We start from the raw sequence: 56,710 nt of genomic DNA, 5'->3' as shown, positions 1-56,710 counted from the left end.
GGCAAATGATTCGGGATTAAGCATTTCACGAGCCAGTTCCCGGACATCCTCCACGTCGACCCTCTTCACCCGGTCAGCTACCTCCTCCGGCGGCACCACTTTACCCAGGTAAAGCTGGGATTTGGCCAGCCTGCTCATCCGGGTGCTTACACTTTCAAGGCTCAACCAGAGATTACCGATAATCTGCTCCTTGGCCCGGTGCAGCTCTTCGCTTTTAACCCCGTTTTGCTGGATATCCCTGATTTCCTTGAAGATCAGGTCCATGACCACGGGCACGTTTTCCTTGCTCAATCCGGCGTAAATACAAAACAGCCCCGCATCATGATAGGAACTGTGATAGGAATAAATGGAATACACCAGCCCCCGCTGTTCCCTTATTTCCTGAAACAGGCGAGAACTGATACCCCCGCCAAGAATGGTATTAACCACCTGAAACACGTAGACCCGTTCGTGATTTAGAGGTAGCCCGGGTACACCCACGCACAGGTGAACCTGCTCCGTGTCCTTGGTTCGGCAGGTAATCTGCCGCTGGGGAACGGGACGCACCAACTTGCGGGTTACTTGTTCTCCCCTTAACGGTTCAAAAATGGAACACAACTTTTCCACTACCCGGTCATGATCGATGTTCCCCGCCACGGCCACCACCAGATTCTGCGGACGGTAATGGAGCCGGTAATAGTGCAGAATTTCTTCCCGGGAAAGCCGGTAAATAACCTCAGCGGTACCGATAACCGGCCGCCCCAGCTCATGCCCCTGCCAGATGGTAGTGGCAAAAACATCATGGACCAGCTCGTCCGGTGCATCTTCATACATTTTGATTTCTTCCAAAATCACGTTGCGCTCCCGGTCAATATCCCCGGCGGCAAACCGGGAATGAAACAACATGTCCTGCAAAATGTCCAGGGCCAGGTCAAAATGCTCATCCAGGACCCGGGCGTAATAACAGGTGTATTCTTTGGTGGTAAAAGCGTTTAGCTGACCCCCCACGGCATCCAGCGCCTCCGCGATGTCCCGGGCCGTACGGCGTTCTGTGCCCTTGAACATCAGGTGCTCGATAAAATGGGAAACGCCTGCTACAGCCGGGCTCTCATCCCGGGAACCTACATTTACCCATATCCCCAAGACTACCGAGCGTACATGGGGAATGTCTTCGGTAAGAATAGTGACTCCGTTCTCCAGCCTGACGGTTTGAAACAACCAGCCGCACCCCCAACATCAACTTGGTTTGGCTCGCCAAACCATGGGAAATTCTTCGCCACGGGCATGCTAAAATCCTTTAAGGCTGACGCAAGCAAATTTTCCCCTACGGTGAATGTTCAGCAAAACCGTAATGACGAGAATGCGGTGCTGTTGACGCGAAGCACTGGAGAGAGCGAGGACAGCACCGCATCCAACCGGGTTCACTGAACATTTACCACCTAACGATATCCTCCAAGAAACCGTTGCATAACCATTCCGGGGTATCATCAAGAAATATTAACGCCTGGGGGCATGGCACGCACTTTTTTCCACCACAACCTGTAAGCGGGCAGCCTTTGCACAGAACGGCCGGTTAAAAGGCGGGCCCGGGCCACCGGTTCACCCTCTACCCAGACATCCAAAGTACCCACGGGCAGGGCTTTCGGAAGCGGTGCCGTAAGAACGGCCGGCGCGTTAAAGCGCTTTTCAACAGCCGGAGGACGGTGCACTGGCACAGCAACCGCAAGAGTGCGTTCGCTGACTAGGGGTACTGCCGAAACAACACCGCCGGTTACCGGAATACTCCGGAAGGCTTGGCCCTCCTTGACCAAGGTCATGTTTTTAAAGCTGGTGAAGCCGTAATCCAAGAGCGCCATGGTATCGCCATACCGATCGTCACTGTGCAACACCACGCTGATTAACTGCCGGCCTCCCCGGCTGGCCGATGCAACCAGGCACATACCCGCCTCACTGGTAGTGCCGGTTTTTACCCCGTCGGCCCCCTGGTAACTCCACAGAAGACGATTGGTATTGTGCAGGTGATATTCCCCCCAGGGAGGGTTTACAAAACCACGGTAGCGGGTAGACACCAGTGCCCTGAAGGTGGAATTTTTCAGGGCATACCTGGTCAACAAGGCCAGATCATAAGCCGATGATACATGACCCGGAGCCGGTAAACCATGGGGATTGCAGAAATGACTGTGGGAGGCGCCCAGCTCCCGGGCCTTTTCGTTCATAAGAAAAACAAAATTTCCTTCACTGCCGGCGATATGTTCGGCAATGGCCACACAGGCGTCATTTCCCGAACGCAGAAGGGCCCCGTACAGGAGTTGTTCCAGGGTAAGGCGCTGGCCAGGGAATAGGTGCATGCTACTTTCCCCTACCGCTGCCGCCCGGGGGCTTACTGTCACCACCTGATTCAGCCGGCCACCTTCAATGGCCAGCAGGGCGGTGAGAATCTTGGTGGTGCTGGCCGGCGGCCTGAGCTGGTGGGCATTTTTAGCAAAGAGCACCTGCCCGGTGGAAGCCTCCATAAGCACCGCCGCATCAGCAGTCACCCGGGGAGGGTCCTGCCCGCTAAGAGAGAAAACGGGTAATTCCCCCAAATTTAAAAACACCGGGAGAGCGGGCTGGACACGGTAATCCTCTGCCGATGGTCCAGCAGCCAGCGCAACGGGAATACCAGTTCCCACTAAATACCCCAACAGAAACAGGGAAAAAATCAACCGGGAAAGCATAGCTCCTTTACCTCTGAATCCAGTCTATCCAAGCTCTAAGCTTCCCGGTTTGAGAGCAGTTTATGTTTTGTTATCATATCAACCGGGCTACCGCTTACTTTCCAGGTGGTGCAGTAACTGAGACACGGTTACCAACCGGTAGCCGCGGGACTTTAATTCTTTAATAATTACCGGCAGCGCTTCTATTGTAGGAGCCGTGGGATGCATCAGCACAATTGCCCCGTTATGGACCTTTTCTAAAACCCGGCTGCTGATTACGTGAGGTTCGGGACGCTGCCAGTCCACGGTATCCACACTCCACAGGATGGTCCAGTAACCCGCTTCCCTGGCTGCCTGGAGCACTGACTGGCCGTGTTCGCCGTAAGGAGGTGCGAACAATTTCGGGCGCTCCCCGGTTATTTCCACCAGCACCTCCTCCGCCCGGCGAATGTCCTGTAAATTACCGCTTACGGAAAGCTGGTCCGGGTGGGGATGGGCATAACCGTGGCTGCCAATTTCGTGTCCCTTTTGATGTATCGTCCGGGTCAACACCGGAAATTGTTCCGCCCACTGCCCGCCAATAAAAAAGGTGGCTTTTACTCCTCCCTTTTCCAATATGTCCAGCATTTGCGGCAGATACTCTTCCCCCCAAAACACATTTACGGTGAGGGCAATTTCCTTTTCCCGGCTGCTGCCTTGGTAAACGGGTTGCGACTGTGCCGGCAACGCCTGCAGGGAGAGGTTATACCAGTATCCCCAGGCCAGGAGGGAAAAACTAAGCATCAGGAGCAAAAAGCCCCGTAACAATCGCTGACGGCTAAAAAAATAAACGCGCATCCCAGCCACCCTTTCCTGGTTCATCACCATATTTGTATGCCGGGAAAGGGTGCGGTATCGCCTCTTTTTTCCCCAAAATTACGCCGCTACCAGGATTTAAAAAACAACATAATAAAACCCCTCCACGAAATAAACCATGGTAGGGGAGTTTGTTAAAAAATTTTTAGTTTAGTGGCGGCCCTGGCGACCCTTGGAACGCCGGTGTTGAGGGGCTGCCTCCCTGGGTTCCGGAGGCAGGGCTTCCTTGCGGGAAAGCTTCAGGCGCCCCTGGTTGTCAAACCCGATGGCTTTCACCACAATGGTGTCCCCCTCTTTTACCACATCTTCCACCCGGTTCACCCGGTGGTGGGCCAGGTGGGAAATATGCACCAGTCCCTCTTTGCCCGGCATACCAAATACACCGGGTACCACTTCCACAAAAGCACCAAAGTCGGTAACCCTGGTTACTTTACCGGTGTATATCTCGCCGACCACCACATCTTTGGTAATATTTTCAATTATCTCCAGTGCCCGCTTAGCTGCCGCGGGATCCACGGCTGCGATATAAACCCGGCCGTCGTCTTCAATATCGATCTCGACGCCCGTCTCATCGATAATTTTTTTGATCACCTTGCCGCCCGGACCGATGACTTCGCGGATCTTGTCGGGATCGATAACAGTATGAATAATCCGGGGCGCATAGGGTGATAATTCCGGCCGGGGTGCAGGAATAACTTCCAGGATCTTGTTTAAAATATACAGTCGCCCCTCCCGGGCCTGGGCCAGCGCTTTTTCGAGAATATCCGTGTTTATGCCGGGAATTTTAATGTCCATTTGCAGGGCGGTAATTCCCCTGGCCGTGCCGGCCACCTTGAAGTCCATATCCCCCAGGTGGTCTTCGATACCCTGAATATCGGTGAGGATGGCCACCTTATCTTCCTCTTTAATCAGTCCCATAGCCACGCCAGCCACCGGGGCTTTGATGGGGATGCCCGCATCCATCAGGGCCACGCAACTGCCGCACACGCTTCCCATGGATGTGGAACCGTTGGAAGAAAGAACCTCGGAAACCAGGCGGATGGTGTAGGGAAAAGTATCCTCACCGGGAATTACCGGCTCTAACGCCCGTTCCGCCAGAGCGCCGTGACCAATCTCCCGCCGCCCAGGGGAACGCATGGGCCGTGTTTCCCCGGTGCTGTAGGGAGGGAAGTTATAATGGTGCATAAACCGTTTGGCTTCCTCAATGCCCAGATCGTCCAGAATCTGTTCATCCGAAATGGCGCCCAGGGTGACTACCGAAAGCACCTGGGTCTGGCCCCTGGTAAAAAGCCCCGAGCCATGAGTACGGGGTAAAATTCCTGCCTCCACACTGATGGGCCGTATCTCATTTAAAGCGCGCCCGTCAATGCGAACCCCTTCCTCCAGTATGAAACGGCGCACGATCTTTTTCTCTACCGCCTCAATAACGGCCAGGATGGATTGCTCCTGTTCGGGGAAAGTTTCCTGGAAGGATTCCACCAGTTTAGTCTTTACTTCATCCAGGAAGGCTTCCCGGGCTTGCTTGTCCAGCCGCCGCTCAATGCACTGCCGCACGGCCGCCGTCAGTTCCTCAGCGGCCGGCCCGCTCACCGCCTCTTCTACCTGGGGATCCACCTGGGCCAGGACGGGGGTGATCTTCGCTTTAGCCAGGCCGAGGGCCAGGGCTTCTTCCCGGAAATTCTCGATAAACTCAACAATTTCTTTTACTTTTTCGTGCCCAAAGGCAATGCCTCCTAATACCTGATCTTCGGGTACTTCCTTGGCACCGGCTTCCACCATCATCACCGCATCGCGGGTTCCAGCCACCACCAGGTGCATTAGACTTTTTTCGGCTTGAGCCAGTGTGGGATTAATCACATATTCCCCATCAACCAGCCCCACAATCACACCGCCAATGGGGCCTTGAAAGGGAATTTCACTGATGTGCAGAGCAGCGGATGCCCCGATCATGGCGGCTATTTCAGGAGCATTATCCTGATCCACGGATAAAATGGTAGCCACCACCTGCACCTCATTGCGGCAACCTTTGGGGAAGAGGGGTCGTATGGGCCGGTCAATCAACCGTCCGGAAAGAATAGCCTTTTCGCTGGGACGGCCTTCACGCTTGATGAAACCGCCGGGGATTTTTCCCACGGCATAGAGCCTTTCCTCGTAATCCACCGTGAGGGGGAAGAAATCAATTCCTTCCCGCACTGTTTTGGACATGGTAGCTGTAACCAGCACCACCGTATCGCCGTAGTGTACCAGGACTGCCCCACCGGCCTGCCCGGCTACCCGACCTGTTTCCAGCTTCAGGCAGCGGCCGCCGATTTCAATTTCTTTAATTAAAATAGGTTTTTCTGACATGTAAAGCTACCTAACCTCCTGTTTAACCTACCTAAATTTTCATAACTGATATTTCTTCTACATAATAAATATTATTTCCTGCTGACGAAGTAAAAAATACTACTCTTCCCCGGGGGTCAAACGAAGCCCGCATATAGTGAAAAAAGGCGGGTTAGCACCCCGCCCTTCTTACTTCCGCAGGCCCAGTTTTTCAATCAGTGCCCGGTAGCGGTCGAAATTCCTGTCCTTTAGATAGTTGAGCAAAGCCCGCCTCTGGCCAACCATTTTCAACAGACCGCGCCGGGAATGATGGTCCTTCTTGTGAACCCGCAGGTGCTCAGTCAGGCTGTTGATCCGTTCGGTCAGGATAGCAACCTGCACTTCCGGAGACCCGGTGTCGGTTTCATGCAGTCTGTGTTCGGCAATGAGGGCCTGTTTCTTTTCAGACGTCAGCGCCACCGAGAAGTCACCTCCTCCTTAACTGTAATCGCTGCTGGCCAAGCTAACCGCCGGAGAAACGAGTTCCCTAGCCAACAGTTCACGGGAAATCTACTTCCCGATTATAGTAATCACCAGGCGTCCGCCTGGGATATCTTTGGCCACAATATCAAAAACCCGGCCCGACCGGGCTATAAAGCCGCGAAAACGTGTTGCTGTAGGAATACGCCCGGGAATGTTACTTGCGGCCACCGTTATATCGGCTACGGTGATGCCTTCCTGCCGAAAATCCCGGAGGCGCTTTTTGGCGTGCTCGGTAATAATAATCCGCATAGCCCCAATTGTAACTATAAGGTCCCGGACTGGCAAATCCGGTTATACTCTTCCTGTGCGACAAAGGCATACAATGCGTCCACAAAGGCCGCAAGAGTGTAATTCTCTACCTCGGACTGGCGATAAATTTGCTCCAGTTCCTTTTTGAGTTCATGAAATTCTTCGCTCAAACAAATCAGGGCGATATGATTGAGCCATTTTTTGATCTCCTCGTCAGGAGAATCCAGCCTGGGAACCCCCATTTAAAAAGTCTCCCTTCCCCATACACGGGAGGCTTAGCGGTTTTATTTTAGCACAATCCCGGAAAGAAGTAAACTTTACTGTAAATATTCAGTGAACCCGGTTGGATGCGGCGCTGTCCCCGCTCACTCCAGTGCTTCGCGCCGACAGCACCGCATCCTCCTCATAACGGTTTTACTGAATATTTACTTTACTTGTATTTATATGACCTTTGTTCCCCGCCGTATTCCATCCTGGCCTGGTGGATGTCTTTCTGGATCTGGGCTACCAGCTCGGCCACGGAGGCAAACCGCCTCTCTTCCCGCAAGCGGCGCCTGAAGCGCACGAGAATCCAGCGTCCGTAAAGATCTCCCTGAAAGTCCAGCAGGTGCACCTCGATGTTGGGCCGGACGTTTTTAGCGTTAAAGGTGGGTTTCGTCCCGATATTGGCTACACCCAGGAAGCGATCACCATCTACCTCCACCTCCACCGAGTACACCCCGTTGGCCGGTATCAAAAGCCCCTCCTCGGGGTTTAAATTGGCGGTGGGAAAACCCAGTGTTGATCCCCGCCGGTCTCCGGTGACCACCTGGCCTTCCACAAAGGGATAGTAACCCATGAAGCGGGCGGCCTTTGTAACTTCCCCGGCCAGCAACAGGCTGCGGATCAGCGTGCTGCTCACCACCTGGCCGTCCACAGTTACCGGAGGCACCACATGTACCTCGAACCCGTATTTGCGGCTGTATTCTTTTAAAAGTTCGGGAGTACCCTCCCCCCGGTAGCCGAAGGTATAGTTATAACCCACGAAAACGGTTTTTACACCCAACCCCCGGAACAATACTTCTTCAATAAACTCCCGCGGACCAATCCGGGCAAACTCGGCAGTAAAGGGAACGCGCAACAAAACTTCCACGCCCAGGCGGCACATGATCTTTTCCTTGGCGTGGGGAGTAAGCAGCAAAGGGGGGGCATGTTCCGGATCTAACACCGCCAGGGGATGGGGATGAAAGGTAAAAACTGCCGGCGTAGCTTTCCTCTCACGGGCTGCGGTCACCATTTTGCAAATCAATTGCCGGTGCCCCAGGTGTACTCCATCGAAGTTCCCCAGGCCGACCATTAAATTTGCGTATTGATTTCGCATTCCTTCCCATGTTTCGTATACTTTCACGGTTCATCAAGCCCCCTGGCAACGTATACGTAATAGTAAGTAAATTAAACCAACACCCTTACAGGTTTAAACTGGTAGTAACCCGGCCGTTCCGGATCAACCACCGATCTGGCCACAGCCAAAACAGCCCGGCCGGCACACAGTCTAACCAGCTGGCCTTCCTGCAAAAAATCTGGTGCTGTGGCCACACCCGGCCAGTATAAAGGGCTGCCGGACTTAACCCGGTCCACCGCCCCCGGCCGGACATATATGGGGGGCAAGTGCTCCAGCGCCTGCTCCAAGCTGACCAGCTTACCGGAAAGCCTGCCCTGCCGGGCAAATTCCTGTACTTCTTCCAGGGTAAGTGCTTCATCCAGGGAAAAAACGCCCGCCCTGGTGCGTAATAGAAAACTCATATACGCCCCGCATCCCAGTAGTTGTCCCAAATCGGTACATAATGCGCGTATGTATGTGCCGGCGGAACAGGCCACGTCTACCAGGGCCCGGGGGTGAGGCGTACCCGTGCGATCCATACGTACCAACCGCAGGGAATAAATATGTACCCGTCGAGGCTGCCGTTTCACCTCTATTCCCTGCCTGGCCAGCTCATAAAGCTTTTTCCCCTGGTGACGAACTGCCGAAGTCATGGGTGGAACCTGCATGATTTCGCCCATAAAGGCCCTTAAGGCTTCTTCTAACGCCCCGCTGGTTAGTGCTGCGGCATCGCCCCGGTAAACCACTTCCCCGAAGGCGTCGCCGGTGGAAGTGGCCCGGCCGAAGGTAATTTCCACCCGGTATTCCTTATCACCAGGAAGAAACTGGATTACCCGGGTGGCCCGTCCCACGCATACCGGCAACACCCCCGCCGCCCCTGGGTCCAGGGTACCGGTATGACCCGTTTTCCCTCCATCCATTAAGCGCCGGATAAAGGCCACCACATCATGGGAAGTCATCCCGGGCGGCTTTAAAATGTTTAGAATACCATCCATCTTAATCCTCCTGCATCGCTTTCAGAACGGCCTCCACCACCCCTTTGGTGATCGCCCCTACTTCTCCTTCCACCACCGCTCCTGCAGCCCGGAGGTGGCCCCCACCGTTAAACTGGGAAGCTACGCGCTGTACATCCACCCGCCCCCGGGAGCGAAAACCTACCTTCCAGCGGCCGGGAACAATTTCCCGGAACAAGAGGGCCACCTCCACCCCGCGCAGGGAACGCACATAGTCGATGAGCCCATCGGTATGCTCCTCCCGGGCTCCCAAACTGTCCAGTGTTTCGCGGGTAACGCTCATCCAGCCTACCCGCCCACAGGGAGTAAGGTCCAGCGTCTGCAGGGCCGCCTGCAGAACCCGCAGGTGTAAAAGGGATTTCTGTTCGAAAAGCAATACATTCAGCCGGGCGGCATCAACCCCTTCTTCCATAAGCCTGGCCACCCGGCGGTGAGTGAGGGGAGTCGTGTTCTGGTAACGAAAGGAACCGGTATCGGTGACAATGGCCGTGTAAAGGCAGCTGGCTATCTCCACCTGCGGAGGTACCTGCAGCAAGTCCAAAAGGTCCTGGATAATTTCACCGGTTGCCGCCGCTTTTGGATCGACATAGACATGGTGACCAAAATCGTGTTTGCCCACGTGATGGTCAATGAGACAAACCACCAAATCGCGAAAAAGCAGCTCCTTTAAAGGCCCCAGCCGGTCGGGTACGGAACTATCCAGGACCACAAAGGTATCATAATTCCCTTTCAAGGCCTGCTCCCCGATGAGAAAGCGGTCCGCCCCGGGAAGAAAGTGGTATAGCTCGGGCAGGGGATCGGGGCTGGCCAGGGTTACTTCCTTGCCCAATTTTAAAAGACCGAGGCCAAGGGCAGCTACTGAACCCAGGCAGTCCCCGTCGGGCATGACGTGCCCGCTTAAAACTACCCGGCTGGACTTTTTAAGGCATTCCGCTATTGTACCCAGGCTAGTCATCACCCGCGGCACCCCGTTCTTTCACGTCATGCAACAACTCCATCACCCGGATACCCCGCTGGATGGAAGGATCGAGCTTAAAGGAAATTTCCGGGGCATACCTTAAGCGGATCCGCCGCCCCAGTTCACTGCGCACGTAGCCCCGGGCGTGATTTAAGGCTTCCAGGGAAGCTTTGGCCTCCTCCTCCGAACCCAGGACACTGAAAAAGATCCTGGCATAACGCAGGTCAGTCGACACCTCGACCCCGGTAATGGTGACAAAACCGATGCGCGGATCCTTGAGCTCATCCCGTAGCATGTCCGATACTTCTTTCTTAATAATTTCAGCCAACCGTTCCGGACGATAGGGCACAATCCGCACCTCCCCGTTCACCCTGCTAGGCCAGTTCCCTTTTAACCGCTTCCGTGGTGAAGGCTTCGATTATATCGCCCTCCCTGATCTCATTATACTTTTCCAGGGCAAGGCCGCATTCGTAGCCCTGCATCACTTCCCGGACGTCGTCCTTGAACCGTTTTAAGGAATCCAGCTTGCCTTCATAAACAACCACGCCGTCCCGGATGACCCTGACGCCCGCATCCCGGACAATTTTGCCATCAGTCACATAACAGCCGGCAATGGTGCCCACTTTGGAAATCTTAAAGGTTTTCCGTACTTCGGCCCGGCCAAGGATCACTTCCCGGTACTCGGGCTCCAAAAGACCGCTCATGGCCGCCTTGACGTCTTCGATGGCATCGTAAATTACCCGGTAGAGGCGGATATCCACTTTTTCTTTCTCGGCCACGCGGCGGGCGTTAACATCGGGACGTACGTTAAAGCCGATGATGATGGCGTTGGAAGCGGAAGCAAGCATGATGTCCGTTTCGGTGATTGCCCCCACGCCCTGGTGGATGATGTTTACCTTTACTTCTTCCGTGGACAAACGCTCCAGGGCCTGTTTCAACGCCTCGGCCGAACCCTGTACGTCGGCCTTGATGATCACCCGCAGTTCCTTAACCTGGCCTTCTTTTATTTGGTTAAAGAGGTCGTCTAAGGAAACCCGGGGCATGGCGGCTTTAAATTCCTCTTCGCGCTTGCGGTTGGCCCGTTTTTCGGCTATTTGACGGGCGGTTTTTTCATCGGGCACTACAAAGAACTGGTCTCCGGCATGGGGTACTTCCGAAAAGCCAAGGACTTCTACCGGCGTGGAAGGACCCGCCTTTTTCACCCGCCGGCCTTTATAATCCATCATGGCCCGCACCCGCGCCCAGGTTGTACCCGCCACTAGGTTGTCGCCCACCGAGAGCGTGCCGTTTTGCACCAGCACCGTGGCTACCGGACCCCGCCCCTTATCCAGTTCGGCCTCAATCACCGTTCCCCTGGCGGGACGGTCGGGATTGGCTTTCAGTTCCTGCATTTCAGCCACCAGCAGGATCATTTCCAGGAGATCTTCCAACCCCTGGCGGGTCTTGGCACTGACGGGAACCATCACCGTGTCGCCGCCCCATTCTTCAGCCACCAGACCGTACTCGGTGAGCTGCTGTTTAACCCGATCGGGGTTGGCATCGGGCCGGTCGATCTTGTTGATGGCCACTATAATGGGTACGCCGGCAGCTTTGGCGTGGTTGATGGCTTCCACGGTTTGGGGCATTACCCCGTCGTCTGCCGCCACCACTAAAATGGCGATATCCGTAACCTTGGCCCCCCGGGCACGCATGGCGGTAAAAGCTTCATGACCCGGGGTATCCAGAAAGGTAATCTTTTTGTTATTATGCTCCACCTGGTAAGCACCGATATGCTGGGTAATCCCACCGGCTTCCGTGGCGGTAACATTGGTCTCGCGAATGGCGTCCAGCAGGGAAGTTTTCCCGTGGTCCACGTGGCCCATAACCGTGACCACACAGGGGCGCGGCTGGAGATCGGCGGGATCATCTTCCGGCTCCTGCATGAAGAGAGCCTCCACATCCTGTTCCACCTTGACTTCCACTTCAAAACCAAATTCCTGGGCCAGGATAGTGGCGGTATCGACATCAATTTCCTGGTTGATGGTGGCCAGCACACCCAGCATCATTAGTTTTTTAATTACCTCAGCCGGGCTCTTCTTCATTTTTTCGGCCAGTTCCTTCACCGTGATGGATTCGCCAATAACAATGGGCTTTTTCTCCACCACAGGCTTGGGTTCCGGCTCCCTGGGCGCCGTTTTCTTTTTCTGGCTGGTCAGGGGCCGCAACTTGCGGTCGGCCAGCGTTTCATTCAGGAGCTCTTTCCTGTCCCGAACCCGGGCAGTATGTTGTTTTTCCTGTTTCTTCTCCCCCCGGGTTTTATCGGACCGCACCTTTTCGCTTACGGCCTTAATTTCCTGCGGGACTTTGGGTACCTTTAAATGTTCAGGCCTTGTTTTGGCCGGATGGCGCCCGGTAGCTTCACCCTGGGAAGGAGCAGCCTGGGCCTTTCTTTCGGCAGGCGTCCTACCGCGGGCGGCAGGTTGCTGCACCCTGTCGGCAGGCTGCTGGGCCTGTTGGGGTTGCTGGGCCTGCACCCTTGGCGGAGGTTGGGGCGGTTCCACCTTCAACGGGCGCTCCTGAAAACGCCGGTCCGGAGGACGGGAGGGTACCCGGTCCACCAGCCCCGGCCCGCGATCATAGCGCCGGGCGTCCTGCTGATGCCGGGGACGTTCCGAATGCCGTTTTTTCTGGTTGTTTTTGCCCTCCTTAGGCTTATCCGTCCTGGCCTGCGCCTGGGATGCCGGTGTCTTGGGCTGCTGGTTTACACCTTTAGCGTTCACCACTTTTTCATTCCCGCCCTTTAACTCGGCCAGCACCCGCTCCACCTCCGCATCCTGCAGGGTAGAGAGGGGTGATTTCACTGAAATGCCCATATTACCAAGCTTTTGCATCAGTTCCTTACTTTCTATGTCCAGTTCTTTGGCCAGTTCGTGTACTCGTTTTTTGACCATGCAAACACCTCCAGAGTGGGTGGCTGGTGGTTAGTCATCAGTCGTCAGTTGCAGCTGTCAGTCGCCACCAACCACCAACAACCAACAACTAACGACTAGCCACTATCTCCCCTTTCTAAATGTTTTAAAATCCCCTGGGAAAAGTTTTCATCGGTAATAGCCATGACGGCACATGTGGCCCGGTTCATGATACGACCCAATTCTTCTTTTAGCCCCCAGGTAACCACGGGAACCCCCATGGAACGGGTCCAAAACAAAAAGGTCCTTTTGGTACGCCCGGAAGCATTGGTGGCCAGGAGCACCAGTTTGGCGCTACCCCGCTGGATGGCGGCACGTACCGCCCTATCCCCCCCCACGACGCGTCCGGCACGCCGGGCCAGAAAAAGCATTTGCGTTACTCCCCCGCCCCTCATTCCTGCAATCCCTCGGCCAGGGACTGGATGATTTCCGGAGCAACGGAGCGCTGCAGGGCCTTCTCCAGCCGCTTGCCTTTAACTGCTTTCTGCAAACACTCCCGCCGGGGGCAGATGTAGGCTCCGCGCCCAGAACGCTTACCTGTCGGATCAATCTCAACGGTGTCCTGGGGAGTACGCACCACCCGGATTAGCTCTTTCTTAGGCCTCATCTCCTGGCAGCCCACACACATGCGCAAAGGCACCTTTTTTACCCTGGGCAAATGGATCACCTTCCTCATGCCCATAATTTACAGGACACTGTCATCACCATAGTACTCCCTGTACTCCTGGGCGTATATTTCTTGCATCTGGGATTCGCTCTTGATATCTATCTTCCACCCGGTGAGCTTGGCTGCCAGACGGGCATTCTGACCTTCCTTGCCAATGGCCAGGGAAAGCTGGTAATCCGGCACAATCACCCGGGCAATTTTTTCTTCCTCCCAGATCTCCACCGCCACCACTTTTGCCGGGCTCAGGGCCGCGGCCACAAATTTAGAAGGATCGGGATTCCACTTAATCACGTCAATTTTTTCCCCGTTTAGCTCGTTAACAATGGCCTGGATGCGCGCACCCTTGGGGCCCACACATGCTCCCACCGGATCCAGTTTTTCCTCCCGGGAATAAACGGCGATTTTAGACCGGTAGCCGGCTTCCCGGGCAATAGCCTTCAACTCCACCAAGCCTTCCTGGAGCTCCGGCACTTCCAGTTCCAAAAGCCGTTTCAAGAGGCCCGGATGGGTACGGGAAACTAGTATCTGGGGCCCTTTGGTAGTTTTGCGCACTTCAACCACGTAGGTTTTAATCCTGTTTCCAGGGCGGTATTCTTCCCCGGGCATCTGTTCCGGCGGGGTTAAAATGGCTTCCGTCCGGCCCAGGCTGATGTAGACATTCTTTTGTTCCACCCGCTGGACAATCCCGGTGACGATATCCCCTTCCCGGCTGGCAAATTCCTCGTACACTATGTTGCGCTCGGCTTCCCGGATCCGCTGGACCACCACCTGTTTGGCCGTTTGGGCGGCTATCCGGCCGAAGTTCCGGGGCGTAACCTCTTTTTCAATCACATCCCCCACCTGGTAGCGGGGATCGATTTTCCGGGCCTCCTCAAGGGAAATCTCCAGCCGGGGATCGGTCACTTCCTCCACCACCGTACGCTGGGAATAAACCTTGAAATCCCCTGTCTGGCGGTCAACAATTACCCGGGCATTTTGCAGGGAACCGAAGTTGCGCCGGTACGCGGAAAGCAGGGCTGCCTCAAGGGCCTCGAAAAGGATCTCGGCCGAAATGCCTTTTTCTTTTTCCAATTCCTTTACGGCTGTCAAAATTTCGGTATTCATCTCGCCTGCCTCCTAGAGCCAACTTGCCTTTAGCCGTGCCGTTGCCACCTCGGAAAAGGGGATACGCCGTTCCTGCCCGTCATCAAGGATAAGGACCACCATCTGGTCCTCTAAACCCTCCAGGCGGCCGGTGAACTTTCTTTGTCCATCCTGGGGGGTGAAGGTGGTGAGCTGCACCCGGTGCCCCGAGAAACGCTCAAAATCGGCAGGCTTCTTTAATGGCCGCTCGATGCCGGGAGAAGAAACTTCCAGGTGATAGGAATGGGGTATGGGATCTGCCTCATCCAAGAGGGGATCCAGGCTTTCCGACACTGCCTGGCAGTCATCCAGCGTCACTCCCCCGGGCTTATCAATGAAAATGCGCAGGTACCAACGCCCCCCCTCCTTCACATATTCCACGCCGACCAGCTCTAACCCCAAGCCGGTCACCAGCGGAGTGGCCAGTTCCTCCACTGCGGCCACGACCTTGTTTCTAACCACGGCCGTATCCTCCTCTTAATTGATTATAGTTGTGTCTGTATATTATAAGACGAAAGAGTGGGTGTTACCCACTCCTGTTACTGACAAAAGGCAACGGAACGTAAACCAAATCAAAGTATACCACAGAAAACAACGGCTGGCAAGGGTTTTAACTGTGCCGGTGTTCGACCCGGTACACCCCGGGCAAAGAGGCCAGCTTGTTCAGGATCAAAACGCGGTTGACATGGGGGCGGAACTGGACGGTGATTTCCAATAACTGGCGATCTCCATCGCCCATTTTTTCGATTTCAATATTTTTAACTATGAGGCCAAATTCATCCAGCAGGGCCCCCACCTTCTGAAAATCTTCGGGGTCGCTGGTCACCACAAGATTCAATACGTCTTCCTGGCGTTTTTTGCGCACATAATCCTCAATGGCCCCCAGAATAACCAGGGCGAATAGAACCAGGACAGTACCCAGGGTAGCCGCCAGGTAAAACCCGCCCCCTGCCGCCAGGCCGACACAGGCCACCACCCACAAACTGGCAGCAGTGGTCAGCCCGCGCACCAGGGGGCCTTCCCGCAGGATGGCTCCGGCACCAAGAAAACCAATGCCGCTAACTACCTGGGCGGCCACCCGGGCCGCATCACCCTTAAACTGGAAATGAAGGCCCTCCGATACCACCATGGCCAGAGCCGACCCCACACAAACCAGAATATGGGTACGAAAGCCCGCCGAATAGGTACGGATGGAGACGTACAGCCTTTCCCGTTCCAGGCCGATCATTCCCCCCAGGACGACCGCCAGCACCAACCGCAAGATAATTTCCTTTTCCGTTAACATAATCTATCCCCCCGCCACCTTCAACACACCACTACTGTTCTGAAAAATAGCACTTGCCTGCCGTTTGCACGCGCTCGCCCCTGGTAAATGTTCAATAACCCAGCTATGGTGCCGCGTTGTCCACGCTCGCTCCGGTGCTCCGCGCTGACAAAATGGTTTTTATCGCAAAAGCTAATAATCCTCGCCGCAGCGGCATCAGAAAAAGTCTGCATTACCTGAAATAAATCGATGCCGCTGCCATACTCGCTTCGGACCGGACTAGCGGCGCTGCAAAGGCGGCATGGCATTTGTACTTTACTGTCATCTTTTTGCCATTTCAGTAAGTTACCTTTTCTAATGCTACATTTCGGTGCCGATGGTAGCTGGGTCGCTTCGTGCAAAACGGCAGCCATTTTCATCCTGCTTGCTGGTGGCACTGAAAGCGTCATGGGTGTCTAATCCCTTGCCGCGGCCAGGAGATCCTGTTGTAAGATCCTTTGCATTAATTCCACTGCCTCCCGGGCGGCATGGGGCTTACCAAGACGCGTAGCCGCCGCCGACATATCCCAAAGACGCCTCTTATCTAAAAGACAGGACAGAATCTCCCGGCCCAGGTCCTGAACCCTGTTCACCCGTACCGCGGCACCGGCTCGGCAGAGATATTCGGTATTGCGCTCCTCCTGACCCGGCAGGGGATCCACAATAAATATGGGTAAGCCTTTGGCCAGGGCTTCGGCACAACTTAATCCTCCGGCTTTACCCACCATGATATGGGCCACAGACATAAGTTCGTGGATATTCTCGATAAACCCAAAAACCCTGGTGGGGTGGCAGTTGGATTCGGCGAGCCGCAACAGCCGTTGCCGCAGCTGTTCATTGCGTCCAGCAACTACCAGCAACTGGCAGGGCACGGAACCGTTGCCCAGGCATTGCACCGCTTCGGCCAGGGGGCCCAAACCCAGACCGCCTCCCATGACCAGCACGGTGGGGAGGTACGGATCCAGGTTAAGCTTCTGCTGGATGCTCAAGCGATCCACCGGCCGGGCAAAGGCAGGATCGATGGGGATCCCTGTTGCGTACACCCGCTCCAGGGGGGTGCCAAACTCTGCAAGGGGTTCCCGCAAGTCTTCACTGGCCACCACGTAGGCATCCACTCCGGGAAAGATCCAGAAGGAATGAACGGTAAAATCGGTAATGGTGACCATTACCGGAATCCGAAAAAGGCCCTGGCTTTTCAGCCGGTCCAGAATGCCCACGGGAAAAGGGTGGGTACAAACCACCAGCTGGGGACGGGTTTGCTTCAAAAACTCAACCAGTTTAGGGGCGGTTAATATGTTCAGGATGCGGTTGAATTCCTGCTTGGCAAATCCTGAAAAGGGTTGATCCCGCTCTGCCTGACGGTAAAGGTAGCCATAAACCACCGGGGTAATTTTGAGCATTTCCATGTAGGTGCCCAAAATCACCTTTTCTAAAAAAGGGCTGGTATACCGGAAGGTGTCCAGGACAATTACTTCTGCGGCCGGATTGCTTTGTTGAATGGCCTCTCTTAAGGCATGAGCCGCCCGCATATGACCCGTGCCGGCCGTTACCGATAAAATGACCACCCGTTCAAGGATAGTCATAACCATCCCCTCTAAGCCTGAGCAATAAACTCTCGGACATGACCGGTAATCCGCTCCCGCGGCACCAGCCGGGTTTCCCCGCTAGCCCGGTAGCGCACCTCCAGCTCCCCTGTTTGGACAGCCTGGTTGCCCACAGTAATACGCATGGGGTAACCCACCAGATCCGCATCCTTGAACTTTACCCCCACCCGTTCAGGACGGTCGTCCAGGACCACTTCTATCCCGTTGGCCTCCAGCTCCCGGTAAACCTCTTCGGCCAGACCCATTTGCTGTTCATCCCTGTGGTTCACCGGAACCACCACTACATGGAAGGGAGCGATGGACACCGGCCAGATAATCCCGTTTTCATCGTGGTTTTGCTCCACCGCCGCAGCCATGGTCCTGGTTACGCCAATGCCGTAACACCCCATGATCATGGTCCGGCTCTGGCCGTGCTCATCCAGGTAGGTGGCTCCCAAAACGCGGCTGTATTTGTCTCCCAGCTTGAAAATTTGTCCTACCTCAATACCGCGGGTTTCCTTGAGGGGTGCGCCGCATTTGGGGCAGGGATCCCCGGCCCGCACCTTACGTATATCCGCCACCACCTGGGGAGTAAAATCGCGTCCCGGATTTACATTGGCCAGGTGCGCATCATCCCGGTTGGCCCCGGTAACGGCATTGACCAGCAACATGACCTCCTCATCGGCTACCAGCCAGACATCTTGCAGGCCCACCGGGCCGGCATAACCCACCGCAGCCCCGGTGATCCTTTTCACGGTGGCCGCATTAGCCAGCTCCAGGCGCAGCACGTCCAGGACCTTTTGCAGCTTAACCTCGTTTACTTCCCGGTCACCCCGTACCAGGGCAGCCACCACTCCCTTTTCGGTCTGGTAAAGGATGGTTTTGATCAGGCGGCGGGCATCCACTCCCAGGTAACCGGTAACTTGTTCCACCGTGTGCATACCGGGAGTGTCCATCGTCTTAAGGGGTTGCGGTGTTTCCTCACGCGCAACGCCACCCTGCACCGGCGAAATCGCCCGCTCCACATTGGCCGCATAACCACATGACTCATCGGGGCAAAAGACTACCAAAGCCTCCCCGGAATCGGCCAGCACCATAAATTCGTGGGTATCATTGCCGCCAATGGCGCCTGAATCGGCCTCCACCGGGCGAAACTTTAACCCGCAGCGGGTGAACACCCGGGTATAGGCCTCGTACATTTTTTGATAGCTTATTTCCAGGCCGGCTTCATCCCGGTCGAAGGAATAGAGATCCTTCATTATAAATTCCCGTCCCCGTAACAGGCCGAAACGGGGACGCCGCTCATCCCGGTATTTGTTCTGGATCTGGTAAAGCAGCTGGGGCAGCTGGCGGTAGGAGTTTACTTCCTGCCGTACCAGGGCCGTTACAATTTCTTCATGGGTGGGACCGAGGCAAAAATCCCGCCCGTGCCGGTCCTTCAACCGGAATAGTTCCGGGCCGTAGACGTCCCAGCGGCCTGACTCCTGCCAGAGTTCCGCCGGTTGGATGATGGGCATCATAATTTCCTGGCCGCCCTGGCGATCCATCTCTTCCCGGATAATTTGCTCTATCTTTTTAATTACCCGCCAGGCCAGGGGCAAAAAGGTATACACCCCCGCCGCCGCCTTGCGGATGAATCCGGCCCGCAGCAATAACTGGTGGCTCACCACCTCTGCTTCAGCCGGTACTTCCCTTAAAGTAGGCAAAAACAACTGACTGACACGCACTTATGTAAGTCCCCCTTACTCTCATTTCTCCGATAGAATGTTTTCCACTTCCCGTACCAGGGCGTCTACCAAGTCTTTTTCAGGAACACGTCCCACAATGCGGCCGCCCCGGAAGAGAATCCCAAGCCCCTTCCCCCCGGCAATGCCCACGTCGGCGTGGCTGGCTTCCCCGGGGCCGTTAACCGCACAGCCCATAACGGCCACCTTTAAAGGTTTGTCCACCCAGGAAAGACGCTCCTCGACCTCCAGGGCAATACGTTCGAGATCAATACAAGTTCGCCCGCAGGTGGGGCAGGAAATGAGCTCGATTCCCCGCCGGCGCAGGCCCAGGGCCTTTAAAATTTCATAGCCCACCCGCACCTCCTCCACTGGATCCCCCGTAAGGGACACCCGGATGGTGTCACCAATTCCCTGGGCCAGCAGCGCCCCGATGCCCACGGCCGATTTGATTGTTCCGGAGCGGACGGTTCCCGCCTCGGTTACGCCCACATGAAAGGGATAATCCACTTCCCGCGCCAGCAAGCGGTAGGCCTCAAGCATCACCGGCACATTGGATGCCTTTAAGGAAACCTTGATCTCCCGGTACTCCATTTCTTCCAGCAACCGGATATGCCGCAGGGCACTCTCCACCATGGCCCGTGGAGTTGGCCCACCGTGCTCGGCCAGCAGATCCTTTTCCAGGGACCCGGCATTGACTCCAATGCGGATGGGAACCCTTCTTTTCCGGGCGGCATCCACCACGGCCGCCACCCGTTCCCGGCCCCCGATATTGCCCGGGTTAATCCGCAGGCCGTCCACACCGCTCTCAAGGGCTGCCAGGGCCAGGCGGTAGTCAAAATGAATATCGGCCACCAGTGGGATAGGGCACCCGGCCTTGATTTCTTTTAGTGCCCGGGCAGCCTGCAGGTCGGGAACGGCCACCCGCACTATTTCACAGCCCGCCTGGACCAGCCTGTGGATCTGGTCCAGGGTGGCCCGGACATCCCGGGTATCGGTGTTAGTCATGGACTGCACCGAAACGGGCGCCCCTCCTCCTACCTGTACATCACCGAGATTGATGGGGCGGGTGTATCTTCGTCGCACGGACTTCCCCCCGTTAGAGCAATCCCAATATATCTTTATACGTGATGACCATGATCAGGAGCAGCAACAGGCCAAACCCCACCAGGTGGACAAAATTTTCCTTGGTGGGATCCACCGGCCGCCCCCTCAACCCTTCCAGGGCCAGAAAAAGAAGCCTGCTGCCATCCAGGGCGGGAATGGGCAAAAGGTTGAACAGGCCCAGGTTGATGCTTAAAAAGGCGGCCAGCTGCAGGAGGTAAAAGAACCCCAGCTGGACGGCGGTATGAATTTCCTGGACAATGCGCACCGGCCCGCCCACCTCGGCCGGTGCCTGACCGACAATCATCCTGCCGACAAACTCCAGGATCAACCCGCTGAGGCGTAACGTATACTCCATTCCCCGGTATAGGGCCGCAAAGGGGCCCAGGGGGCGCATCTCCTGGCGGGGGTATATGCCGATCATACCCCGGCCCTCGGCATTTACGGCCGTGACCAGCTTAAACTTTTCCTTCCCTCCATCCCGCAACACCGTTACGGTAATGGGCTGCCCGGGATGAGCATTTACCAGACTAGTTACGTCCTCCCAGCGCGTTACTGGCCGGTCGTTAATGGCAATGATCTGATCGCCGGGTTTTAAGCCGGCATTTTCGGCAGGTTGGCCAGGAACCAGTTTGCCGATGGTGGTGGTAGGGGTTGGAAAGCCCTGAACCATGAAGATAACCGTCAACAAAAGGGCAGCCAGAAGGAAATTCATCAACGGACCGGCCGCAATCACGGCAGCCCGCTGGCCCACGGTCTTGTTCTGGTAACTCTTTTCCTCGTCCTCCACTTCCTCCGCCGGATCCATCCCGGCCATGCGCACAAAACCGCCCAGGGGGAACAGGCGCAGGTTGTAAGCAGTTTCCCCCCGGGGGATGCTTAAAAGCTTGGGGCCAAGTCCCACGCTGAACTCGTGAACCTTGATGCCCACTCGCTTGGCGGCAATGAAGTGACCCAGCTCGTGAAAAATAATTAGCAATCCGAAAACCAGAATGGAGGCCCACAATGTCTGCATTACCATCACCCTCTTGCTTTTTCCCGCGCTGCCCGGCGGGCCCACTGGTCTGCGGCCAGAATCTCATCTAAAGTAGGCTCGTAAATGACCGCGTGCTCCTCCATGACCCCGGCCACAAGCCGGGGTATGGTGGTGAAATCAATTTCTCCGGCCAGGAAAGCATCAACGGCAACCTCATTGGCGGCATTAAGCACTGCCGGCATGGTCCCGCCGGTGCGGCCGGCGGCGTAGGCCAAGGCGAGACAGGGAAAGCGATTGGTGTCCGGCGGTTCAAAGGTGAGTTCGCCTAAAGCAAACCAGTCCACCCGGGGCAATTCACCGGGCCAGCGGTCAGGGTAAGAAAGGGCGTACTGGATGGGCAGGCGCATGTCCGGCAGGCTCAGCTGAGCTATGACCGAGCCGTCGACAAATTCCACCATCGAGTGGATAATGCTCTGAGGATGGACCACCACTTCTATTTGATCATAATGCACGGCAAAAAGCCAGTGCGCTTCCAGGACTTCTAGCCCCTTATTCATCAGGGTAGCTGAATCTATGGTAATCTTCTTTCCCATCCGCCAGTTGGGGTGAGCCAGAGCCTCGTCTACCGTGACCCGGGAAAGATCCGCGGGTTCTTTGCGGAAGGGCCCTCCCGAGGCCGTAAGTATGATTTTCCCCACTCTGTTCCGGGGCTGGCCCGCAAGACATTGCCAGATGGCCGAATGCTCGCTGTCCACCGGTAAAATACGGGCTCCCTTTTCGCGGGCAAGCTTCATGACCAGCTCACCAGCGACCACCAGGGTTTCCTTGTTGGCCAGGGCAATATCCAGCCCCTTTTCCAGCGCCGCCACCGTGGGGCCCAGCCCCACGGTCCCTGTGAGGGCGTTCAAAACCACCCCGCTATCAGCAGCGGTCGCCACGGTCACCAGACCCCCGGGACCCCAAAAAATATCGGGCAATTCCTCAGGGGGGAGGTTTTGGGCCAGTTCCCGGGCTGCTTCCTCCCGGGCCAGGGCAACCACCCGGGGGCGGAATTCCCGGATCTGTTCGGCCATAAGGGGCCAGTTGCTTCCGGCGGCCAGGCCGGCCACACGCAATTCACCAGGGAACCGCCTGATCACGTCCAGGGCCTGCCGGCCAATGGAACCGGTACTGCCGAGGATGACAATCTCTCTCATGTTAATATCCGTCTCCTACCTGTGATTCACGGGCTTGATGGTACCCAAAGCGGCCTGCAGGGCGATGAGGGTCAAGGGTCCCAGCACCAAGCCCACCACGCCAATGGCCTTCAGCCCCACATACATGGCCACCAGAACGGCCAGGGGATGCAGGCCCAGGCTGGCCGCCACCACACGGGCCTGCAGGACTTCCCTCACCCCCCAGACCAGCAGGTAAAGCACCACCAGCTTAACCCCAAAGGCAATTTGACCGGTGAAAAAGGACCAGATGGCCCACGGTATATATATGGTTGCCGGTCCCAGTACAGGAATGATATCAAAAAGTCCAATCAGTAGACCAGCAGTCAGGGAATATTTGGCCCCAATTATATAAAGCCCTACAATGCTCTGAATGGTCGTCAGGGTCACCAAAAAAGATTGGGCGCGCAAATAACCGAAGGAAGCCCCCACAACCCGCCGGCCTACCTCCACCACCCTTTGGCCCCAGGGCTCCGGGGCTGTCTCCAGCCAGAGTTTTATGATCAACTGGTAATCCCGGCTGAAGAAATAGGTGGCAATAAGGGCGACGATAATGGTCACCAGCGCGTTGGGAAGGGAAGTTATGAAATGTAGCAGGGAACCGGCCAAAGAACCAGCCACATGGGAAAGCCAGCCGGTGAAGGTGCCCATATTTTCTTGAATGCGCTCGGTAACCAGCGGCGGCAGTTGAAAATAAAAGATTTTACCCTTCTCCACCAGCCGGTTGATCTCCGCCTGTAAAGGTCCCATGTACTGGGGAAGGCGCACCGACAACTCGGAAAGCTCCACCGCCAGGCGCAATACCAGCAGGGTTAACAAAGCCCCCGCCCCGCCGATAACCACCAGCATGGACAGGCCCACGGCCAGTGAACGGTTGATGCGACAAACCTGATGTAGAAAGCGTACCACAGGTTCAATGAGTACGGCAATAATTACCGCCAAAATAAAGGGGGTAAGCACGGTCAATAGGAAATTTAAAATGACCAGCAACTCCGGAACAACGTATTTCCAGGCCAGATAAAAAAGTAAAACAGTAGTAATCAGTATAGCTACCCGCAAAGACCCGGGCACCCGCGTCACCTCAGCTTATTATAAACCTACCCACATAGTAGTATACTAATGGGGCAGTAAAGAGCATACTGTCAAAACGATCGAGAATACCCCCGTGGCCGGGAATAATATCCCCGGCATCCTTTACCCCCGCCTGGCGCTTAAAAGCCGACTCCACCAAATCCCCTACCATTGCCGCCAACCCTAAAAGCAGCCCCAAAAGAAGCAGGGGACCGCGGGGAAGAAAAGGATAAATGATCATAAAAGCCACTGCCGCTAGCAGGCTGCCCGCCAAACCTCCCACCGCCCCCTCCACGGTTTTGCCCGGGCTTAAAGCCGGCGCCAGCTGGCGCCGGCCCCACCTTTTTCCTGCAAAATAGGCAACGGTATCACTGGACCAGGTGCCCACCAGCGTGAAAGTCAACCATATCCAGCCATCGGGTAACAAGCGAAGAAGATAAATATAAACGAACAAACCGATATAAAGGGTTGCCAGCAGGGTCACGGCACCTTCCACCGGGGAAAAGGCCGGATAAAGAAGCACCATGAAGACCAGAATGAAAAACAGTATCAGTGCCACTGCTCCCCCCAGGCCCGCGTCCTTGTATAGATATGCGCTGCCAAGCAGGAAAAGACTCCCCAAAACAGCCAGCCCGTGGGGTGGATATAAATTTACGCGCTGAAACAAAGCAACCATTTCTACAGCAGCCAGCACCATCAGCAATCCGGTGAACACCAGAAGGGGCAGGTTCCCGTGCCAGACAGCGGCAATGAAGAGGGGGATACCCACCAGTGCACTCAAAATTCTGTGCCTGAGCACCTTTGTTCACCTCTAATCAGGCCGCCGAAGCGCCGCTCCCGTCGCTGAAAATCCACAAGGGCCTGCAAAAGGTGCACCCGTCGAAAATCGGGCCACATCACGGTGGTCATCCAGAATTCGGTGTAAGAAAGCTGCCACAGTAGAAAGTTGCTTACCCGGTAATCACCGGAAGGCCGGATCAACAGGTCTGGGTCCGGCTGACCGGCGGTATAGAGGTGGCTGGAAATGGTGGATTCGTCAATTTGTTCCGGGGTAAGTTTCCCGGCCAGCGCTTCCGTTACAATGGTCCGCACGGCATCCACCAGCTCGATCCGCCCACCGTAATTCAGGGCCAGGTTGAGGACCATCTTCTGGTTGTTCCTGGTGCGGGAGACGGCCATGTCCAGGGCCTTTCGGGCGTGGGAAGGCAATTCCTGAATGCGGCCAATGGGATGAAGGCGGATATTATTGGAGCATAACTCTTCTATTTCCTTATGCAGGTATTCCACCAGCAAATTCATCAACACATCCACTTCATCCCTGGGGCGCTTCCAGTTTTCCGTGGAAAAGGCGTAAACGGTAAGGTATCTGATGCCCAACTCGGCACAGGTACGCACCGTGTCCCGTAAAGACTCTACCCCGGCCCGATGGCCGTAGGTTCTGGGTAAACCCCTTTTTTGTGCCCAACGGCCGTTGCCATCCATAATAATGGCTACATGACGAGGCAGACGGTTTAAGTCCAGCTGCGCTAATAGCTTTTCTTCTTCCGCAGAAGGATTCCTTTTCCCACCGCGCCGTAAAACGCGCACCAGGTTTTTCAGCAAAGGGCCCTCCCCCTCTTACCTAACTGAAAAGACATTACCATATTATTATTTATACTTACTAAAACAACCCCCTCCGGAAGAGGGGGTTTCATCCATTACTCTTCGATAATGGCTCCGGTAGGACAGGCCTCAATACAAGTGCCGCAATTCTCACATTTGTCGGGGTCAATTCTGTAAGTCTCGCCCTCAATAATGGCTTCGTTCGGGCAGGACTCAAGACAGGTCCCGCAGGCCAGACATTCCTCGGTAATGCGATAGGCCAAGGATTACACCTCCTTTCCCGTTTCTTCCCGCGCCACCGTCAACACACCTTTCTTGGGGGCGATGACGGTAAAGCGAACAACACGCTGTGGCCCCTGGGGATTCCCCCGGGGAGGAGCTGTTGTCTGCACCTGAACCTGCCAGCCCAGCAAGTCGCATAAAGAAAGCGCTTCTTCTACCTCCAGAGCCAGCACATCCGGTATTTGCTCCCCCTTGACCATGACCGTTAGACCTGCATAATCTCCTGTTCCTTGGTGCTTACCAGTTGATCGATTTCCTTAATATACTTATCCGTAAGTTTTTGAATCTCGTCCTGGGTACGGCGCAATTCGTCTTCGGAAATCTCACCGTTTTTTTGTTGCTGCTTGACTTTATCGTTAAGTTCACGGCGAATATTGCGAATGGCCACCCGACCCTCTTCCGCTTTCTTCTTGACTACCTTCACCAGTTCGGCCCGGCGTTCCTGGGTTAGCTGGGGAATGGCCAGGCGAATGACTGTACCGTCACTGGTGGGTGTAATCCCCAGGTCGGACTTCAAAATAGCCCGTTCAATTTCCGGTAAAATGGTCTTATCCCAGGGCTGAATCACCAGAAGACGTGGTTCCGGCACAGAAATGGTGGCCAGCTGGTTGATCGGGGTAGGGGTACCATAATAGGAAACCAGCACCTTATCCAGAAGGGCAGGAGTGGCACGGCCGGCTCTCAAGGACGCAAATTCCTTTTTGACCAGTTCCACGGTTTTCTTCATATGGCTTTCAGCCTCGGCAATTTTGGCGTTAACCAACATATTCACCCCCGACATAGGTACCAACGTTTTCTCCCAGCACCGCCCGCTTAATATTTCCCTCCTGGTTCAGGTTAAACACCACCAGGGGGATGCGGTTATCCATACATAATGAAGTGGCTGTGGCATCCATTACGGCCAGCCCTTTGTTGAGGAGCTCAATATATGTGAGCCGCTCGTAGCGCCGGGCATTGGGGTTCTTCAAGGGATCGGAATCATAAACGCCATTGACCCTTTTGGCCATCAAAATAACGTCCGCTTCTATTTCAGCCGCCCTTAAAGCAGCGGTAGTATCCGTGGAAAAATAGGGGTTCCCGGTTCCTGCCGCAAAGATGACCACCCGCCCCTTTTCCAGGTGCCTTATGGCCCGCCGGCGAATGTAGGGTTCGGCTACCTCCCGCATCTCGATGGCCGTCTGGACGCGGGTATTCACTCCCTGCTTCTCCAGGGCATCCTGCAAAGCCAGTGAATTGATTACCGTGGCCAGCATACCCATGTAATCGGCGGTAGCCCGGTCCATCCCCTTGGCGCTGCCGGCCACACCGCGCCAGATGTTCCCACCGCCGACCACAACAGCCACCTGCACACCCATCCGGACAAGTTCATCAATCTGACTGGCAATGGATTTGACCACATCGGGGTCTATGCCGTAACCCTGGTTGCCGGCCAGGGCCTCTCCGCTCAGTTTCAAAACCACACGCTTGTACCTGGGTGCTTGAGCCACTGGTCGAACCTCCACTTTCCCCAGTTTTATTTCTACAGTGCCAGGTAAAATCCTCTTTCCAGGGGCGGGAATTTTAGACCTTAAACCTTGGTCATAGCCGCAACCTGCTCCGCAAAATCGTCCTGCCGTTTGGCCAGGCCCTCACCAAGTTCATAACGGGTAAAACGGCGAATGACAATGTTTTCCCCTATTTTGGCAATTTTCTCGTTTAAAAGCTCCTGGACGGTAATATCGGGATTTTTAATAAATGGCTGCTCAAGGAGACAAACCTCTTTAAAGAATTTATCCAGTCGCCCCTGCACGATTTTTTCGATCACTTTCTCGGGTTTTCCTTCATTAGCTGCCTGGGCCGCCAGAACTTCCTTTTCCCGGGCAATCACATGTTCCGGGACATCTTCGCGCCGCACGTACTCCGGCCGGGCCGCAGCCACCTGCATGGCGATATCCCGCACGAACAGGCGGAATTCATCGGTCTTGGCCACAAAGTCGGTTTCACAGTTTACCTCCACCAAAACACCAATGCGCCCCCCGCCGTGGATGTAGGCATCCACCACACCCTCGGCAGCAATCCGGCCGGCTTTCTTGGCTGCGGCAGCCAGACCTTTTTCCCGTAAAAAGTCCACGGCCTTTTCCATGTCCCCGTTAGTTTCCATAAGGGCCTTTTTGCAGTCCATCATGCCGGCCCCGGTACGTTCACGCAATTCTTTGACCATGGCCGCAGTTATTTCAGCCATTGGTTAATCTCCTCCCTTATACCAGGTTTTTCCTTCATGGTATTATGTCCATTATGTAAGCATACCAAACAAAAGACCATAGAAAAAAGCAGGGGTTCCCCGTAAGCAATTATTTCCTGCGGGGCCCCCACCAAAACTCCACCCTTTATTGCGCCGCTACCGCAACTTGTTCACCTTGCCGTCCTTCCAGAACAGCATCGGCAATTTTACTGGTAAGCAGGCGCACCGCCCTGATGGCATCGTCGTTGCCGGGAATCACGTAGTCGATCTCGTCGGGATCGCAGTTGGTATCCACAATGGCCACAATAGGTATCTTGAGCTTCCGGGCCTCGGCCACCGCAATGCGCTCCTTGCGGGGATCAATGACAAAAAGGGCATCGGGCAATTTGCGCATATGCTTAATACCGCCGAGAAACTTTTGTAGCCTTTCCTTTTCATGCATGAGTTCAGCCACTTCCTTCTTCGGCAACACGGCCAGAGTCCCGTCGGCTTCCATGCGCTCCAGTTCATGCAGGCGCTCGATACGCCGGCGAATGGTCTGGAAGTTGGTCAGCATACCGCCCAACCAGCGCTGGTTCACGTAAAACATCCCGCACCGTTCGGCTTCTTCCTTCACCGACTCCTGCGCCTGCTTTTTAGTGCCCACAAAGAGAATGGTTCCACCCTCGGCAGCCAGGTTACGCACGAAGTTGTAGGCCTCTTCTATCTTGCGAACGGTTTTTTGCAAGTCAATAATATAAATACCGTTCCGGTCCGTAAAAATGTACGGAGCCATTTTGGGATTCCACCGCCGGGTCTGGTGCCCGAAGTGCACCCCAGCCTCCAGGAGCTGCTTCATGGAAATAATGGCCACCCTAACACCTCCTCCCCTGCTGGTTTTGACTCCTCCGCCACCTTCATCCTTCCACAAAACCCCTCGCGGGGCACCCCTGTAGAAGTCTGGCGGCGTGTGTAATTCGCACCAGGATGTATTCTAACACAAACCAACCGCGCATGCAAGTAGAGCACTAGGGTAGAGTAGCGTAAGCTTCGTCGTCGAAATATAACTCGCGCCCGGCGGGGATATTTTCTTGTTCCGGAACCCGCGGCTTAGCTACTGCTTCCAGGCGGAAAAAGTTAGATGTATACCAGTTGGTGTCCGGTACAGGCAACGGGCCGAAAGCTCTTTGGACAAGTGGATAGTTTTTGCTCACAAAACCTTCCCTTTCCAGTTCGTATTCCTGGAAATTATGGATTATGTCTGTAATCACAAAATTCATGTCCAGGATCAGCTTCTGAATGAAATACCATTTGTCCCGGGAAGCCTCCAGGTGGGTCAAACCGAAATAGCCGGCACTACCCTTTCCCCGTAAAGACATGGCGCAGCGGGACAAAAACAGGCGGATACCCGGCAGCGTTTCTACCGGATCAATCAAAAAAGTATCATACCGGCCCTGAAACTCCCGGGGGAGAGGATGGCGCACATCATACCTGTATACGGAAAGATTGGTCCAGCCCTTTTTACGGGCCTGGAGATCAATAAACTCTACCAGCCGGTCATCCACCTCTAAAACAGTGATGTGCCTGGCCATACCGGTAAGGGCTATGGCAATGCTGGTCAAATCGTCATCCCCTATAAGCAGGATATCCTGGTTTTCCAGGTCACCCCGCTGGTACATGATGGCCACCCGGGCTACTGTACTCATTGTGTCCACATACCCCTGATCAAATTCGACAATGGCCGGCGGCCTTTGCCGGGCAATTTCCTCAAACTCTTTAAGCACCCGGGGAAAAATGCCTTGCAAAGTAACGGTTTTCCCGCCACAAGTGGGGCAGGTCAGCGGTTGTAAAGGGGACAGGCCCTGGTCCCGGGCCTCCTTTTTCCCTTTACCGGTGAGATAAATATAACTGCCTTCACAACGGGCCAAACCCAGGGCAAGCATTTCTTCCATTACCTGCGTAAAATGAGCCAGGTGCCCGTCCTGTTCCTTGATGAGTTCCCAGAAAGTGCTTGGTTTTGCCATCAGAGCACGCAAGATCTGTTTCCGCGTCCTGTTCAACTTCAACATCCCACCTCCGCTGGTTAATTAGAATGGCCATAATCTTTTATACCATGAGCGGAGAAAAAAATAAAACCTTCGATGTTTTTCAGGAAAAGTTTGACACCAGGGGCAGGAAAATGATACTAAACGTTGAATAAATTAGTCCTTTGAAAGCTGTGAGCAAAGGGTGAATGCAGGTTGTTTGCGCAGAACTGGCTCCCGGCCCTGAAAGCAGCCCTTTTAGCTGGTTTATTTTATTTAACCTACTCTTTGATCTCCCTCCTATATAAAATTGTTTCCATGCAGTATACTGCCAACAAGGCACTTGTTACCAGTACGGTACTGGGCCATACTCTATTGCTTTTTATAGCGATGCTCCTGCCCCTCGGTATATACAAACGCCGCTTGTCACACCAATCCCGACCCTATTCCAAAGCAGAACAATACACTCTTAACAGTATACTTGACACCTTCCCCATGGCTATCATGATCGTGGACACTGAACTAAACATAAGCTACATCAACGGAGCATGGGAACAGCTGGTGGGATACACCCGGGAAGAAGTGGTGGGAAAAAAATTAACGGAATTGCTACAATGGCTCCAGGAAGGAAAGACAACCAGCTGTCCCCCGGGTGAGGATCCTGAAACCTTCCTGCTGTGCCGGAAAATTGAGATTACCGGCAAAAACGGCGAAGAGATCCACCTGACCATGGAAACGAAACCTATCATGCGGGGAAATAACCGGGAGGGTACCGTTATTTACTTCCAGAACATCAATACCCAAGTAGAATATGATCTATTAAAGCAAACCTTTGATACAATTTTGCAGCAAATGGTAGGGGGAGTGGTTGTTGTTGACTCTACCGGAAGGATACTCATCACCAACCATGAGACTGAACGGGTTACGGGACAGTCAGCATCCAGCATAACAGGTAAATTCGTCTGGGAGCTCTTTCCTAATTTGGATAGAAAAGAACTGGTTACCGTTCGGGCTCTGGAAAAAGGTGAAGCAGTGGGTCCCCTGGAGGTCCACTATAAAGTCAATGATAAGGATTTCTGCCTGCTGGTCCGTTCCGATGTCCTGCGGGACAGGTACGGACGGGTCAGCGGCGCAGTCACCGTCTTCAATGATATTACAGAACTGCACCGCCAGCAGGAACTGCAGCATAACCAGGAAAAGCTGGCGGTAGTTGGCCAGATGGCTGCCGGCATGGCCCATGAACTGCGCAATCCCCTTACTTCCATCAAGGGATTTGCGCAACTCCTGAGCGAACGCTTGGAGGATGCAAAAAATAAAGAATACCTGGATGTAATTATCCAGGAAGTCGACCGGACCAATGAAATCATCAGTGATTTTCTCGTGTTGGCCCGCCCCCATTCCACCCGCGGGGAAAACGTGGACCTGAACCGGCTGATCAATGAACTGTTACCCCTGGTGGAGAGCCAGTGTCTTTTGACCCAGGTGGAGCTGGTTCCGGATCTGGCCCCGGAATTACCCTCCATCAAGGCCCAACCGGACCAGCTCAAACAGGTACTGCTGAACTTAATTCACAACGCCCTGCAGGCCATGGAAGATCAGCCGGTAAGAAGACTGACCCTCATCTCCCGCTGGCCGGCCGGATCCGATGAAATCCTGCTGGGAGTACGAGACACGGGCCACGGTATGTCCGGGGAGATATTATCCCGGCTGAGCACACCCTTTTTTACCACCAAGGATGCCGGAACCGGCCTGGGGTTGACCATATCCTACCGCATTATTGAAAGCCACGGCGGGAGGATTGAGGTAAACAGTCAGGAGGGGATCGGCAGCGAATTCAGGATTTATTTGCCTGTACAAGGCCCCGGGCAAATTCACTGAGCCAGGCCAGGGGATCCCCACCTTCACCCAGACAGTGCCATTGTAAACGGGACGGTTCGTATCCCAATTCTCCAAGCAACTTTTGGAAACGCTTTAATTGCTCCTTGACCCGGGCAGCCCCACCGGCATGGCGGCAATTGTTTTCACCACAGGTGATCACTGCCACGCCTAAAGCCCCCGCTTCCAGCGCTTTAAGTAACCACAGCGGGTCCAGTGCGCCAGCCGTGGGCAGAGAAACCAGACGGACCTGCCCCAACCCTGGAGCGGAAGAGATAGCTTCCGGGGCCAGTCCCTGGAAATAAGCCCGCTGGCAAACAAAGACGGCCAACGGTGGATCGGTCGCGGGAGTTGCTCCGCCGACCCGCCCCTTTTCCCCTTCCAAAAAGGCATGCATTTCTTGCTCCGGCAACCCCTTAATAACAATAGCCTTCGCCGGACAGGCCGCCGCACAGATACCACACCCCTGGCAACCCTCCACCGGTATGTCCGCTCTTCCTTCCACCACCGGCACCCCGTAGGGACAAACCCGCTGGCAGGTAAGGCAGGCGGCGCAACGTTCCTTAAGCACTTCCGCCCCCAAACCACAGCGCAGGCAGCGCTCCGCCTCCCGCAGGGCCCGCACCGGAGGAAACTCCAATTCCTGCACCACAAAGGAATGCTGGCGCTGGTCAGCAGGAAGTACGGGTACTTCCTGCCTGGCAAAGGACGGCAAGCGGGTGCGTACCCGTTCCGGCAACTCACCGATGGTTGCTACATCACCAGCCGGGAGGGGTGTTCCTTCCAGATAGGCCCGCACGGCAGTGGCAACCCGGTGGCCGCTGGCCACGGCGGCAATGGCCGGACCGGGACCACAGGCCACCTCCCCGCAGGCAAAGACCCCGGGCACGCTGGTTTCCAGAGTATCCCGGTTCACCACCAGCTGACCCCGTTCGTTTACCGCTACCGGGCTGCCCGCCAGGCACGAAAGATCGGCACACTGCCCGATGGCCTGAATGATCATTTCGCCGGGAACAAATGAGAGCCTGCTTTCATCAAAGGTGGGGTTAAAGCAACCCCGGTCGTCAAAGACCGACAACACCCCTTTAACTTGCAAACCCTGAATAAGCCCATCCTCCACCACCGCCCGGAGGGGTCCCCATCCGGCGCACAGCTCTACCCCTTCCTCCTGGGCCTCCCGCACCTCCCACGGGTGGGCGGGCATAATGTCGCTGGTCTCCAGACAAACTACCCGCACCTCCCGGGCACCCAGGCGCAAGGCGGTCCGGGCCACGTCCATGGCCACATCGCCGCCACCAATGACAATCACCCTTTTTTTAATGTTCACCGGGCGGCCCAGGTTGGCCCCTTGCAGGAAGGGCAGGGCCAGCAGGACATCGGGGTGATCAAACCCCGGCAGGTTTAAGCCCCGGCTTTTGGAAAGGCCCACGGCCAGGATTACCGCATCGTATTCCTTTTGCAGGTCATTTAATGAAACATCTTTGCCAATCTCCACCCCGGTACGTATCTCTACGCCGGCAGCGGCGATGCGGCCCACATCCTCCCTTACCACCCGGCGGGGCAGGCGATAGGTGGGCAGGGAAGCATATAAATGTCCCCCGGCCTCGGGCTGGCGTTCAAATACCGTCACGGTATACCCGGCCCTGGCCAGGTCCCAGGCTGCGGTCAGTCCCGCCGGACCGGCCCCCACTATGGCCACCCGGTAAGGAAGGGAGTGCACAGCCGGATTCTCGGGAAAAATGCTTTCTTTCCCGGCCTTTTCCAGGGCAAACCTCTTCAACGCCCGTACCGATAACGGGGCATCCACCTGTCCCCGCCGGCAATGGTCTTCGCAGGGATGGGGACAAACCCACCCGCATACCGAGGCAAAGGTATTGTTGGCCCGGATCAGCCTGGCAGCCCTTTGATAATCCCCCCGGGCTATGGCAGCCAAGTAACCCGGCACATCGGTGTTAACCGGACAATTGGCGCTGCAAGGCGGCAACGGCGCTAGCATTATATAAAAACCCTCCTTTCGAACAAAACGGGTCATTCTTGTTTGCACAATTCACTACATTAAGGTAATGATTCTTTGTCGGGTGTCTAATTCCTTCATTTATGCCGAAAAAGTAAAAATTCAATGAAACCGGTTATCCCCACATTTTCCGCAGCGTGTGGGAACACCAATATTTTTGTGCTCTATATCACAATTGAGCCTGTCAACCTATTGCAAGACAAAAAGGTTTATGATATTATACCAGTAACAGGTTATGTGCTAGTTATCACAAGCACACATTTTGATCACTCCGCATATTTGGGGAGGAATAAAATGAGCCCGGCCGTTTTCTTCCTGACCGGCTTTGCCGGAGGATTTTTATATCGCGCCGGCGGTCCGGCCTACCAGTCGTTTACCGTCCCCCTGCTGATCATGACCGGCCTGCCCCTACCCGCAGCTGTAGCTAGCGGCATTCTCCTCAATGCAGCCAGCAAATTAAAGTTGATATACTGCCCTGAAATCACCCGGCACGCTCATAAACGGGTGGGCATGACCGTGGCCATTCTATCCTTGCCCTTTATGTTAACCGGAAAGCAACTCCTCCTCTGGCTCAGCACTCTGCCGGAAGGCATGGCGATCCTCGTTTTTACCTACAGCACCGTTCTGGTCATCACCGCCCTCATCGCTGCTGGCCGTTATCGCCACTACTACCGGTTCGGCTTTGAGGACGAAAACCCGCTCCCCCCGGGCAGCTTGCTCTGGAGGTACACCTTAGCGGTACCGGGACTCGCCTTCCCCAAACATATCACGGCAGGCCGGGTGAGCCTGGTTGGTGGGTCCATCGGCCTTTGTGCAGGTCTATTCGGATTAAATACCCGTGCCCTGCTGGAACCGCTTTTGATGTACCTGACTGGCTTATCCCGCCGGCAGGCCCGGGCCACCGCATCTTTTACCCTGTATCTGGTTGGTGCCTTCGCCTTGATTATCTTCCTTCCCGACCTGTTCACTTTTTCCGCGGCGGGAGGTACTCTCATAAGCCTCTGTACCGGCTATCTGGTCGGCTACCTCCAAGCATGGCATCTCCGCCGAAACACACTAAAAAACCCGGAAGAGAGCATTTTTCTTGCCTGGTGGGGTTTTAGTTCCGCCGCAGTGCTGCTGGGCAGCCGGGCGGCCGGCCTGTCCTCCTTTTATACCACTGCGCTTATGTTTGGGCCGACCCTGGTCAACATGCTCAGCTTCACCTTAATCACCCTCTGTCAGGTACGCGGGTACGGGGCCTTACCCCACAGCAATGCATCGCAGAACTTTGAAAACCTATAAAAGTTACTGTCGCCTAACCTTTGGGCGGCGGTCGTCCCCCGTCGCTCCGTGCTCCTTAAGGGACAACCGCCGCCCGCGCCGTCTTTGGTTTTGCGATGGTACCTAAAAATAAAGGGGGCGAGGGCAATGCCATGGCCGCTTAACGGCAGAAAACACCGGAATAAAAAGCGGCCCACCGGGCTGCCCGCCGGTTACCACCGGCGGAATATAATCTACCTTTACGAACCGCTCCAGAGTTCCCTACTGGCACAACATCCGGGGCTGCCACCTTTTGGAAGGTGGGAAAAAAGTTTAAGCCAACCCTTCGCGGAAATTGAAATTTCCCGCGCTTCGCGGGCGGAAAAAGATGCCCGGGTTAAACACTGGCAACTTCTCTTGCCCGTGCTTACCCTGATTATACCCACCGCCCTTTGCCTGTACGGCTTTGTGAATTATTTCATTCGCTAGGCCCACCCGTATTGTGGTATCGTTCACAAAACGACCTTTAAAAGAGGCGACCCCCGTAGTCCAAACCGTAGCCACATTGATACCAGGGCCGCCGCGGATTTACGCCACCAGTATGCCTTTAGTGCCCGCCCACAGCCAGAACACCCGAAGCCGCCAGAACGAGCACCACTACTTCGGCGAGAACTATAAAAGTGTACGGTACATCCTTCTTGGACAGGTAAGCCGGCAATAAAATCAGGTACCCGATGATGGTTAGCGCGGCCAGGAGTGCCATGCCAATAAAGTTCAGGAAGTCACTATAGCCGAGCATCTTAAACCAGCCCCACCCGGTGGGCATGTTTGCCACCCGGACAAATTCGCTGGCCTTCATTCCCCAGTACTGGGGAAGCATAGCCGGTTCAATGTACGGCTTCACCAGCCCGGTGAGATAAATAATATTGGTCAAAAGCAATAGGGCAATTCCCAGCCAGGAGCCGTAGAGAAGCACGTTGGCGTAAACCAGCTGTTCCGGCGCCACCTCCACCTGCGGTGCCACTGACGCTTTTGCTCGTGCTTCTTGCGGCGCGGGGCTTTTCAACATTTCCGCTTGTGGTTTGGCCATCTTTTTACCCCTCCCAAAAGTTCCCTCCAACTAGTTCCAGATCCCCAGGCCCTTGAGCAGTGAACGCAGGCCGGCAGCCAGGAGCAAAACGATCACCAGGTATTTCACGGCCTTAGGCTTCGCCGTGGCCAGTAGCCGCACCCCAACGAAGGAACCTAACATGATACCCACGATGGAAGGTACGGCGATAACAGGCAACACCGCCCCCTGGTTCAGGTAAACCCAGGCCGCCGAAGTGTCGGTAATGGAGAGGAGGAACTTGCTGGTGCCCACTGCTACCTTAAGGGGTGCACCCATGAGCAGGTTCAGCACCGGAACGTTCGCCCACCCGGCGCCCAGGCCGAACATACCGGCCATAATACCAATAGCGATAAATAAAAGGAAACCCTGTGGCGTTCGCCACACCGACCAGTCTACGGTTTTCCCGGAAGAACGTTCGTAATAGGTGCCACCTATTTTTAAAAACCGGGCCAGCTTATCGCTTCCCCCTACCTGGGGAAACTCCGTGTTTTTTGAAACTACGAACAAAAAAGCAATGAGCACGATGGTAATACCCAGAGCGGTCTGCACCACGTCGTTGGGCAGGGCCAGGCCGATAAACGCTCCCACCATGCTGAATGTGGATGCAATTAAGGCCACCGGCAGGGCAAGGCGCAAATTGGCCAGGTTAAGTTTTAAAAGGCCCGGTCCTGCCGCCAGAGCCCCGGCCAGGGCCACCAGCAACCCCGCCCCGCGGACAAAGTCCAGGTTAAAGGGAAAAAAGCTGCCCACGATGGGAACAAACAAAACACCGCCTCCCACACCCCCAAGCACAGCCACAATACCCAGCGCGAAAGTGGTAACAAACAGGAGCAGCGGCCACACCCACCAGGGTATACCCGGGGTCCCGGCAGCCGTGCTTACCGCCGCCCCAGTGGTGGTTACGGCTGCGGTCGCTTTGGCCGCCAATCCTCCCCCTGTAAAGGCAGCCAACCAATCAAGCATGTCTTATCCCTCCAGGATTCATTCTTAGTATGGCCTCAAATCACGGATATCCTGAATTAATTCCGGAAACCACCCGGCCTGCTTACCGGGACTACACGTCCCCATTTTTGTTGACCCTTTTGCACCTCCCCCCTTGAATAATGCCTATCCTTAACCTCCTGGGGCCCAACCGCTGTTATTGAATGCCCAACCTGTTAATCAACGGCTTGGTTACGGCAACGAAGTCGGCAAACTTGCGTGCCGCCAGCCAGGTTTCCCCCCTGCGTACAATTTCATAGGGCAGGATTACTTTGAGCCGGTATTTGCCGGTTGCCTCCACTTTGGGCAGTTCCCTCTCCAGTACGGCCCCCAGGCGTCTTTCAATTTCCTCCTTCAGTTCCAAAAGGGGCAGGAAAACCTGCTTTTTATAACCATCCATAACCAGATCGATCACTAATAGCTCCCGGCCCTGGTAAGGCCCTTTCCGCGGCCTGGTCCGGCCAATGCGGTAGTAAATGTCGTTATTGCCAAAAACCTTTACACACTTCCAGGACTCACTGATCCCCAGGTTTTGCCCGGGCAGGGTGTATGTCACTTCGATGTTTTGTTCCGCCAGAATCCGCTTGGTCTCGGCCAGCACTTCATCTATAAATTGGTCGAAGGTTTTTTCCCCGGGGACGGGAGCAACCTGTTCTATATCCACGCCTTCTTCGCTCTGCAGCCAGTACTCGAACCAGTCCAGGAACTTTTTGAGCTCGCGCATTACACCGGCCTTTTCCCCCTCGCCCTCCCTGGCCTGTTGGGTGATCTTTTTTAAAAACTCTTCCTTGCGCCGGTTGAAAAGCTGCAAGATATCCCTCTCCACCATGACCCCTTGATCACCTCACTTGACCAATCCCGCGAAGGCTTTGTGCTTGTAACCCCATGCACATACTAGCCGATAGAAAACCCCTGGTATTTACCCGGATGATGTTTCTTAAACGACATGGGCATGTTATAATAATCGCAAAGGCTTGTGAAAAAAGTTATAAATTGGCCTTGCATTTTACGTACCAGCCTGGAAGACCCGGAACAATACAGGTCTTGCCCCCAAGGCAAGTAACCTGTCGTGTTCAAAAACAGACAGTTCTACAAACTAACCAGCCAGCAAAAGGGGATATGTTAAAGTGGCCACAAAAAGCAGACCGTTGTCTGTTTTCAGACAGCAGGTGTTTGTTATCCATCACTTTGGTTAACGGGGAAAGAGGTGGAGCATGATCAGGGTCAGCTGGCGCAGTTTGCGCTTTCAAATTATGGCCATCACCGTGGTGCTACTGCTGATTCCGGTTTTATTGCTTCTTTACGACCTTATTTTTGCCACCAAAAGTGAAGAAGCCATGATTTCCTCCCTGGAGGAACGCCTTGGCTCTCTATTGCACAAGCAGGTCGTCCCCGGTCTGGAACAAACGCTGCATAAAAGACTGCCGGAAGAAAAGTTTGTTGACCTGGATCCCGAAAGCCAGGCCAGTTACCTGCAGGCCAGCTTTGCTGAGGTCACCGCCCCCCTGGTGCCCAACTACCCCGGTGTCAGGTTTGGCCTTTATTTGCCCGGTAGTAAACAAATTTTCGTACAGGGTTTTCTCCACGAGTACCGCCAGCTTTCACCCCAGGAAAGCCGGGAAAGGGAAAGACGCATTTTGAATGAGGCTGATTCGGGTTTGATGGCTGTAGTGGCCAGCCAGCGCCCCCTGGCCCGCCTGACCACCAGTTTAAATGATGAAACTTTTGAATACCTGACACCCGTTATTATCGACGGGAAGCTGGTGGCGGTAGCGTGGGTAGATGAACGCCTGCATCCCATCTTTGCCCAGAGCCGCTACTTCCGGCTTATCTCCCGCTACGTGACCCTGTTTGTTTTCTTTGCCTGTACCGGAGGGGTCCTTTTTCTGGTCCACAATCTAGTAAGATCTGTAAACCTAATCAAGGAGGGGTTGGGCCATCTGGAGAAGGATTTGAATCACCTGCTGCCGGACCTTCCCGGAGAAGCCGGTCAAATTGCCCGGGCCATCAACCGCATGGCCCGCTCCATCGCTGAAAAAGAAAAGCTGGAGGAGCAACTGCACCGGTCCGAACGCCTGGCCGCCCTCGGTCGCCTGGTCACCGGCATCGCCCATGAATTACGCAACCCCATTTCCGTTGTTAAAACCATCATCCAGGTAATGGAACAAGATTTCAAGGGCATACCTGATATTAAGCAATACACCGATATCATAAAAGAACAAATCGACCGGCAGAACAGAATCATCCAGGAATTGCTGGACTTCGGCCGACCGACGAAAAATTTCGTCCATCCCGCGTCGGTAAATGCCCTGCTGGATAAAGTGCTTACCTTTACCACTCCCCTGCTAAGGCAACATCAAGTACAGTTGACTGTAGAAAAGGATCCGGACATCCCGCTTATAGAAGTGGACGGAGAACGCATTAAACAGGTATTTGTCAATTTAATCCTGAACGCCGTCCAGGCCATGCCCGACGGAGGCAGGCTAACCATCAAAACCTATACTGGTAACAACCGCGTGTGCATCCAGTTCAGCGATACCGGCCCGGGAATTGCCAGTGAGGACATCTCGCGGATTTTCGATCCTTTTTACACCACCCGGAAAGATGGAACCGGACTGGGGCTGTCCATCAGCCACCAGATTGTCGCCAGCCATGGCGGAAACATTGATGTGACATCCAGTGAAAAAGGGGCCACCTTTACCGTATCTCTACCCATAATGGATCCGACAGGAGGGCGAGCCAACCATGGTGCCAACAATTCTAATCATTGATGATGAACAGCATCTTTGCTGGGCACTGGAACGGGCCATGCAACAGGAGGGCTACCATGTGTTATCCACCACCTCCCCATCAAAAGGACTGGAATTAATCCGCGAGGAACAACCTTCCCTGGTCATTCTGGATTTAAAAATGCCCGAGATGGACGGAATGGATGTACTCCGCAAGGCCAGGGAAATGCAGCCCAAAATCCCCGTGGTCATTCTCACCGCCCATGGCACCATCGAGACGGCCATTGAGGCCATGAAAATAGGCGCGGCCGATTACATCACCAAGCCTTTCGACCTGGACGAATTGAAAATGGTCATCAAACAAAACCTGGTGATCACCCAGCTGGCCACCGAGGTTAGCTTCCTGCGCTCCGAGTTAACCAAAAGGTACAGTAAATTGGTGGGAAAAAGCCCAGCCATTCAGGAAGTGGTTAAATTGATCGATCGGGTGGCCGCGAGCGATGCTACCGTCTTAATTACCGGGGAAAGCGGTACCGGCAAAGAGGTGGCCGCGGTAGCCATCCACCAGAACAGCCCCCGCCGGGACGGGCCCTTTATTGCCATTAACTGCGCAGCGCTGCCCGAACATTTACTGGAAAGCGAACTTTTTGGCCATGAAAAGGGGGCTTTTACCGGGGCCACTGCCCGCAAACTTGGTCGTTTTGAACTGGCCGACCGAGGCACCATTTTCCTGGATGAAATCACCGAAATGTCCCTTTCCATGCAGGCCAAGCTCTTGCGGGTGCTCCAGGAAATGTCCTTCGAGCGGGTGGGAGGTACGGAAACAATCCATGTGGACGTGCGGATTATTGCGGCTACAAACCGCAACCTGACCGAAGCCATAGAAAAAGGGATCTTCCGGGAGGATCTCTACTACCGCCTGAATGTGTTCCAGATCCACCTGCCGCCATTGCGGGAAAGAAAGGAGGATATCCCCCTTTTAGCCAACCATTTCCTGGAAAGATTTCGCCCCAAGTACCTGGTGAATAAAATTTCCCCGGCGGCCATGGAACTTTTGTGCAGTTACCACTGGCCGGGAAACATCCGGGAACTGCAGAACGTAATTGAGCGGGCGGCCATTATTTGCCAGGGCAATGAAATACTGCCCGAACACCTGCCCAAGGAACTGCTGCACACGCCCCCAAATGAAAAGGAACTGGTGATCCACTTCCCCGATGAAGGCATCTCCCTGGAACAGGTGGAAAAGGAGCTGATCATCAAGGCCCTTCAGAAAAGCGGGGGCAACCAAACCCGCGCCGCCCAGTTGCTGGGCATTACCCGCTCGGCCCTCTTATACCGGGCGCAAAAATACGGTATCATCACCAGTTAGTTGTTGGTGGAACCGGGGGCAAACCGTCCTGGTGCCGTAATAGATTTTAAAAAAGCCGGAAAAAGTTTTTTCCGGCGGCAGGATTTTTAAGGGTTTTATCAGAATATTTTTATAACAAGTAATACCTTACCAACCAGGTTAAAATACAAAGAAAGATCGGTGGGTGACCATGTTAACTGCGAGTGCCAAAATAACCGAAATAAAACAATTAACCACACCCCGGGGCTTGGTATTCATTGAAGGACCTGTCAGCAAGGAGTACCTGGCCAGCCTTACCATGAACGAGAGACTGCGCAATTTCCGCAGCCCAGCACGGCAGAAAGAGGCTTTAATGATTGCCGCGGCCGACCCGGAAGGACTTGTATATATTGCCCGTTACGGGCAGGAAATCATAGGCTACGTACTATTTCACAGACCCAGCAAATATACCCGCTGGAGCAGGCATCCCCGCCTGCTGGAACTGGGCGCCATTGAAGTCAGCCGGAGCTGGCAGAGGCTAGGAATAGCGAAAGAGTTGTTGCAACAGGCCTTCAAAAACGAGATGCTGGAGGATTACGTGGTCATCACCACCGAATTTTACTGGCACTGGGACCTGGAAGGAAGCGGGCTGGACGCCTTTGGCTACCAGCGCATGCTGACCCGGCTTTTCGGAAGCGCAGGTTTTAAAAGACGGGGAACGGATGACCCGGAAATTTTGGAACATCCGGCAAATATGTTGATGGTGCGCTTCGGCAAGAGGATAAGCAAAATGCATGTGAAGGCTTTTGAAGATCTCACCTATCAAAATTCGCTGGTTGATTAGAGCTTTCATAAGCGACATTTTCTCAGTCCGCTTACAGGGTGGCAATATCACAGTCCGGTGATAATTTCATTAATTTTTGTTGACAGGGAAAAGGGTGCTATGTATACTTAAAAGTGAATGTTTTCACAACCATATAAGCCTCTCCTTTCCCCATTAAAAGTCCCTAGTAATAGAGACTTTTTTTTGATTTCTTTTTTCGCTCCTGAAATGCCGCATGTACTTTCCGGCCGCCCCAAAAGTCGGGATCTCAAACTGGTTGCCTTTCCCCGGCTGGCAAGGTATAGTTTTTATAAAAAAGGGAGGGACGAGCCATGGGCATTTATGAGTTCGAAGGCCATAAGCCGCAGCTGGCGGAAGATGTTTTTATAGCCCCGGGGGCCAGGATCGTTGGCCGGGTGGAAATTGGCCGGGGTAGCAGCGTTTGGTTTAACACGGTGATCCGGGGGGATGTGGACGAGGTGACAATCGGTGAGGAGACAAACATTCAGGACGGGTGTCTGTTGCATGAAGATCCCGGCTATCCCCTAAAAATCGGAAACCAGGTTACGGTGGGTCACGGGGCCGTGCTCCACGGGTGTACCGTTGAAGACGGCTCACTTATTGGCATGGGAGCTATCGTCCTCAACGGAGCCCGCGTGGGCAAAGGGGCCGTGGTGGGAGCCGGCGCCCTGGTGGTGGAGGGACAGGAAATCCCCCCCGGACACCTGGCCGTGGGTTCCCCGGCCCGGGTGGTCCGGCAGCTTTCAGCACAGGAAACGGAAAAGTTTCAAAAACTGGCCGCCCATTACCGACAGCGGGCACAGCAATACCGGTCGCCATGATTTCCCCTTCCTTTTAGGACAAGGCCCCGGCAAGGGACTTCCTAATTTCCACGAAAAATGGAAGACAGAAAAAATTTCTGTAGAAAATTAGAAAATTTTTCTGTTGAAAAGAAGGAGATTTTTTGATTATGCAGAAATATATGCCAAAGAATTACTTTTAATGGAAGACTTTGCCCGGGACGGGGAAACTGCATGACGGGTGGCTGAAACATGTGGTGAGCATTATACCGACAATCTTAAATGGAGAGACAGCAATGGATAAAATGCCTCTACTGGCTTTAATTTTTCAGTCTGTTCCCGAGAGCATCCTCATCCTGACCCTGGGGTTAACCCTCATGGGTGTTGAACTTAAATGGCAGCGGATTGTTCCGGCAGCGGTGCTCTCTTCCTTAGCTTCCTATTTCATCCGGGAGCTACCCATACCTTACGGGGTACATACCTTGATCGGGATAGTTATAATTACACTGCTTGTTTCTATTTTTTTTAAAACATCTATACCCGTGTCCATCAGTGTGGCCATGATCGGTATAGCTATCCTGGCAACAGTAGAAATGCTCATATTGCCTATAGTAATCTTTTTGATGGGTAAAACAATTAACGAAATTTGGTCATCGCTTACCCTTCGTATTTTATTAGCGATCCCTGAACTAATTGTGCTGGCTTTAATCGCCTTTTTGTGTATAAGAAAAAAGGTTACGTTACGCTCACCAAGCATTTACCGTTCCAAACTAACAAAAGACCGGGAGCATGATTAACTGATGAGTGCACTATCATTTCCCAACTATCTAATGGCAGTTTTAAGTTTGGGACAGGCATTGCTTATTACTGTTTTTACTCAATACTTAGTTTACTTCAAAACATCTATACCTTTGTCTTGGATAGTATTGGTTGATATAGTAGTTTTTGGAAACACTATTTTAGGGTTTATTTTATTAAGAAAGTCGTTAGTTGTGGAAGAACAGGATAATTTGATACGCCAGCAGGCCAGGCACATCCAGGACCTGGAGGAAATGATCCGCAACATCCGGGCCCAGCGTCACGACTTCATCAGCCACCTGCAGGCTGTGTACGGCATGCTGCAGATGGGCAAGCTGGAAAGCGCCCGGGAGTACCTGGCCGAGGTGACGGGGGACATCCGCATTCTCACCCAGACCCTGAAGCTGAAATCCCCCGAGGTGGCCGCCCTGGTCCAGCAAAAGGCGGCCCTGGCGGCCAACAGGAACATCAGCTTCGGCCTGGTTATTGAAACCGACCTGAGCAAGCTGACCGTGCGCCCCCACAACCTCAACCGCATACTGGGCAACCTGCTGGACAACGCCATGGAAGCGGTAATGTTTTTAGCGACGAAAGACCGTTACGTCAGGCTGGAAATAAGAGAAGACGAGCAAAGCTACATCCTCTCGGTAGGCAATTCCGGCCCCGGCATCAGGGAGGACTTGAGGGAAAAGATCTTTGAACCGGGATTCTCCACCAAGGGGGAAAACCGGGGCCTGGGGCTGGCCATTGTACGGGAGATAGTGCAACAGCACGGCGGAAAGATAAGGGTCTCCTCCCCGCCCACCATCTTTACGGTAACCCTACCCAAGGCAGGTGCGGAACAATGATCCACGAACTGGCCCGGAAAATTGCCGCCTGGTTGAGCAAAGAGCTGGAGCAGGAGGAGCGAGCGGCGGTGATGGCCTACGGCCTGGAACTCCTCCTGGGCGCAGTGGTGAAGCTTGTTTGTTTTGTAACTATACCCCTGCTGCTGGGCATCTTCCCCCAGGTTGCCGCGGTAGTGCTGGCCAGTGTGGCTTTCCGCCTGGCCGCCGGGGGGGCCCACTGCACCGCCTACTATCGCTGCCTCATAGGTTCGTTGGTCACCTTTACGTGCTTGGGCTTTCTGGCCCGCTGGCTCTCGGAAACGGACATTCTCGCCCAGGGTATGGCTCTGGCCGCGGTCCTTTTCGCTGTTATTGTTGCCTTAATCTGGGCGCCGGCAGACACTCCGGCCAAGCCAATCACCCGGGAGGGCCACCGCCGGGCGCTGAAAACAATTTCTCTGATGGTGCCCCTCTGCTACATAGCGGTTACCTGGTTCCTTCCCCTGCGGGGGGACCTGGTGACCGCCAGCGCCCTGGGCCTAGCCTTTCAATCCTTTACCGTAACTCCGGCCGGCTACCGCTTCGTGGAGTGGCTGGACGTTTTCCTGGGCCGGCTGCACTCTATACTCATACCCGGCAAAGGAGGTGTGAAGAATGCGGCTTAAGCACTGGTTTTTAGGGCTGGTCGCTTCCGTGGCCATGCTGGTGGCCGCCACGGGCATCTACCCGGCCAGCTGGCTCACGTGGTACCAGCCGGAGGTGCCCGCCGAACTGCGCAAGTAAGGTCAAGCAAAAGTCCAGTAAAAACTAGAGAAAAAAAGCTACTGCTGGCGTACCAGCGGTGGTCCCGTGTGTAATTTCCTTGTGATGTAACCCTTAAAGCATCAGCTTCGTACATAACTAACAATAGCATAGTGCATATGGGCGATAAGCCCGTTTTTTTCTTTACACCCCCACCACGGCCACCTCGTCCCGGTCCAGCCGCCGGCGCAGTTCCCTGGCCAGCAGGGCCAGGGCGCGGTCCTCCCCGGCAGCCCTTTCAATCTGGCGCAAAAGGTCGATTTCCCGGCGCAGGATGGAAAAGATGTCCCCTTCCTGGAGGTTGGTCATGCCCAAAAGCTGGTCAAAGGTGGCTCCCTGGTACCAGGCCGCGGCCAGGGCGGCGGGGAGGGGCGACCAGACACAAAAGTGCTCCGGTACGCCGCTTTCAAGTAAAAAGCGGCGCAATTCTTCCACCCTTTCCAGGGAAAAGGGTGGCGGCATCACCTGTTCATCCCGCCCGGGCTGGTAGTCCACCCCGGCCAGGATGGCAGCCGCCTCGAGAGGAGGGGATTCCAGGATAATACCAGAGAAAACCAGCTCGGTGACCAGTATTTCCTGCACATGCACGTAAAGGGCAAATCTCCCCCGGGGTAAAAGCTCCCGGCCCTGCACATACCCCAGTTTTTCCAGCAGGCTCCACACATTCTCAAACTCCCTCACATAATCCCGGGAGTGTTTGTCCAGCTGCTTCAACCGCTTGTGCAGCAGGTGAACCCTTTCCTCCAACCGGCGTATCTTCCTTGATGCATCGAGACAAATCTTATAGCGACACTTTTTGCGCGCCTTTTGCAATATAAGCTGAACTTCCTGCCGGCGCTGTCTTATGTCGGAGCGATTGCGGTGCTTGCTTTTTTTAAGCTGGTTCAGCTCTTTGCGCAGCTTGACCCGGTAAAGCTCGCAGCAGTCCTGGCCCCGGTCGGGGCAAAAACACCGGGCCAGTTCCGCCGCTTTTTCTTCCAGCTTCTGCACCTCCCGGCGGAGCTGCCGGCTCTCTTTATTGCTCTGGTAAACGGATAAATTTTTTTCCAGCAGGCGGCGAATTTCCGCATCGGTTTTCCAGTGCAAAAGGCTTAAAACCGTATTGGGCGAGATGGTAAGCCTGCCTCTGACCGGTTCCACCTCATCCTCCCGGTAAAAGCCGGTTTGCTCGGGGAAACGCTCGTCGATGCGCACGAAAACCCGGCCCACTTCATCATAGCCGCGCCGGCCCGCCCGCCCCGCCATCTGGAAAAATTCCCGGTTTAAAAGGGGGCGGAACTCCTGGCCATCCCACTTGCGGCAGGCATCAAAAACCGTACTGGCGGCGGGAAAGTTAACCCCCACGGCAAAGGTTTCCGTGCAAAAAAGGACATAAACCAGCCGGGATTCATACAGCCTTTCCACCAGATCTTTGAGCAGCGGCGACAGGCCAGCATGGTGATAGCCAATGCCCTGAAGCAGCAAGCGGCGCAGGTTTTGGCGCCGGGGACCGAAAAGGCCGGGGTTGTTCTCCTCTGCTTCCTGGATCACCCGCCGGACAGTCCGCTTCTCCCCGGAAGTAAGGAAATCCCACTCCCGGCCCAGTTCTTCCGCCAGTAATTCGGTCCGGCCACGGCTGAAGGCAAAATAAAGGGCCGGCAGGTGGTCCTGAATGGCTTCGATCACTTCAACACAGGTTGGACTGGAAAATATGGCGGCCAAGGTCGCACCACCTATCCTAATAATCTAATTCCTCCCATCCGGCGGCCGTCACCTCGTTCCAACGTTGGCGGCGCCAGCGGCGAATCTCCTGTCTCTCGGCAATTTCCTCCCGGGCTTCTTCCTCGTCCAGCACATCTCCCCCGGGCGCAATCCAGGAAATTTCCAGGGGAACGGCCCGGCACCGTTCTTCAACCACTTTCACCACTTCCCCCCGCACCTCGGCCATCCAGGAGGAAATTTCCTGAATATTGGGTACGGTAGCGGAGAGACCCAGAATCTTCATGTGGGGCGGGGCGAAAATGATGCTTTCCTCCCACGCCGTACCACGCTCCGGGTCGTCCAGGTAGTGCATCTCGTCAAAAATGACGTAGGAAGTATACTCCAGTTCCTCGGGATTGGCAAAACACCAGTTGCGAAAGATTTCCGTGGTCATCACCAGCAGAGGAGCCCTCTCGTTAATGGAAAGGTCCCCCGTAATCAACCCCACCCGCTCCGGGCCGAAAAGCTGCCCGAAATCCCGGAATTTCTGGTTGGACAGGGCTTTAATGGGCGACGTGTACACCGCTCCCTTCCCCGCAGCCAATATATGTTCCAGCAGCTTTTCGGCAATCAGGGTCTTACCCGTTCCCGTCGGCGCAGCTACCAGGACGGTATATCCCTCCAACAACGCAGCAATTGCTTCTTCCTGAAAGCGATCGAGCTTTAACGGTCCCGCAGGTAAAACAACCTTTGACCGGCGGCGCCGTGGCCGGCGTTTACCCCTCGCACCGGTTTCTTTTTTCTGAGCCAATGTGACAAAACCGTCCTTTCTCTGGTGCTTTGCTATTTTCACTATGGCCATTATATACCATGTGCCACGTTGACATAAACGTATAAATTTACTTGTTCCCGGTATTCCGATATAATAAAAAAAATGTCTGTTAGGAGTGGTATCCCGTGAGCCAAAAAGCCCCGGTGGACTACCGGGTAAATCATCTTCCGGACGGGCGCATAATCAGTGTAGAGGTTACCTGCTGCGGCCGGCACATAGGTGAGTTGCGCTTTGTGGACGAGCAGTCTCTTAACTGCCCCCGGTGCGGGGTGCGCCATGTTCTGCGCATCCAGCATAACCACTTTCATCTCTGTCAATACAGGGATGAATGAACATTGCTCGCTTTTTCATTTCGTAAACGTTCAGCGAACCCGGTTGGATGCGGTCCGGCACTCACCTAATATGGGCTTTGCTCCCGGTGCTTGCAGCGCTGCCAGACTCGCTCCGAGGTGAGCCAATGTTTCGTCCGGCCCGTAGCACGGAGCGACCAGCACTCACTATAACAAAGGCCTCGTTAGAATAGCTATTAAGAATATGTGACCAAGGTACTCAAAAGAGAGTACCCTACCAGTGAGTGCTGGGCCGCCCCCGTTAGTTATGCGACAGCATCCATTAAGGAATGGGTACGGTTATGTTCAGGCAGTGGTTTTGCCGGTTTAATTTAGATCTGGTCGCCATCTACCTGGCCCACCAGCTGTTAATAGTATTGGCCGGGTATTTTGCCGTTATTTTTTTCCCCGGCCATTATGATCCGAAGCAATTTTTTATCCTTGTAGGACGTGGACTCAACCGCTGGGACGCGGGCTGGTACTTGAAAATTGCCCGGGAGGGTTACAACGAAAAATCCGCTGCCTTCTTTCCCCTTTACCCTCTGCTCATTCACCTGCTCAGCCGGCTGGGCGTGGATCCGGTAGCAGCAGGCATCTTAATATCCAATCTCTCCCTGGCCGGCATCCTGGCCATTTTCTACCGGCTGGCCAGGATGGATTATGACCCGCCAACCTCCCGGAGGGCCACGTGGTACCTGGCCCTGTTTCCCACCGCCTTTTACCTTTCCACCATTTATACCGAATCCCTGTACCTTCTGCTGGTGCTTTTAACCTTTTACTTCTTGCGCCAGGGACGGTGGTTTCCGGCCGGCCTTTGCGGCATGCTGGCCGCATCCACGCGGAACTTGGGCGTGTTTTTACTTTTTCCCGGGCTGTGGGAATACTGGCGGACCACTAAAGGTAAAATAAGCAAGGACATTGTTTTTCTAGCCTTGATCCCCGCGGGTTTACTGTTTTTCATGATTTTCCTGCAGGCAGAGCTTGGTAACCCCCTGGCCTTTATCAAGGCCCAGCAATTCTGGCACCGCTCCTTTGCCTGGCCGTGGGTGAGTTTGGAACAGGCCACGGCGCTTCTCCGGGAAAACCAGCGCTTTAGCCGCCAGTTGTTGGACCTTTCCTTCACCCTGGCGGGATTGGCGTTGTTCTTCATATCCCTGGGAAGAGAACGCCCGTCATATACATTATTTACCTTGTTCGGGCTTCTGGTGCCGCTTTTCTCACCGGCACCCCACGCACCTTTATTGAGCATGCCGCGATTTGTGATGGTGTTATTTCCAATTTACCTGACCCTGGCCCGACTGGTCAAGGAAGAACGGGGGCACAATTTCATCCTTGCCCTAACCTCATCCCTGTTCTTCTTCCTCTACTTGCTTTTTACCCGCGGGCACTGGATTGCTTAAAACCGGGAGGTAATGCCTTTGCTTACGGTAATCATCCCAACCTACAACGAAGAACAAAATATCGTCCCCCTGACCAAACGCATTTGCCGGTCCCTGAGAGGAAAAGCATTTGAGATCCTGTTTGTGGACGACAGCAACGACGGCACGACTAAAGTGCTGGAAGAACTAAGCCGTGGTAACCCCCGGGTCAGGTTCATCCACCGGCAGAACCAGCGGGGTCTGGCCACGGCCGTGGTGGAAGGGTTCAGAGCGGCCAGGGGCGACGTGCTGGCGGTAATGGACGCGGATCTCCAGCACCCGCCGGAGGTCCTTCCCCACCTGTTAGAGAGCATCGAAAAGGGGAACGACCTGGTCATTGCTTCCCGTTTTGTACCCGGGGGTGAAGACGGCGGCTTAACCCCCTTTAGAAGGGTGATTTCCCTGACGGCCCGCCTGATGGGACGCCTGGCCCTTAAAAAAATCCGTCCGGTAAATGATCCATTGAGCGGGTTTTTTATGCTGAAAAAAGAGGTCATTGAAGATGTGCCCCTCTCTCCCCTGGGCTGGAAAATTCTCATGGAAGTGCTGGTGCGCGGGCGTTACCACCGGCCGGCCGAAGTGCCATATGTATTCGAACGCCGCCGTGGTAACCACTCCAAAATGAATTTAGCCGAACAGGTTAATTACCTGCGCCACCTGGTGCGACTGGTTTTAAGCAGCCCCGAAGACCTGCGCTTCTGGAAGTTTTGTCTGGTGGGTACAACAGGGGTGGCGGTGAACATGTTCTTCTTCCTGCTCTTTACCCGACTGTTTTCCCTGGATGTGGTGCTTTCCGCCCTGCTGGCCACCAGCCTGGCCATATTCGGCAATTTCCTGCTGAACGACCTTTTTACCTGGGCACAGCAAAAGGAGGACCACCTGCTGAGCCGGGCCGTAAAGTTTTACCTTTGCTCCGGTGCGGGCATGGTGATTAATGTAGCCGTTTTAAGCGCCTTGCACTGCTACCTGCGCATACCGGCCATCCTGGCCAACGGGGCAGGTATTCTCGCTTCCACGGCATGGAACTATTATGCCAACAACCGCTGGACCTGGGCAAGCACCACTTCCCCGCTGGCCAACGAAAAACCCGATTCCCGGTAGGAAATCCTGGTAAATTACAATACCATAACATTCCGGCTCGCTGGGCAGTAAATCAACAAGGCCCGGCAAGGCCCGGGGAAAGTAAACCCGGGCCTTTTGCGCATAGGCCGGGCAAAGCTTCCTTAGCTTTCTTTTGTAACCGCTGCTTTTTCCGCAGCTAAGGCATATAGCTGCTTGAAACCTCCGTCGTCTAACTCTGGGTCGTCCCAATCATGGCCGAAGATTAAGTCGTGCGCCGCCACGAGGTAGAAAAACTTTTCCCATTGCCCGGTAAATATCAAGTGAAAAACATAGGCCAGGCGGTTAACCATGAACTTGTTAAGGATCTTCATGTCCTGTTGCGATAACTGCCCGTTCGCGTGCAAATCTTCCACCGGACCGTTCCGGAAAGCGAAGTGCGTCACAGCCTTGGCCACGCTGGTAAGAAAGTCTTTGTTTCCGGGCTTCGCACTTAATTCTAAAAGAAACTCCGACCAGCACATTTCGTGGAACCTCATTCCAAGTCGCTGCCGCCTTGTCCTTACTCTCGATCTAGGGACATCGAACAGTTCAGCAATCAGGCGATCCGAAACGCGCTCGTCCCACCAAAGCTGTTTTAGCTGCTCCGGAGAGAGCGATTCGAAATCAAGTTTCTCTCCTTTCTGTTTGCGTTGCTTGAATTCTTCATATAGCTCCATGTTTTCTCCCTCCCACTGCGAATTGTTTCTTAAGGCTCGCCGAGAGGGTCTTCTCCCCCCAACATTGGACTCTTAATTTACTTTGCCTGCTTGACTAACGCTCTGAAAAGCCTGCTTTCACACGTGCTTGACCACAAAATCAGTCAATTTTGATATTCGAAAACAATAAACCAGTATATTAATTCAGCATCTTTTTACTTATTCCTTCCTCGACTGTTTTTGTTCATTCGGGATTGAAGTCCCGGATATGCCTGAAGACTGGCCTCAGGTATCTTGTGATAGGGATGATGATAATTTCCTTTGGGTTGCCGTGATGGGCAAGGCCAAATATATTACCGATAGCAGGCAGGTAAAGCAGGTTGGCTATCTGTCCCGTTCGGCTTCCGGGGGTCTCAAAACTGCGGTTTTCTCTCCTGTAAATGCTGCAATGCGGTCTCGATGAGAGTGCCAATATGCTCGTCATCAATTGTATAGTAAACAAATTTGCCCTCCTTGCGCTGCCTGGCTAGGCCCATATTTCGTAAAAGCCTGAGGTGGTGGGATGCGGTGGCGGGCTTTTGGCAAAGCCACCAACCAGCATGGCCGCCAGGTACAGCCCGATGGCAACTTCCGGCAGTTGTAGGATTGACACCCAAGCTAAGCGCCGCCTGCATTAAGAGAGGCAATATGCCGGAAATAACGAAAGCCGGACTGCTCTTCACGAACAGTCCGGTCTTATGGTTTATGCTGTGAGCAAACCTGTAAGCCGAGTTCTGTCTTGGGTGATCATCTGTCTGGGACGCCAGTTGCCTGACGCCTCTAGCGACCTTTACCCGGGGACGGAGCGGGCCACTCCTTTGTCCCCCTATTCGGTCTTGCTCCAGGTGGGGTTTACCTAGCCGGCCCGTCGCCGTGGCCGCTGGTGCGCTCTTACCGCACCGTTCCACCCTTACCCAGCACTCAGCCCAACAGTTGAGGGTGTTTTACCTTGCAGTTATCTGTCCATCACTGTCATGAAGCACCTTTATGAAACTGCTGGGCTGAGTGCTGGGCGGTCTACATTTCTGTGGCACTTTCCTTGGGGTCGCCCCCACTGGGTGTTACCCAGCACCCTGCCCTGTGGAGCTCGGACTTTCCTCAGGCGCCCCTGCGGGCACCCGCGACCACCCGGTTTACTCACAGCAACTCGTTTCGCATAGATGATTATAGCACATTCAATTTGTTTTTGCAAATTCCGTGCCCCCACGTGGTTATTATTCATTGTTCCCGTTCTTCCAGCCGGCGTAAGCGCTCCAGCTTCTCTTCCAGTTCTTCAAACCGCTCCACCATTTCCGCTTTCACCGAGTGGGCCGGCCAACGCTTTTTGAGTTCGGCAATTTCTTCCTCCAGGTGGGCTATCTGTTTTTTCAAGTCCCCGCTACCCACACAACCACCTCCGGCATTCATGAAAGAGCTGCACCAGTTTCCCCCACCGGCAGCACCCACCGCATTTCCGGACAGTTCCCGGCCACCACCGTTAGCAGCGTTTCGCAGGCCGTACGCCCGGCACCTGTACACGACCCGGCAGCGTTTGTCAAACCGGCGTTTTACTCCTGTACCCTAACCGCTTTCACCGCGCTTGTGGCCTAATCCGGCATTACTTCTTCCTTAATGTCTTCCTTGACCGGGTTGGCTGCCCGGCGAAATTCCCTCAAGCCTTTCCCCAGAGCCTGCCCTACTTCCGGCAGTTTGGACGGTCCAAAGATCACCAGGGCAATAATCAGGATTAAAATCAGCTCCCACGGTCCCATACCAAACATAGATATCCCTCCTTTTTCGTTCCGATTAAGTGTTGCTCTCTACCATGCTCACTTTGTTCATTTTAGACCGGGACAGGCGGTAAACCAGGTAGGACACCAGAACGCCTGCCTCGTACAGCAGCACCATGGGCATGGCCATCATCAGCTGGGAGATTACATCGGAGCCCGGCGTTAAGATAGCCGCGAGGATGAAATTTACCAACAGAGCGTACTTGCGTTTCTTCACCAACCAGCGGGGCGTGACCAGCCCCATCCGGGTTAAAACAAAGACCGCCAGGGGCAACTGGAAAACCAGACCAAAGGGAATGAAGAAAGCCAGCACAAAGGAAAGATAATCGCGCACGGTGATCATGGGCTGCAGCCCTTCCGTTACCAGTATCAGCAAAAACCGTACGGTAAGGGGAAAGACCGTAAAGTAGGCGAAAGCAACCCCGGTTGCAAAAAGGGTCACCGAGAGGGGAAAGAGCACGAGCAAAAGGCGCCTTTCGCCCCGGTTGAGGGCGGGCAGGATAAAACCCAGCACCTGCCACACCATAACCGGAAACGCAAGGATGAATCCCGCCAGGAGGCTGACCTTAATTTTGGTTATGAACGCCTCACCCACCCGGGTGGCAATTACGGGCACACCCAGCTCTTTCAAGGGCCTGGTCAAGAAGGCCAGCAGCTGATCGCCAAAGGTAAAGAAGGCAATGATCGCACAGGCTATTAAAGCTATGGTTGAGACAATAACTACTCTACGCAGTTCCCCAAGATGCCCCGCCAGGGACATGGTCTTCCCATCCATCCCCTTCACCTCCCGCCTTTGCTGGCCAGCATTAAACCGTCATGTCCTGTGGTAAATTAGCCGCCCGTTCCCGGGAACCTGGAGATTGGGCCCGCTTTTTAACCAGGCGATCATACCACAGGGGATGCCGGTGTTTTACGTATTCCAGGTCCACCTTGCCAGTAAACATTCCCCGCAAAAGGGGCCTGTTGGCCTTGAAAAGGAAGGCCGCCAGGTGGGCCAGAATGCCGAAAATCAACATAAAGGTGGCAAAAGTGTGTATATCGGTAACCCAGATCATGGTGTTACCCGTGAAATTAATGCCCGGCAGATTTTTCAATACCTTGATGATCCCGGTGACAATGATAACCAGAAGCCAGAAGCCAATGTAAGCATAGGCCAGTCTTTGCTCGGCCAGAAACTTGTCGCTGGGGGGCTCCTTGCCACCGGTAAGCATAGCCTTGATGATCAAATAAGACTCTTTAAGGTCGCCCCTCCCGGGCAGGATGCCGTATTCCTTGCGCAGGACGTGAAAAACAATGTGGTATGCCGCCGCAAACATCAACACCGCTGCGGCCACATAGTGCATGTACAGGGTTACCGAAAAATCCGCCGACCACCCCAGGCCCGGAATCTTGTAAATCATGTAGCGCCGGTACATGGGCATCTGACCGAAACCGCTGAAAATAAGCAGGATGGTGGAAATGGCCACGGCCCAGTGGACAAACAGCACCGATACACTGTGGCGGCGCACCTTGTTTTCCCGTACCAGAATCTTATCCGCCATGGTCTTCCTCCCCCTTCATGGTCCTGTAGGCCGCATAGCCGGCCGCAAAGGTTCCCGCCAGCGGGGCCACCAGTAGAGCACCGGCAATACCGTTGACCGAATCCAGGAAGTTCCCCACCCCCACCGGCATGCCCGGAAATCCCGGAGCAGTCGGGTTCGGCTGCTTGTTCTTTTGCGCCATCAATTGCTCATGAATTTTTTGAAAGGGAACCGGCGAAACGTAAAAGGTGGACGTCCCGCCGTTTTCCTTATCCCCGTAAATATAACCGCCAATTTCCCGGGCCCGTTTCCAGGCCTGCTCCCGCATTTCTTCCTTATCGCCAAAGGCAATGGCACCCCTGGGGCAGGCCTCCACGCAGGCCGGGATTTTTCCTTCTTTAACCCGGTGGTAGCACAGGTCGCACTTGTACATTACCCCGCCTCCCACATACCTGGGGGCTAACTTCATGTACAGTCCCACCCCTGCCTGCCGGGCGGGTATTCCCCAGGGACAAACATCCCGGCACTTGGCACCCCCCAGGCAGAGATTGGGGTTGATGATCACCGGACCCTCGGGGGTCTTGCTCTGGGCGCCGAAAGGACAGAGATTGGCGCAGGGCGGGTTGTCACAGTGCATACACCGCCGGGGGATAAATACATCCACCGTGCGACCATCCTGTTTTACCTGCACATGCTGCACAAAGGTCCAGTTATATGGCGTCAGGCGTGTAGTCAGATCCTTTTTGTCCCGCCAGTCTTCTTTCTTCTTTTGGGGCCAGTAGTATTCAATGTGTTCGGCTGGTTTTGGAAACTTGAAACTGTTTTCCTCCCGGCAAACGCTAACACACCGGGGTACCTTCAATCCCTTGCAGCCGTCACATTTGGTTAAATCATAGAAGGTCCCCCGGGGGGTAATGGTGGCACCTTCGGCTGCCTTCCCCAACCCGGAAAGCACCAGCCCGGAAGCTACGCCTGCCGCCAGGGTGCGCTTGATAAAATCCCGCCGTGATAACAAAGACATCTGTTACCCCCCTTTGAGCTTGTGAACAACCGGGTTCTATTCCAGTCCGTGTTTTCATGTAAGACCAGCGAGTCCGCCCGGCTGATATGTAACCAAAGTATAAACGGGTTTAAAAACAGATACCGGTTGATTGCTACGGGTACCCGTAGGGGTATTTGGTGATTATAGATTAGCATGCGCGATCCGCTGTGTCAATACTTTTTTGGGGTATTTCGGAGACCATGATAAATGTTTCCCCTATTGGTTAGACATGCCGGGAGCAGAGGCGTTCTTCTGGGGTAAGGCCTCCAGGTAAATCATGGTCCGTTCGGACACCACCACCAGTTTTACCTCCAGGACATACTTTCTCCCGTCCACATCCACCTGGCGCCGGTCCACTACCCGGGGGATCAGCAGGTGGTCCAGGCGGCTCACCTCCTGCCCCAGTAAAGGATGCAGCCATTCCCGTACGTGATTTTCGATAACCAGGTGAGCCCGGGCCTGATCCAACCCGGGTATCTCCTTTTCCTGGACCAGAGTAACGTTAACCTCCAGGGCGGTAATGGTTTGAGGCCGGTGGCCGGCCAAATTTTCCTTCACCTGCTGCAGCTCCCTTTCCGTAGCCAACAGTTCTTCCTTTAACTCGTTGTTGGCCAGGGTCAGCCGGTCCACCTGCTGTCCAAGCAGGGCATTGACCAGGGCACCACCTGAAAGCATGCCAATTAGCATGGCCGCCAGTAAGCGAGCTTTCATTTATTTCCTCCGCATAGGGCCAGGATCAGGTAGTGGGCCGTCTGGGTGCCGGCCAGGGCACTGACGATGTAAAAAAGCTGCTTGATCACCGCACGCACCTCTCCCTGGAAAAGCCCGCTTTCAAAGATTTCAAAGGTAGAAAAGGTGCCCCCGATGGCGGCGGCAATGGCCCAGATCTTAATATCCCGGGCCAGTTTAAGCATGGTGATCACCGGCGGTTCCCGAACCAGAACGGCAGCCAGGGATCCTACCAGCGATGCCCCCAGCAGAATGCCCAGAGCCGTAAAATAAATCAACACCATTTTATTGAGAAACGTCTCCATGCCGGATCACTCCCGGGACAAGTTTATAACAAAGGTATTTTTCCGGCAGGAAAGATATGACTGGTCGGGGATTTTTTAAAATAGTTAATTAGATACAGTCGCTAAACCCCAATTAAAACCATAACCCAGTAGCCCAACCTCTGGCAAATAACAGAAACTGCCAGGCCGTTGGGAACAACTTGCGT

At 54.6% G+C, this 56,710-nt stretch carries 62 protein-coding genes and 1 other RNA gene (1 of these 63 cut by a window edge); 14 read left to right on the top strand and 49 right to left on the bottom strand.

Annotation, left to right across the window (positions count from 1 at the left end; all coding sequences use genetic code 11):
* From BUA65_RS01585 to BUA65_RS01425, 33 genes are all read right to left on the bottom strand, one after another.
* On the bottom strand, positions 1 to 1,197 hold the 5' portion of the coding sequence (locus tag BUA65_RS01585; protein WP_072867016.1) for a M16 family metallopeptidase. It extends 69 nt beyond the left edge of the window; only the first 1,197 of its 1,266 coding nucleotides appear in the window; the start codon lies at positions 1,195 to 1,197; its stop codon lies beyond the left edge, outside the window.
* A 269-nt stretch (positions 1,198 to 1,466) separates the two neighbouring features.
* Entirely contained in the window at positions 1,467 to 2,516 is a 1,050-nt protein-coding gene (locus BUA65_RS01580) for a D-alanyl-D-alanine carboxypeptidase family protein (protein ID WP_242656200.1), read from the bottom strand.
* A 267-nt stretch (positions 2,517 to 2,783) separates the two neighbouring features.
* Entirely contained in the window at positions 2,784 to 3,512 is a 729-nt protein-coding gene (locus BUA65_RS01575; RefSeq protein WP_072867086.1) for a polysaccharide deacetylase family protein, read from the bottom strand.
* 168 nt (positions 3,513 to 3,680) lie between these two features.
* Positions 3,681 to 5,876 carry a polyribonucleotide nucleotidyltransferase gene (locus tag BUA65_RS01570; RefSeq protein WP_072867014.1) on the bottom strand — a complete coding sequence of 732 codons (2,196 nt, stop codon included), beginning with the start codon at positions 5,874 to 5,876 and terminating at the stop codon, positions 3,681 to 3,683.
* A 168-nt stretch (positions 5,877 to 6,044) separates the two neighbouring features.
* Positions 6,045 to 6,314 carry a 30S ribosomal protein S15 gene (gene rpsO / locus BUA65_RS01565; RefSeq protein WP_072867013.1) on the bottom strand — a complete coding sequence of 90 codons (270 nt, stop codon included), beginning with the start codon at positions 6,312 to 6,314 and terminating at the stop codon, positions 6,045 to 6,047.
* 90 nt (positions 6,315 to 6,404) lie between these two features.
* Positions 6,405 to 6,626, bottom strand: coding sequence for a hypothetical protein (locus BUA65_RS01560; RefSeq protein ID WP_072867085.1), 222 nt, complete (start codon positions 6,624 to 6,626; stop codon positions 6,405 to 6,407).
* A 14-nt stretch (positions 6,627 to 6,640) separates the two neighbouring features.
* Positions 6,641 to 6,868, bottom strand: a complete 228-nt coding sequence (locus tag BUA65_RS01555) for a hypothetical protein (protein ID WP_072867012.1) — start codon at positions 6,866 to 6,868, stop codon at positions 6,641 to 6,643.
* A gap of 188 nt (positions 6,869 to 7,056) precedes the next feature.
* The gene (locus BUA65_RS01550) at positions 7,057 to 8,013 is read right to left on the bottom strand and encodes a bifunctional riboflavin kinase/FAD synthetase (protein WP_072867011.1); all 957 of its coding nucleotides are present in this window, start codon (positions 8,011 to 8,013) and stop codon (positions 7,057 to 7,059) included.
* Positions 8,014 to 8,057: 44 nt separating this feature from the next.
* Positions 8,058 to 8,981, bottom strand: coding sequence for a tRNA pseudouridine(55) synthase TruB (gene truB, locus BUA65_RS01545; protein WP_072867010.1), 924 nt, complete (start codon positions 8,979 to 8,981; stop codon positions 8,058 to 8,060).
* A 1-nt stretch (position 8,982) separates the two neighbouring features.
* Positions 8,983 to 9,954, bottom strand: a complete 972-nt coding sequence (locus tag BUA65_RS01540) for a DHH family phosphoesterase (RefSeq protein WP_072867009.1) — start codon at positions 9,952 to 9,954, stop codon at positions 8,983 to 8,985.
* Positions 9,947 to 10,306, bottom strand: a complete 360-nt coding sequence (gene rbfA, locus BUA65_RS01535) for a 30S ribosome-binding factor RbfA (protein ID WP_072867008.1) — start codon at positions 10,304 to 10,306, stop codon at positions 9,947 to 9,949. The genes BUA65_RS01540 and rbfA overlap by 8 nt, the downstream gene beginning before the upstream one ends.
* Positions 10,307 to 10,331: 25 nt before the next feature.
* The gene (infB, locus tag BUA65_RS01530) at positions 10,332 to 12,887 is read right to left on the bottom strand and encodes a translation initiation factor IF-2 (RefSeq protein WP_072867007.1); all 2,556 of its coding nucleotides are present in this window, start codon (positions 12,885 to 12,887) and stop codon (positions 10,332 to 10,334) included.
* Between the two features lie 95 nt (positions 12,888 to 12,982).
* The gene (locus tag BUA65_RS01525; RefSeq protein WP_165613171.1) at positions 12,983 to 13,276 is read right to left on the bottom strand and encodes a L7Ae/L30e/S12e/Gadd45 family ribosomal protein; all 294 of its coding nucleotides are present in this window, start codon (positions 13,274 to 13,276) and stop codon (positions 12,983 to 12,985) included.
* Between the two features lie 20 nt (positions 13,277 to 13,296).
* Positions 13,297 to 13,563 (bottom strand): RNase P modulator RnpM, encoded by a 267-nt coding sequence (gene rnpM, locus BUA65_RS01520; RefSeq protein WP_072867005.1) that lies wholly within the window; start codon positions 13,561 to 13,563, stop codon positions 13,297 to 13,299.
* 27 nt (positions 13,564 to 13,590) lie between these two features.
* A complete protein-coding gene (gene nusA, locus BUA65_RS01515) occupies positions 13,591 to 14,676 on the bottom strand; it encodes a transcription termination factor NusA (RefSeq protein ID WP_072867004.1) in 1,086 nt (361 codons plus the stop codon).
* 12 nt (positions 14,677 to 14,688) lie between these two features.
* A complete protein-coding gene (gene rimP / locus BUA65_RS01510) occupies positions 14,689 to 15,156 on the bottom strand; it encodes a ribosome maturation factor RimP (protein ID WP_072867003.1) in 468 nt (155 codons plus the stop codon).
* 148 nt (positions 15,157 to 15,304) lie between these two features.
* Entirely contained in the window at positions 15,305 to 15,979 is a 675-nt protein-coding gene (locus BUA65_RS01505) for an MgtC/SapB family protein (RefSeq protein WP_084061963.1), read from the bottom strand.
* Positions 15,980 to 15,999: 20 nt separating this feature from the next.
* The gene (locus BUA65_RS01500) at positions 16,000 to 16,407 is read right to left on the bottom strand and encodes a hypothetical protein (protein ID WP_131821449.1); all 408 of its coding nucleotides are present in this window, start codon (positions 16,405 to 16,407) and stop codon (positions 16,000 to 16,002) included.
* 6 nt (positions 16,408 to 16,413) lie between these two features.
* Positions 16,414 to 17,580, bottom strand: a complete 1,167-nt coding sequence (locus tag BUA65_RS01495; RefSeq protein WP_072867000.1) for an MGDG synthase family glycosyltransferase — start codon at positions 17,578 to 17,580, stop codon at positions 16,414 to 16,416.
* 11 nt (positions 17,581 to 17,591) lie between these two features.
* Positions 17,592 to 19,307 carry a proline--tRNA ligase gene (locus BUA65_RS01490; RefSeq protein WP_072866999.1) on the bottom strand — a complete coding sequence of 572 codons (1,716 nt, stop codon included), beginning with the start codon at positions 19,305 to 19,307 and terminating at the stop codon, positions 17,592 to 17,594.
* 21 nt (positions 19,308 to 19,328) lie between these two features.
* On the bottom strand, positions 19,329 to 20,390 hold the full coding sequence (gene ispG / locus BUA65_RS01485; protein WP_072866998.1) for a flavodoxin-dependent (E)-4-hydroxy-3-methylbut-2-enyl-diphosphate synthase: 1,062 nt from the start codon (positions 20,388 to 20,390) through the stop codon (positions 19,329 to 19,331).
* A 13-nt stretch (positions 20,391 to 20,403) separates the two neighbouring features.
* Positions 20,404 to 21,423, bottom strand: a complete 1,020-nt coding sequence (gene rseP / locus BUA65_RS01480) for an RIP metalloprotease RseP (protein ID WP_072866997.1) — start codon at positions 21,421 to 21,423, stop codon at positions 20,404 to 20,406.
* A 5-nt stretch (positions 21,424 to 21,428) separates the two neighbouring features.
* Entirely contained in the window at positions 21,429 to 22,580 is a 1,152-nt protein-coding gene (locus BUA65_RS01475; protein ID WP_072866996.1) for a 1-deoxy-D-xylulose-5-phosphate reductoisomerase, read from the bottom strand.
* A 15-nt stretch (positions 22,581 to 22,595) separates the two neighbouring features.
* Positions 22,596 to 23,657 carry a sporulation integral membrane protein YtvI gene (gene ytvI / locus BUA65_RS01470; RefSeq protein ID WP_242656199.1) on the bottom strand — a complete coding sequence of 354 codons (1,062 nt, stop codon included), beginning with the start codon at positions 23,655 to 23,657 and terminating at the stop codon, positions 22,596 to 22,598.
* A 22-nt stretch (positions 23,658 to 23,679) separates the two neighbouring features.
* Positions 23,680 to 24,468: a phosphatidate cytidylyltransferase gene (locus BUA65_RS01465; protein WP_072866994.1), complete on the bottom strand. Its 789-nt coding sequence runs from the start codon at positions 24,466 to 24,468 to the stop codon at positions 23,680 to 23,682.
* On the bottom strand, positions 24,447 to 25,271 hold the full coding sequence (uppS, locus tag BUA65_RS01460; RefSeq protein WP_084061962.1) for an undecaprenyl pyrophosphate synthase: 825 nt from the start codon (positions 25,269 to 25,271) through the stop codon (positions 24,447 to 24,449). The genes BUA65_RS01465 and uppS overlap by 22 nt, the downstream gene beginning before the upstream one ends.
* Before the next feature lie 95 nt (positions 25,272 to 25,366).
* Entirely contained in the window at positions 25,367 to 25,534 is a 168-nt protein-coding gene (gene fdxA, locus BUA65_RS01455) for a 4Fe-4S ferredoxin (RefSeq protein WP_072866993.1), read from the bottom strand.
* Between the two features lie 3 nt (positions 25,535 to 25,537).
* Complete coding sequence (locus tag BUA65_RS01450) at positions 25,538 to 25,753, bottom strand: hypothetical protein (RefSeq protein WP_114281441.1); 216 nt, start codon at positions 25,751 to 25,753, stop codon at positions 25,538 to 25,540.
* Positions 25,754 to 25,758: 5 nt separating this feature from the next.
* Positions 25,759 to 26,319: a ribosome recycling factor gene (frr, locus tag BUA65_RS01445; RefSeq protein ID WP_207543837.1), complete on the bottom strand. Its 561-nt coding sequence runs from the start codon at positions 26,317 to 26,319 to the stop codon at positions 25,759 to 25,761.
* The gene (pyrH, locus tag BUA65_RS01440) at positions 26,309 to 27,040 is read right to left on the bottom strand and encodes a UMP kinase (protein WP_072866991.1); all 732 of its coding nucleotides are present in this window, start codon (positions 27,038 to 27,040) and stop codon (positions 26,309 to 26,311) included. The genes frr and pyrH overlap by 11 nt, the downstream gene beginning before the upstream one ends.
* Before the next feature lie 80 nt (positions 27,041 to 27,120).
* Positions 27,121 to 27,774 (bottom strand): translation elongation factor Ts, encoded by a 654-nt coding sequence (tsf, locus tag BUA65_RS01435; protein ID WP_072866990.1) that lies wholly within the window; start codon positions 27,772 to 27,774, stop codon positions 27,121 to 27,123.
* Between the two features lie 145 nt (positions 27,775 to 27,919).
* A complete protein-coding gene (gene rpsB / locus BUA65_RS01430) occupies positions 27,920 to 28,627 on the bottom strand; it encodes a 30S ribosomal protein S2 (RefSeq protein ID WP_072866989.1) in 708 nt (235 codons plus the stop codon).
* Between the two features lie 154 nt (positions 28,628 to 28,781).
* Positions 28,782 to 29,813 carry a bis-aminopropyl spermidine synthase family protein gene (locus tag BUA65_RS01425; protein ID WP_165613170.1) on the bottom strand — a complete coding sequence of 344 codons (1,032 nt, stop codon included), beginning with the start codon at positions 29,811 to 29,813 and terminating at the stop codon, positions 28,782 to 28,784.
* Positions 29,814 to 29,993: 180 nt separating this feature from the next.
* Here BUA65_RS01425 and BUA65_RS01420 point away from each other — a divergent pair, with 180 nt between their 5' ends.
* Positions 29,994 to 31,655, top strand: a complete 1,662-nt coding sequence (locus BUA65_RS01420; RefSeq protein WP_072866987.1) for a PAS domain S-box protein — start codon at positions 29,994 to 29,996, stop codon at positions 31,653 to 31,655.
* On the opposite strand, the gene BUA65_RS01415 is transcribed toward BUA65_RS01420, so the two are convergent.
* Positions 31,612 to 33,648, bottom strand: a complete 2,037-nt coding sequence (locus BUA65_RS01415) for an FAD-dependent oxidoreductase (RefSeq protein ID WP_072866986.1) — start codon at positions 33,646 to 33,648, stop codon at positions 31,612 to 31,614. The two genes, BUA65_RS01420 and BUA65_RS01415, sit on opposite strands and share 44 nt — an antisense overlap.
* Positions 33,649 to 33,960: 312 nt before the next feature.
* Between BUA65_RS01415 and BUA65_RS01410 the strand changes: the two genes are divergently transcribed.
* Positions 33,961 to 34,950, top strand: a complete 990-nt coding sequence (locus tag BUA65_RS01410) for a sulfite exporter TauE/SafE family protein (RefSeq protein ID WP_072866985.1) — start codon at positions 33,961 to 33,963, stop codon at positions 34,948 to 34,950.
* Positions 34,951 to 35,076: 126 nt separating this feature from the next.
* Positions 35,077 to 35,397 carry a hypothetical protein gene (locus tag BUA65_RS01405; RefSeq protein WP_072866984.1) on the top strand — a complete coding sequence of 107 codons (321 nt, stop codon included), beginning with the start codon at positions 35,077 to 35,079 and terminating at the stop codon, positions 35,395 to 35,397.
* 118 nt (positions 35,398 to 35,515) lie between these two features.
* Here the strand turns inward: BUA65_RS01405 and BUA65_RS01400 are convergent, their stop codons facing one another.
* From BUA65_RS01400 to BUA65_RS01390, 3 genes are all read right to left on the bottom strand, one after another.
* Positions 35,516 to 35,998, bottom strand: a complete 483-nt coding sequence (locus BUA65_RS01400; protein ID WP_084061957.1) for a DUF1634 domain-containing protein — start codon at positions 35,996 to 35,998, stop codon at positions 35,516 to 35,518.
* Positions 35,999 to 36,028: 30 nt separating this feature from the next.
* Positions 36,029 to 36,982 (bottom strand): sulfite exporter TauE/SafE family protein, encoded by a 954-nt coding sequence (locus BUA65_RS01395; protein ID WP_072866983.1) that lies wholly within the window; start codon positions 36,980 to 36,982, stop codon positions 36,029 to 36,031.
* A gap of 175 nt (positions 36,983 to 37,157) precedes the next feature.
* Entirely contained in the window at positions 37,158 to 37,829 is a 672-nt protein-coding gene (locus tag BUA65_RS01390) for a hypothetical protein (RefSeq protein ID WP_072866982.1), read from the bottom strand.
* Between the two features lie 385 nt (positions 37,830 to 38,214).
* Here BUA65_RS01390 and BUA65_RS01385 point away from each other — a divergent pair, with 385 nt between their 5' ends.
* The 8 genes from BUA65_RS01385 (at position 38,215) to BUA65_RS01350 (ending at position 45,087) form a co-directional block, all read left to right on the top strand.
* Entirely contained in the window at positions 38,215 to 39,771 is a 1,557-nt protein-coding gene (locus BUA65_RS01385) for an ATP-binding protein (protein ID WP_072866981.1), read from the top strand.
* Complete coding sequence (locus BUA65_RS01380) at positions 39,746 to 41,098, top strand: sigma-54-dependent transcriptional regulator (protein WP_072866980.1); 1,353 nt, start codon at positions 39,746 to 39,748, stop codon at positions 41,096 to 41,098. Before BUA65_RS01385 ends, BUA65_RS01380 begins: the two co-directional genes overlap by 26 nt.
* Before the next feature lie 169 nt (positions 41,099 to 41,267).
* Positions 41,268 to 41,900 (top strand): GNAT family N-acetyltransferase, encoded by a 633-nt coding sequence (locus BUA65_RS01375; RefSeq protein ID WP_072866979.1) that lies wholly within the window; start codon positions 41,268 to 41,270, stop codon positions 41,898 to 41,900.
* Positions 41,901 to 42,211: 311 nt separating this feature from the next.
* Positions 42,212 to 42,721, top strand: coding sequence for a gamma carbonic anhydrase family protein (locus BUA65_RS01370; protein ID WP_072866978.1), 510 nt, complete (start codon positions 42,212 to 42,214; stop codon positions 42,719 to 42,721).
* A gap of 212 nt (positions 42,722 to 42,933) precedes the next feature.
* Positions 42,934 to 43,476: a hypothetical protein gene (locus BUA65_RS01365; RefSeq protein ID WP_131821448.1), complete on the top strand. Its 543-nt coding sequence runs from the start codon at positions 42,934 to 42,936 to the stop codon at positions 43,474 to 43,476.
* Positions 43,477 to 43,671: 195 nt separating this feature from the next.
* Positions 43,672 to 44,325, top strand: a complete 654-nt coding sequence (locus BUA65_RS01360) for a sensor histidine kinase (protein ID WP_165613169.1) — start codon at positions 43,672 to 43,674, stop codon at positions 44,323 to 44,325.
* Positions 44,322 to 44,969, top strand: coding sequence for an accessory gene regulator ArgB-like protein (locus tag BUA65_RS01355; protein WP_072866976.1), 648 nt, complete (start codon positions 44,322 to 44,324; stop codon positions 44,967 to 44,969). Before BUA65_RS01360 ends, BUA65_RS01355 begins: the two co-directional genes overlap by 4 nt.
* On the top strand, positions 44,959 to 45,087 hold the full coding sequence (locus tag BUA65_RS01350) for a cyclic lactone autoinducer peptide (protein ID WP_084061949.1): 129 nt from the start codon (positions 44,959 to 44,961) through the stop codon (positions 45,085 to 45,087). The genes BUA65_RS01355 and BUA65_RS01350 overlap by 11 nt, the downstream gene beginning before the upstream one ends.
* A 162-nt stretch (positions 45,088 to 45,249) precedes the next feature.
* On the opposite strand, the gene BUA65_RS01345 is transcribed toward BUA65_RS01350, so the two are convergent.
* Positions 45,250 to 46,806, bottom strand: a complete 1,557-nt coding sequence (locus BUA65_RS01345) for a helicase-related protein (protein WP_084061948.1) — start codon at positions 46,804 to 46,806, stop codon at positions 45,250 to 45,252.
* Positions 46,807 to 46,822: 16 nt separating this feature from the next.
* Positions 46,823 to 47,596 carry a DEAD/DEAH box helicase gene (locus BUA65_RS01340; protein WP_072867079.1) on the bottom strand — a complete coding sequence of 258 codons (774 nt, stop codon included), beginning with the start codon at positions 47,594 to 47,596 and terminating at the stop codon, positions 46,823 to 46,825.
* A gap of 146 nt (positions 47,597 to 47,742) precedes the next feature.
* On the opposite strand from BUA65_RS01340, the gene BUA65_RS01335 reads away from it, so the two are divergent.
* From BUA65_RS01335 to BUA65_RS01325, 3 genes are all read left to right on the top strand, one after another.
* Positions 47,743 to 47,949: a hypothetical protein gene (locus tag BUA65_RS01335; RefSeq protein ID WP_072866975.1), complete on the top strand. Its 207-nt coding sequence runs from the start codon at positions 47,743 to 47,745 to the stop codon at positions 47,947 to 47,949.
* A 299-nt stretch (positions 47,950 to 48,248) separates the two neighbouring features.
* Positions 48,249 to 49,346 carry a mannosyltransferase family protein gene (locus BUA65_RS01330; RefSeq protein ID WP_072866974.1) on the top strand — a complete coding sequence of 366 codons (1,098 nt, stop codon included), beginning with the start codon at positions 48,249 to 48,251 and terminating at the stop codon, positions 49,344 to 49,346.
* An 18-nt stretch (positions 49,347 to 49,364) separates the two neighbouring features.
* Positions 49,365 to 50,465, top strand: a complete 1,101-nt coding sequence (locus BUA65_RS01325; protein ID WP_072866973.1) for a glycosyltransferase — start codon at positions 49,365 to 49,367, stop codon at positions 50,463 to 50,465.
* Between the two features lie 122 nt (positions 50,466 to 50,587).
* Here BUA65_RS01325 and BUA65_RS01320 read toward each other — a convergent pair whose 3' ends face one another.
* The 10 genes from BUA65_RS01320 to BUA65_RS01275 all read right to left on the bottom strand — a co-directional run bounded on the left by BUA65_RS01320 (position 50,588) and on the right by BUA65_RS01275 (position 56,525).
* Entirely contained in the window at positions 50,588 to 51,142 is a 555-nt protein-coding gene (locus tag BUA65_RS01320; protein ID WP_072866972.1) for a hypothetical protein, read from the bottom strand.
* Between the two features lie 505 nt (positions 51,143 to 51,647).
* Entirely contained in the window at positions 51,648 to 51,773 is a 126-nt protein-coding gene (locus BUA65_RS18965) for a hypothetical protein (RefSeq protein WP_278246246.1), read from the bottom strand.
* Between the two features lie 94 nt (positions 51,774 to 51,867).
* Positions 51,868 to 52,300, bottom strand: an RNA gene (gene rnpB / locus BUA65_RS01310) — RNase P RNA component class A.
* A gap of 78 nt (positions 52,301 to 52,378) precedes the next feature.
* Positions 52,379 to 52,546: a histidine kinase gene (locus BUA65_RS01305; RefSeq protein WP_084061975.1), complete on the bottom strand. Its 168-nt coding sequence runs from the start codon at positions 52,544 to 52,546 to the stop codon at positions 52,379 to 52,381.
* 200 nt (positions 52,547 to 52,746) lie between these two features.
* Positions 52,747 to 52,920, bottom strand: coding sequence for a Sec-independent protein translocase subunit TatA/TatB (locus BUA65_RS01300; protein ID WP_072866971.1), 174 nt, complete (start codon positions 52,918 to 52,920; stop codon positions 52,747 to 52,749).
* Positions 52,921 to 52,945: 25 nt separating this feature from the next.
* Positions 52,946 to 53,704 (bottom strand): twin-arginine translocase subunit TatC, encoded by a 759-nt coding sequence (gene tatC / locus BUA65_RS01295; protein ID WP_072866970.1) that lies wholly within the window; start codon positions 53,702 to 53,704, stop codon positions 52,946 to 52,948.
* A gap of 31 nt (positions 53,705 to 53,735) precedes the next feature.
* Positions 53,736 to 54,470, bottom strand: a complete 735-nt coding sequence (locus BUA65_RS01290; protein ID WP_072866969.1) for a formate dehydrogenase subunit gamma — start codon at positions 54,468 to 54,470, stop codon at positions 53,736 to 53,738.
* A complete protein-coding gene (locus BUA65_RS01285) occupies positions 54,460 to 55,470 on the bottom strand; it encodes a 4Fe-4S dicluster domain-containing protein (RefSeq protein ID WP_072866968.1) in 1,011 nt (336 codons plus the stop codon). The genes BUA65_RS01290 and BUA65_RS01285 overlap by 11 nt, the downstream gene beginning before the upstream one ends.
* Before the next feature lie 237 nt (positions 55,471 to 55,707).
* A complete protein-coding gene (locus tag BUA65_RS01280) occupies positions 55,708 to 56,202 on the bottom strand; it encodes a sporulation membrane protein YtrI (RefSeq protein ID WP_072866967.1) in 495 nt (164 codons plus the stop codon).
* Positions 56,199 to 56,525, bottom strand: coding sequence for a YtrH family sporulation protein (locus BUA65_RS01275; RefSeq protein ID WP_072866966.1), 327 nt, complete (start codon positions 56,523 to 56,525; stop codon positions 56,199 to 56,201). The genes BUA65_RS01280 and BUA65_RS01275 overlap by 4 nt, the downstream gene beginning before the upstream one ends.
* Positions 56,526 to 56,710: the final 185 nt, after the last annotated feature.

The sequence above is a fragment of the Desulfofundulus thermosubterraneus DSM 16057 genome (assembly GCF_900142025.1).
GTDB classification, from domain to species: domain Bacteria; phylum Bacillota; class Desulfotomaculia; order Desulfotomaculales; family Desulfovirgulaceae; genus Desulfofundulus; species Desulfofundulus thermosubterraneus.
This window is presented reverse-complemented; position numbering and strand designations above follow the sequence as displayed.

What these genes read in the sequence shown, in the direction of transcription:
- BUA65_RS01280 (WP_072866967.1), bottom strand. Translation starts at nt 56,202, where the DNA reads ATGAAAGCTCGCTTACTGGCGGCCATGCTAATTGGCATGCTTTCAGGT.
- BUA65_RS01560 (WP_072867085.1), bottom strand. Translation starts at nt 6,626, where the DNA reads ATGCGGATTATTATTACCGAGCACGCCAAAAAGCGCCTCCGGGATTTT.
- BUA65_RS01375 (WP_072866979.1), top strand. Translation starts at nt 41,268, where the DNA reads ATGTTAACTGCGAGTGCCAAAATAACCGAAATAAAACAATTAACCACA.
- BUA65_RS01390 (WP_072866982.1), bottom strand. Translation starts at nt 37,829, where the DNA reads ATGGTGGAGAGGGATATCTTGCAGCTTTTCAACCGGCGCAAGGAAGAG.
- BUA65_RS01395 (WP_072866983.1), bottom strand. Translation starts at nt 36,982, where the DNA reads ATGCTTGATTGGTTGGCTGCCTTTACAGGGGGAGGATTGGCGGCCAAA.
- tsf (WP_072866990.1), bottom strand. Translation starts at nt 27,774, where the DNA reads ATGGCTGAAATAACTGCGGCCATGGTCAAAGAATTGCGTGAACGTACC.
- BUA65_RS01275 (WP_072866966.1), bottom strand. Translation starts at nt 56,525, where the DNA reads ATGGAGACGTTTCTCAATAAAATGGTGTTGATTTATTTTACGGCTCTG.
- BUA65_RS01500 (WP_131821449.1), bottom strand. Translation starts at nt 16,407, where the DNA reads ATGACGCTTTCAGTGCCACCAGCAAGCAGGATGAAAATGGCTGCCGTT.
- BUA65_RS01505 (WP_084061963.1), bottom strand. Translation starts at nt 15,979, where the DNA reads ATGTTAACGGAAAAGGAAATTATCTTGCGGTTGGTGCTGGCGGTCGTC.
- BUA65_RS01410 (WP_072866985.1), top strand. Translation starts at nt 33,961, where the DNA reads ATGAGCCCGGCCGTTTTCTTCCTGACCGGCTTTGCCGGAGGATTTTTA.
- BUA65_RS01555 (WP_072867012.1), bottom strand. Translation starts at nt 6,868, where the DNA reads ATGGGGGTTCCCAGGCTGGATTCTCCTGACGAGGAGATCAAAAAATGG.
- BUA65_RS01355 (WP_072866976.1), top strand. Translation starts at nt 44,322, where the DNA reads ATGATCCACGAACTGGCCCGGAAAATTGCCGCCTGGTTGAGCAAAGAG.
- tatC (WP_072866970.1), bottom strand. Translation starts at nt 53,704, where the DNA reads ATGGATGGGAAGACCATGTCCCTGGCGGGGCATCTTGGGGAACTGCGT.
- BUA65_RS01385 (WP_072866981.1), top strand. Translation starts at nt 38,215, where the DNA reads ATGATCAGGGTCAGCTGGCGCAGTTTGCGCTTTCAAATTATGGCCATC.
- BUA65_RS01300 (WP_072866971.1), bottom strand. Translation starts at nt 52,920, where the DNA reads ATGTTTGGTATGGGACCGTGGGAGCTGATTTTAATCCTGATTATTGCC.
- BUA65_RS01495 (WP_072867000.1), bottom strand. Translation starts at nt 17,580, where the DNA reads ATGACTATCCTTGAACGGGTGGTCATTTTATCGGTAACGGCCGGCACG.
- BUA65_RS01285 (WP_072866968.1), bottom strand. Translation starts at nt 55,470, where the DNA reads ATGTCTTTGTTATCACGGCGGGATTTTATCAAGCGCACCCTGGCGGCA.
- BUA65_RS01475 (WP_072866996.1), bottom strand. Translation starts at nt 22,580, where the DNA reads ATGAGAGAGATTGTCATCCTCGGCAGTACCGGTTCCATTGGCCGGCAG.
- truB (WP_072867010.1), bottom strand. Translation starts at nt 8,981, where the DNA reads ATGGATGGTATTCTAAACATTTTAAAGCCGCCCGGGATGACTTCCCAT.
- BUA65_RS01540 (WP_072867009.1), bottom strand. Translation starts at nt 9,954, where the DNA reads ATGACTAGCCTGGGTACAATAGCGGAATGCCTTAAAAAGTCCAGCCGG.
- BUA65_RS01380 (WP_072866980.1), top strand. Translation starts at nt 39,746, where the DNA reads ATGGTGCCAACAATTCTAATCATTGATGATGAACAGCATCTTTGCTGG.
- BUA65_RS01370 (WP_072866978.1), top strand. Translation starts at nt 42,212, where the DNA reads ATGGGCATTTATGAGTTCGAAGGCCATAAGCCGCAGCTGGCGGAAGAT.
- BUA65_RS01570 (WP_072867014.1), bottom strand. Translation starts at nt 5,876, where the DNA reads ATGTCAGAAAAACCTATTTTAATTAAAGAAATTGAAATCGGCGGCCGC.
- BUA65_RS01290 (WP_072866969.1), bottom strand. Translation starts at nt 54,470, where the DNA reads ATGGCGGATAAGATTCTGGTACGGGAAAACAAGGTGCGCCGCCACAGT.
- BUA65_RS01350 (WP_084061949.1), top strand. Translation starts at nt 44,959, where the DNA reads ATGCGGCTTAAGCACTGGTTTTTAGGGCTGGTCGCTTCCGTGGCCATG.
- BUA65_RS01330 (WP_072866974.1), top strand. Translation starts at nt 48,249, where the DNA reads ATGTTCAGGCAGTGGTTTTGCCGGTTTAATTTAGATCTGGTCGCCATC.
- BUA65_RS01525 (WP_165613171.1), bottom strand. Translation starts at nt 13,276, where the DNA reads ATGCTTTTTCTGGCCCGGCGTGCCGGACGCGTCGTGGGGGGGGATAGG.
- nusA (WP_072867004.1), bottom strand. Translation starts at nt 14,676, where the DNA reads ATGAATACCGAAATTTTGACAGCCGTAAAGGAATTGGAAAAAGAAAAA.
- infB (WP_072867007.1), bottom strand. Translation starts at nt 12,887, where the DNA reads ATGGTCAAAAAACGAGTACACGAACTGGCCAAAGAACTGGACATAGAA.
- BUA65_RS01320 (WP_072866972.1), bottom strand. Translation starts at nt 51,142, where the DNA reads ATGGAGCTATATGAAGAATTCAAGCAACGCAAACAGAAAGGAGAGAAA.
- BUA65_RS01450 (WP_114281441.1), bottom strand. Translation starts at nt 25,753, where the DNA reads ATGGTCAAGGGGGAGCAAATACCGGATGTGCTGGCTCTGGAGGTAGAA.
- frr (WP_207543837.1), bottom strand. Translation starts at nt 26,319, where the DNA reads ATGTTGGTTAACGCCAAAATTGCCGAGGCTGAAAGCCATATGAAGAAA.
- BUA65_RS01405 (WP_072866984.1), top strand. Translation starts at nt 35,077, where the DNA reads ATGCCATGGCCGCTTAACGGCAGAAAACACCGGAATAAAAAGCGGCCC.
- rseP (WP_072866997.1), bottom strand. Translation starts at nt 21,423, where the DNA reads ATGCAGACATTGTGGGCCTCCATTCTGGTTTTCGGATTGCTAATTATT.
- BUA65_RS01400 (WP_084061957.1), bottom strand. Translation starts at nt 35,998, where the DNA reads ATGGCCAAACCACAAGCGGAAATGTTGAAAAGCCCCGCGCCGCAAGAA.
- BUA65_RS01415 (WP_072866986.1), bottom strand. Translation starts at nt 33,648, where the DNA reads ATGCTAGCGCCGTTGCCGCCTTGCAGCGCCAATTGTCCGGTTAACACC.
- BUA65_RS01575 (WP_072867086.1), bottom strand. Translation starts at nt 3,512, where the DNA reads ATGCGCGTTTATTTTTTTAGCCGTCAGCGATTGTTACGGGGCTTTTTG.